53 protein-coding genes and 3 pseudogenes (2 of these 56 cut by a window edge) are annotated in these 57,671 nt (G+C 40.5%); 30 read left to right on the top strand and 26 right to left on the bottom strand.

Translation table 11 applies throughout. The annotated features are described in order from the left end of the window. Positions 1 to 415 carry the 3' portion of a DNA repair protein RecN gene (gene recN, locus RMY00_RS10770; RefSeq protein WP_322647625.1) on the top strand. Its footprint begins 1,334 nt before the window's first position, so 415 of the gene's 1,749 nt are visible here — the last part of the coding sequence; its start codon lies beyond the left edge, outside the window; it ends in the stop codon at positions 413 to 415. Between the two features lie 99 nt (positions 416 to 514). Here the strand turns inward: recN and RMY00_RS10765 are convergent, their stop codons facing one another. The 4 genes from RMY00_RS10765 to efeU form a co-directional block, all read right to left on the bottom strand. After that, positions 515 to 1,189 carry a VOC family protein gene (locus RMY00_RS10765; RefSeq protein WP_322647532.1) on the bottom strand — a complete coding sequence of 225 codons (675 nt, stop codon included), beginning with the start codon at positions 1,187 to 1,189 and terminating at the stop codon, positions 515 to 517. Between the two features lie 229 nt (positions 1,190 to 1,418). Then, positions 1,419 to 2,678 (bottom strand): iron uptake transporter deferrochelatase/peroxidase subunit, encoded by a 1,260-nt coding sequence (efeB, locus tag RMY00_RS10760; RefSeq protein WP_322647531.1) that lies wholly within the window; start codon positions 2,676 to 2,678, stop codon positions 1,419 to 1,421. 29 nt (positions 2,679 to 2,707) lie between these two features. After that, entirely contained in the window at positions 2,708 to 3,898 is a 1,191-nt protein-coding gene (efeO, locus tag RMY00_RS10755) for an iron uptake system protein EfeO (RefSeq protein ID WP_322647530.1), read from the bottom strand. Between the two features lie 30 nt (positions 3,899 to 3,928). Next, entirely contained in the window at positions 3,929 to 4,759 is an 831-nt protein-coding gene (efeU, locus tag RMY00_RS10750) for an iron uptake transporter permease EfeU (protein ID WP_322647529.1), read from the bottom strand. Between the two features lie 936 nt (positions 4,760 to 5,695). Here efeU and RMY00_RS10745 point away from each other — a divergent pair. Then, entirely contained in the window at positions 5,696 to 6,160 is a 465-nt protein-coding gene (locus RMY00_RS10745; protein WP_322647528.1) for a hypothetical protein, read from the top strand. Positions 6,161 to 6,376: 216 nt separating this feature from the next. Here RMY00_RS10745 and RMY00_RS10740 read toward each other — a convergent pair whose 3' ends face one another. Genes RMY00_RS10740 through RMY00_RS10725 form a run of 4 tightly spaced genes read right to left on the bottom strand, consistent with a single transcriptional unit; the run spans position 6,377 to position 9,766 of the window. Continuing rightward, positions 6,377 to 7,645 (bottom strand): MFS transporter, encoded by a 1,269-nt coding sequence (locus RMY00_RS10740; RefSeq protein WP_322647527.1) that lies wholly within the window; start codon positions 7,643 to 7,645, stop codon positions 6,377 to 6,379. Further along, positions 7,611 to 8,084: a MarR family transcriptional regulator gene (locus tag RMY00_RS10735; RefSeq protein WP_322647526.1), complete on the bottom strand. Its 474-nt coding sequence runs from the start codon at positions 8,082 to 8,084 to the stop codon at positions 7,611 to 7,613. The genes RMY00_RS10740 and RMY00_RS10735 overlap by 35 nt, the downstream gene beginning before the upstream one ends. A 19-nt stretch (positions 8,085 to 8,103) precedes the next feature. Continuing rightward, a complete protein-coding gene (locus RMY00_RS10730; protein ID WP_322647525.1) occupies positions 8,104 to 8,958 on the bottom strand; it encodes an ABC transporter permease in 855 nt (284 codons plus the stop codon). Continuing rightward, positions 8,915 to 9,766 (bottom strand): ABC transporter ATP-binding protein, encoded by an 852-nt coding sequence (locus tag RMY00_RS10725; protein ID WP_322647524.1) that lies wholly within the window; start codon positions 9,764 to 9,766, stop codon positions 8,915 to 8,917. The genes RMY00_RS10730 and RMY00_RS10725 overlap by 44 nt, the downstream gene beginning before the upstream one ends. 192 nt (positions 9,767 to 9,958) lie before the next feature. Between RMY00_RS10725 and RMY00_RS10720 the strand changes: the two genes are divergently transcribed. From RMY00_RS10720 to RMY00_RS10700, 5 genes are all read left to right on the top strand, one after another. Next, positions 9,959 to 10,174 carry a KTSC domain-containing protein gene (locus tag RMY00_RS10720; protein ID WP_322647523.1) on the top strand — a complete coding sequence of 72 codons (216 nt, stop codon included), beginning with the start codon at positions 9,959 to 9,961 and terminating at the stop codon, positions 10,172 to 10,174. Between the two features lie 143 nt (positions 10,175 to 10,317). Continuing rightward, positions 10,318 to 11,412 (top strand): hypothetical protein, encoded by a 1,095-nt coding sequence (locus RMY00_RS10715; RefSeq protein ID WP_322647522.1) that lies wholly within the window; start codon positions 10,318 to 10,320, stop codon positions 11,410 to 11,412. Positions 11,413 to 11,648: 236 nt separating this feature from the next. Then, positions 11,649 to 11,882 carry a DUF4926 domain-containing protein gene (locus tag RMY00_RS10710; protein WP_322647521.1) on the top strand — a complete coding sequence of 78 codons (234 nt, stop codon included), beginning with the start codon at positions 11,649 to 11,651 and terminating at the stop codon, positions 11,880 to 11,882. Between the two features lie 238 nt (positions 11,883 to 12,120). Then, a complete protein-coding gene (locus tag RMY00_RS10705; protein ID WP_322647520.1) occupies positions 12,121 to 12,381 on the top strand; it encodes an AbrB/MazE/SpoVT family DNA-binding domain-containing protein in 261 nt (86 codons plus the stop codon). Continuing rightward, positions 12,369 to 12,698: a type II toxin-antitoxin system PemK/MazF family toxin gene (locus RMY00_RS10700; protein WP_322647519.1), complete on the top strand. Its 330-nt coding sequence runs from the start codon at positions 12,369 to 12,371 to the stop codon at positions 12,696 to 12,698. The genes RMY00_RS10705 and RMY00_RS10700 overlap by 13 nt, the downstream gene beginning before the upstream one ends. Before the next feature lie 65 nt (positions 12,699 to 12,763). Here RMY00_RS10700 and RMY00_RS10695 read toward each other — a convergent pair whose 3' ends face one another. From RMY00_RS10695 to RMY00_RS10680, 4 genes are all read right to left on the bottom strand, one after another. Continuing rightward, positions 12,764 to 13,453, bottom strand: coding sequence for an SAM-dependent methyltransferase (locus RMY00_RS10695; protein ID WP_322647518.1), 690 nt, complete (start codon positions 13,451 to 13,453; stop codon positions 12,764 to 12,766). A gap of 43 nt (positions 13,454 to 13,496) precedes the next feature. Beyond that, positions 13,497 to 14,042, bottom strand: a complete 546-nt coding sequence (locus RMY00_RS10690) for a protein-tyrosine phosphatase family protein (RefSeq protein ID WP_322647517.1) — start codon at positions 14,040 to 14,042, stop codon at positions 13,497 to 13,499. A 111-nt stretch (positions 14,043 to 14,153) separates the two neighbouring features. Next, positions 14,154 to 14,873: a pyridoxine 5'-phosphate synthase gene (locus RMY00_RS10685; RefSeq protein WP_322647516.1), complete on the bottom strand. Its 720-nt coding sequence runs from the start codon at positions 14,871 to 14,873 to the stop codon at positions 14,154 to 14,156. An 84-nt stretch (positions 14,874 to 14,957) separates the two neighbouring features. After that, positions 14,958 to 16,025, bottom strand: a complete 1,068-nt coding sequence (locus RMY00_RS10680) for a sulfonate ABC transporter substrate-binding protein (RefSeq protein ID WP_322647624.1) — start codon at positions 16,023 to 16,025, stop codon at positions 14,958 to 14,960. Between the two features lie 211 nt (positions 16,026 to 16,236). On the opposite strand from RMY00_RS10680, the gene RMY00_RS10675 reads away from it, so the two are divergent. The 6 genes from RMY00_RS10675 to RMY00_RS10650 all read left to right on the top strand — a co-directional run bounded on the left by RMY00_RS10675 (position 16,237) and on the right by RMY00_RS10650 (position 21,158). Then, positions 16,237 to 16,926, top strand: a complete 690-nt coding sequence (locus RMY00_RS10675; RefSeq protein ID WP_322647515.1) for a class I SAM-dependent methyltransferase — start codon at positions 16,237 to 16,239, stop codon at positions 16,924 to 16,926. A gap of 389 nt (positions 16,927 to 17,315) precedes the next feature. After that, positions 17,316 to 17,636, top strand: coding sequence for a hypothetical protein (locus RMY00_RS10670; protein ID WP_322647514.1), 321 nt, complete (start codon positions 17,316 to 17,318; stop codon positions 17,634 to 17,636). Positions 17,637 to 17,693: 57 nt separating this feature from the next. Beyond that, positions 17,694 to 18,053, top strand: a complete 360-nt coding sequence (locus tag RMY00_RS10665; protein WP_322647513.1) for a VOC family protein — start codon at positions 17,694 to 17,696, stop codon at positions 18,051 to 18,053. 28 nt (positions 18,054 to 18,081) lie between these two features. After that, entirely contained in the window at positions 18,082 to 18,681 is a 600-nt protein-coding gene (locus RMY00_RS10660; RefSeq protein WP_322647512.1) for an arsinothricin resistance N-acetyltransferase ArsN1 family B, read from the top strand. Between the two features lie 354 nt (positions 18,682 to 19,035). Further along, complete coding sequence (locus RMY00_RS10655) at positions 19,036 to 20,085, top strand: aliphatic sulfonate ABC transporter substrate-binding protein (protein ID WP_322647511.1); 1,050 nt, start codon at positions 19,036 to 19,038, stop codon at positions 20,083 to 20,085. 44 nt (positions 20,086 to 20,129) lie between these two features. Continuing rightward, positions 20,130 to 21,158, top strand: a complete 1,029-nt coding sequence (locus tag RMY00_RS10650; RefSeq protein WP_322647510.1) for an aliphatic sulfonate ABC transporter substrate-binding protein — start codon at positions 20,130 to 20,132, stop codon at positions 21,156 to 21,158. Positions 21,159 to 21,315: 157 nt separating this feature from the next. Here the strand turns inward: RMY00_RS10650 and RMY00_RS10645 are convergent, their stop codons facing one another. From RMY00_RS10645 to RMY00_RS10630, 4 genes are all read right to left on the bottom strand, one after another. Beyond that, positions 21,316 to 22,683: an LLM class flavin-dependent oxidoreductase gene (locus RMY00_RS10645; protein ID WP_322647509.1), complete on the bottom strand. Its 1,368-nt coding sequence runs from the start codon at positions 22,681 to 22,683 to the stop codon at positions 21,316 to 21,318. Positions 22,684 to 22,720: 37 nt separating this feature from the next. Continuing rightward, positions 22,721 to 23,857, bottom strand: coding sequence for an FMNH2-dependent alkanesulfonate monooxygenase (ssuD, locus tag RMY00_RS10640; protein ID WP_322647508.1), 1,137 nt, complete (start codon positions 23,855 to 23,857; stop codon positions 22,721 to 22,723). Between the two features lie 17 nt (positions 23,858 to 23,874). Beyond that, positions 23,875 to 24,921, bottom strand: coding sequence for a sulfonate ABC transporter substrate-binding protein (locus tag RMY00_RS10635; RefSeq protein ID WP_322647507.1), 1,047 nt, complete (start codon positions 24,919 to 24,921; stop codon positions 23,875 to 23,877). 105 nt (positions 24,922 to 25,026) lie between these two features. Further along, entirely contained in the window at positions 25,027 to 25,782 is a 756-nt protein-coding gene (locus tag RMY00_RS10630) for a dienelactone hydrolase family protein (protein ID WP_322647506.1), read from the bottom strand. 149 nt (positions 25,783 to 25,931) lie between these two features. Here RMY00_RS10630 and RMY00_RS10625 point away from each other — a divergent pair, with 149 nt between their 5' ends. The 4 genes from RMY00_RS10625 to RMY00_RS10610 all read left to right on the top strand — a co-directional run bounded on the left by RMY00_RS10625 (position 25,932) and on the right by RMY00_RS10610 (position 29,442). Beyond that, positions 25,932 to 26,345 (top strand): GNAT family acetyltransferase, encoded by a 414-nt coding sequence (locus RMY00_RS10625; protein ID WP_322647505.1) that lies wholly within the window; start codon positions 25,932 to 25,934, stop codon positions 26,343 to 26,345. 45 nt (positions 26,346 to 26,390) lie between these two features. Beyond that, on the top strand, positions 26,391 to 26,825 hold the full coding sequence (locus tag RMY00_RS10620; protein ID WP_322647504.1) for a VOC family protein: 435 nt from the start codon (positions 26,391 to 26,393) through the stop codon (positions 26,823 to 26,825). A gap of 41 nt (positions 26,826 to 26,866) precedes the next feature. After that, entirely contained in the window at positions 26,867 to 27,889 is a 1,023-nt protein-coding gene (locus tag RMY00_RS10615) for an NADP-dependent oxidoreductase (protein ID WP_322647503.1), read from the top strand. Between the two features lie 128 nt (positions 27,890 to 28,017). Beyond that, on the top strand, positions 28,018 to 29,442 hold the full coding sequence (locus tag RMY00_RS10610; protein ID WP_322647502.1) for a collagen-like protein: 1,425 nt from the start codon (positions 28,018 to 28,020) through the stop codon (positions 29,440 to 29,442). A 154-nt stretch (positions 29,443 to 29,596) separates the two neighbouring features. On the opposite strand, the gene RMY00_RS10605 is transcribed toward RMY00_RS10610, so the two are convergent. Beyond that, positions 29,597 to 30,157, bottom strand: a complete 561-nt coding sequence (locus RMY00_RS10605) for a nitrate transporter (protein WP_322647501.1) — start codon at positions 30,155 to 30,157, stop codon at positions 29,597 to 29,599. Between the two features lie 469 nt (positions 30,158 to 30,626). Here RMY00_RS10605 and RMY00_RS10600 point away from each other — a divergent pair, with 469 nt between their 5' ends. Further along, the gene (locus RMY00_RS10600; RefSeq protein ID WP_322647500.1) at positions 30,627 to 31,031 is read left to right on the top strand and encodes a DUF4112 domain-containing protein; all 405 of its coding nucleotides are present in this window, start codon (positions 30,627 to 30,629) and stop codon (positions 31,029 to 31,031) included. 103 nt (positions 31,032 to 31,134) lie between these two features. Here the strand turns inward: RMY00_RS10600 and RMY00_RS10595 are convergent, their stop codons facing one another. Next, positions 31,135 to 32,253, bottom strand: coding sequence for a hypothetical protein (locus RMY00_RS10595; protein ID WP_322647499.1), 1,119 nt, complete (start codon positions 32,251 to 32,253; stop codon positions 31,135 to 31,137). A 419-nt stretch (positions 32,254 to 32,672) separates the two neighbouring features. Then, positions 32,673 to 33,248, bottom strand: coding sequence for a TIGR04376 family protein (locus RMY00_RS10590; RefSeq protein ID WP_322647498.1), 576 nt, complete (start codon positions 33,246 to 33,248; stop codon positions 32,673 to 32,675). Positions 33,249 to 33,397: 149 nt separating this feature from the next. Here RMY00_RS10590 and RMY00_RS10585 point away from each other — a divergent pair, with 149 nt between their 5' ends. Then, positions 33,398 to 34,915, top strand: coding sequence for a DUF3131 domain-containing protein (locus RMY00_RS10585; protein ID WP_322647497.1), 1,518 nt, complete (start codon positions 33,398 to 33,400; stop codon positions 34,913 to 34,915). A gap of 202 nt (positions 34,916 to 35,117) precedes the next feature. On the opposite strand, the gene RMY00_RS10580 is transcribed toward RMY00_RS10585, so the two are convergent. Then, a complete protein-coding gene (locus tag RMY00_RS10580) occupies positions 35,118 to 35,660 on the bottom strand; it encodes a Uma2 family endonuclease (protein WP_322647496.1) in 543 nt (180 codons plus the stop codon). A gap of 241 nt (positions 35,661 to 35,901) precedes the next feature. Here RMY00_RS10580 and RMY00_RS10575 point away from each other — a divergent pair, with 241 nt between their 5' ends. Both RMY00_RS10575 and RMY00_RS10570 read left to right on the top strand, forming a co-directional pair. After that, positions 35,902 to 37,602, top strand: coding sequence for a DUF262 domain-containing HNH endonuclease family protein (locus RMY00_RS10575; RefSeq protein ID WP_322647495.1), 1,701 nt, complete (start codon positions 35,902 to 35,904; stop codon positions 37,600 to 37,602). 276 nt (positions 37,603 to 37,878) lie between these two features. Continuing rightward, positions 37,879 to 38,439 (top strand): annotated as a pseudogene (locus RMY00_RS10570) (DUF3131 domain-containing protein). A 274-nt stretch (positions 38,440 to 38,713) separates the two neighbouring features. On the opposite strand, the gene RMY00_RS10565 reads toward RMY00_RS10570, so the two are convergent. The 3 genes and pseudogenes from RMY00_RS10565 to RMY00_RS10555 all read right to left on the bottom strand — a co-directional run bounded on the left by RMY00_RS10565 (position 38,714) and on the right by RMY00_RS10555 (position 40,694). Beyond that, positions 38,714 to 38,926 (bottom strand): CopG family transcriptional regulator, encoded by a 213-nt coding sequence (locus RMY00_RS10565; RefSeq protein ID WP_322647494.1) that lies wholly within the window; start codon positions 38,924 to 38,926, stop codon positions 38,714 to 38,716. Positions 38,927 to 38,976: 50 nt separating this feature from the next. Beyond that, positions 38,977 to 39,392, bottom strand: a pseudogene (locus RMY00_RS10560) (response regulator transcription factor); the annotation flags it as partial. A 255-nt stretch (positions 39,393 to 39,647) separates the two neighbouring features. Then, positions 39,648 to 40,694, bottom strand: coding sequence for a low specificity L-threonine aldolase (locus RMY00_RS10555; RefSeq protein WP_322647493.1), 1,047 nt, complete (start codon positions 40,692 to 40,694; stop codon positions 39,648 to 39,650). Between the two features lie 720 nt (positions 40,695 to 41,414). Between RMY00_RS10555 and RMY00_RS10550 the strand changes: the two genes are divergently transcribed. Together RMY00_RS10550 and RMY00_RS10545 are read left to right on the top strand one after the other, a co-directional pair. Then, positions 41,415 to 42,197, top strand: coding sequence for an ABC transporter ATP-binding protein (locus RMY00_RS10550; RefSeq protein WP_322647492.1), 783 nt, complete (start codon positions 41,415 to 41,417; stop codon positions 42,195 to 42,197). 97 nt (positions 42,198 to 42,294) lie between these two features. Further along, complete coding sequence (locus tag RMY00_RS10545) at positions 42,295 to 43,761, top strand: MlaD family protein (RefSeq protein ID WP_322647491.1); 1,467 nt, start codon at positions 42,295 to 42,297, stop codon at positions 43,759 to 43,761. A 26-nt stretch (positions 43,762 to 43,787) separates the two neighbouring features. Here RMY00_RS10545 and RMY00_RS10540 read toward each other — a convergent pair whose 3' ends face one another. Then, positions 43,788 to 44,375, bottom strand: a complete 588-nt coding sequence (locus tag RMY00_RS10540; protein ID WP_322647490.1) for a TetR family transcriptional regulator — start codon at positions 44,373 to 44,375, stop codon at positions 43,788 to 43,790. Next, positions 44,372 to 45,370 (bottom strand): aldo/keto reductase, encoded by a 999-nt coding sequence (locus RMY00_RS10535; RefSeq protein ID WP_322647489.1) that lies wholly within the window; start codon positions 45,368 to 45,370, stop codon positions 44,372 to 44,374. Before RMY00_RS10535 ends, RMY00_RS10540 begins: the two co-directional genes overlap by 4 nt. Positions 45,371 to 45,938: 568 nt before the next feature. Between RMY00_RS10535 and RMY00_RS10530 the strand changes: the two are divergent. From RMY00_RS10530 to RMY00_RS10505, 6 genes and pseudogenes are all read left to right on the top strand, one after another. Beyond that, positions 45,939 to 47,243: pseudogene (locus RMY00_RS10530) on the top strand (Tudor-knot domain-containing protein). Between the two features lie 222 nt (positions 47,244 to 47,465). Further along, a complete protein-coding gene (locus RMY00_RS10525; RefSeq protein ID WP_322647488.1) occupies positions 47,466 to 48,584 on the top strand; it encodes an aminoglycoside phosphotransferase family protein in 1,119 nt (372 codons plus the stop codon). Continuing rightward, on the top strand, positions 48,581 to 49,120 hold the full coding sequence (locus tag RMY00_RS10520; RefSeq protein ID WP_322647487.1) for a DOMON-like domain-containing protein: 540 nt from the start codon (positions 48,581 to 48,583) through the stop codon (positions 49,118 to 49,120). The genes RMY00_RS10525 and RMY00_RS10520 overlap by 4 nt, the downstream gene beginning before the upstream one ends. A 76-nt stretch (positions 49,121 to 49,196) precedes the next feature. Beyond that, positions 49,197 to 50,813, top strand: coding sequence for a hypothetical protein (locus RMY00_RS10515; protein WP_322647486.1), 1,617 nt, complete (start codon positions 49,197 to 49,199; stop codon positions 50,811 to 50,813). A gap of 546 nt (positions 50,814 to 51,359) precedes the next feature. Further along, on the top strand, positions 51,360 to 52,232 hold the full coding sequence (locus RMY00_RS10510) for an isoaspartyl peptidase/L-asparaginase family protein (protein ID WP_322647485.1): 873 nt from the start codon (positions 51,360 to 51,362) through the stop codon (positions 52,230 to 52,232). A gap of 647 nt (positions 52,233 to 52,879) precedes the next feature. After that, on the top strand, positions 52,880 to 54,148 hold the full coding sequence (locus RMY00_RS10505; RefSeq protein ID WP_322647484.1) for an ATP-grasp domain-containing protein: 1,269 nt from the start codon (positions 52,880 to 52,882) through the stop codon (positions 54,146 to 54,148). 94 nt (positions 54,149 to 54,242) lie between these two features. Here RMY00_RS10505 and RMY00_RS10500 read toward each other — a convergent pair whose 3' ends face one another. Then, positions 54,243 to 55,709 (bottom strand): MFS transporter, encoded by a 1,467-nt coding sequence (locus RMY00_RS10500; protein ID WP_322647483.1) that lies wholly within the window; start codon positions 55,707 to 55,709, stop codon positions 54,243 to 54,245. 822 nt (positions 55,710 to 56,531) lie between these two features. Here RMY00_RS10500 and RMY00_RS10495 point away from each other — a divergent pair. Continuing rightward, a protein-coding gene (locus RMY00_RS10495) for a KAP family NTPase (protein ID WP_322647482.1) crosses the window boundary here: on the top strand, positions 56,532 to 57,671 show its 5' portion. Its footprint extends 687 nt past the window's final position; the window shows 1,140 of its 1,827 coding nt (coding positions 1-1,140); the start codon lies at positions 56,532 to 56,534; its stop codon lies beyond the right edge, outside the window.

The following is a 57,671-nucleotide window of genomic DNA, read 5'->3' as shown; positions in this document are numbered from 1 at the left end:
TTTACTGGCGCTGAAAGCTTGTTTTTCACAAGTTGATGCGGCTGGGACAATGGTATTTGATGAAATTGATGTCGGGGTTTCGGGAAGAGTCGCCCAAGCGATCGCGGAAAAATTACACCAGCTAAGTCAACGCAACCAAGTATTATGTGTTACCCACCAGCCCTTAGTTGCCGCGATGGCTGATCGCCATTTCCGCGTAGATAAGCAAACTATCAATCAAGGCAAAGGTAAAAAAGCCAGCAATGACAACGCCGAACAGCGTACCGTTGTCAGAGTTACTACCTTGGATAATTTAAACACTCGCCGGGAAGAATTAGCACAGTTAGCTGGTGGTAAATCTGCAACTGACGCGATCGCTTTTGCAGAATCTCTATTATTACAAGCTGCTAACCACCGTCATGGCAAGCATACTTGACCAAATAATTACGAATTACGTTAGCGCAGCATTAGCGAGTCTTCTCCCAAGGGGAGACGCTGCGCGAACGAGCGTCATTACGAATTACAAATTATAAATTTAGGCTGCCAATTCTGAAAGGCGTAAACCAGCAATATTCTCGCAAGAAAAAGTCTCTATACCAATATGTTGGCGGCAGATTAGCTCTATAATTTGCCCTGTCCAGTTGCGAAAAAACCATTGGCATAAAGAGCCATCTTCTTGAGGAGTCATAGACAGAGGAATAAAGCCTTTCTGCTGCCATACCTCTGCTGCTGTATAGATATCATCAACAAGAATAGCAACGTGATGAACAGTATTAAAACCTTGCTCCTGGAATAAGTTAGCAATCTGTTCATCTGGTTCGTTAGGCGCAAGCAGTACCAAAATCATGCCTGACGGCATTAAGGCTGAGAGAAAGTACATACTTGCATCTTCGGGCAATAGGTTTTGCTCAGGGCAAAAATCATCAGGCCATTTTCCTGGGCCTTCGGTGATTATGGCATCATAGTCGATCAGAGTTTTAGCATAGTCTGTAAGAGTTTCTGAATCAGGAAACAACAGTACATAGTGATCTACGATTACTCGTTCACCAAATAGATATATGCAAAAAGATGAGCTTAAAAATTCTGGAGTCTTGTACCCATCTTTATACAAGAGCAATCCATCATTTTCCACAAAAGGTGACTCCTTGTTCATGGAAGTCTCGGCTAAGTTAAAATCTTTTGCCGCGTCTGCTGGAAAGTTATTGCTCATAATACTTACGGTTCAAAATTGAGGCTTAGAAACAGAGCTTATATCTACCATCATAACTAAGATTTTTTTGAGTTAATCTCAAGTACCTGCGATGCGATCGCAGTAACTATTAAGCGCGAAAAGTGCAGTTACCTGGTGGTAAATACGCAACTAATGCGATCGCATTTGCAGAATCTCTGTTATTACAAGCTGTTAACCACCGTCAAAAAATAAAAAATTAAAGATAAATCTACGCTTCTAGTAATGACTGACCAAGATAACCTCCAACAGCTTTAATCCCAGGTAAGGCGAAGAAATATCCACCACCAATGGGGCGAATATACTCCTCTAAAGGTTCTCCTTTCAAACGATTTTGCACTGTCACAAACCCCTTCTCTAAATCAGCTTGAAAACAGACAAATAACAAACCCATATCTAACTGTCCAGCTTTGTCAAACCCGCGTGAATAATTGAAACCACGCCGCAGAATCAAACTCGACTCTGATGTGCGAGGATTAGCAAGGCGGATATGGGCATCTAGGGGAATTTGTTGACCTTTAGGGTCTTTGGCATAATTGGGAATATCTTTCTCGTGGTTCATTCCCAAAGGTGCGCCAGAGTCCTTACTGCGTCCAATAATTGTCTGTTGCTCCTGTAATGGTGTTCGATCCCAACGTTCGACAAGGTTGCGGATTACCCGCACAACTTGATAGCTTCCCCCGACTGTCCAAGCTGGTTCGTCGGTGTTTGGCTGTACCCAAACAATCCGGTTCATCAACTTTTCATCGCTAGCATCTAGATTTGCTGTGCCATCTTTGAAACCAAGTAGGTTCCGTACCGTGGTTTTGCCAAGCTTTTTATGAGTATTGGGTGGTAGAAACCCCTCTATTTGCCAACGCAAAGTTATCAAATCAGGCAGATTCTTAATAATATCCCGCAAAGCGTGGATGTTCGCTTCTTCTGTGTTGGCACAAAATTGTAGCAGTATATCTCCATGACACAAATTTGGGTCAAGTTGGTCATTGGCAAAACCTGGCATAGTATCTAACCGCTTGGGTTTCGAGTTGCCAAGTCCAAAACGGTTATCGAACAGTGACTCACCCACTGCTAGGGTAATGGTGAGGTTATCGGGAACTACTATAGACCCAAGAATTCCCGAATCATTGGGTGGAAATTTGGGGTCGCGTTGCTTAGGCGTTCCCCCTGCCATGAGAAACTGAATGCGATCGCTGAGGGTTTGAAATAAGCGCACCAAATCCGCTTTGGTTTTAGCAGTTGTATCAAATGCCACCATCAGCGCCGAAGCCGGAACAGGGGTGATAATACCTGCTTGGTGAATACCAAAAAATGGCACAGTTTCTTCAGATGGGTCTTCGGCAGGTTTTAAAAGAGTGCGATAACCCAAACTGGTCAAAGCTGCTACTCCACCGGCTGCCGCCATGCCAACGAGCAAATCACGACGACCGATCCGGGGAGTTATGCGTAAACTTGGTTGCTCCGAACTAGACATAGTTTACTCCTCTAGGAATTATTGATAAATTAGTTCACGCCTAGAGTGCCGCGTAACTGAGACAAATCTTCAGAAAGAGCAGCGATCGCTGTTTTCATGTCTTTCTTGTCTGTTTCACTCACCTTGTCGTAGGTAGCATAACCACCATCAGGGGTTTTGTATTTAGCAAGTCCTTGGTTAACTTTGGTGAAGTTTGTATCCACACGTCCCAGTAGTTCAGGGTTGGCTTTTTGAATGATGGGGCGCAATAACTGCACAATCTTTTGAGAACCCTCTACATTAGCACTGAAATCCCAGAGGTCAGTATGGCTGTAGCGGTCTTCTTCTCCAGAAATTTTGGTAGCAGCCACTTCTTCAATCAAGTCAGCAGCACCACCTACCATATTTTTCGGTTCAATGGTCAAGGTAGCAATGCGCTTTTGTAGCTCTAGTCCATCTTTCTGTAGCTTTTCGGCAAAAGGTTTCATGCCTTTTGTAGTTTTGTCTTGGAATAAAGCTTTCTCTATGCGATGGTATCCAGTGAATTGTGGATCGGCCTCTTTTTTAGCAAAGTCATCAGCACGGGAATCCATCGTTTTATCGAGATCGGAGAACAGTTCAGCTATCGGTTCTGCACGTTCCCAGTGGACATGGGTAGAGGCATAGAGTTTCTGAGCCTTAGCAAGATCGCCAGCAATCACGGCATCGGTAAAGGTCTTGTTGTCTGCCACTAGTTGGTCAGTTTCTTTAGTGACGTAGACTTTGTATTCTGCGATCGCACCTACTAATTTACCTTGATCTACAGTCTCTTTGGCTTGCGAATCTCCAACTCCTGCTTTCACAGTCAGCTTCCCTTTGGGATTGCTGCGTAAACCACAAGCCATCTCATATTCACCTGGTTCTAGATTGGTTTTGAGTTTTTGAACGAAGCCAGGAGCAATATTTTCCCGTTCTTCAACAACTTTCACCCCAGACAAAATTTCCCATTCCAAGGGTTGGCTGCTTTTGTTGGTAAGCACAAAGCTGTTTTGCCCAGATGCTACTGTTAGCTGATTGGGTTCGCAACCTTTATCTGTGACAGTCAAAGCAGTTTCCGCAGGATTGTTTGCAGAGGTATCACTAGCTACTTTAGCGACTGGAGAATTGCTCCCGGAACTATCGCTTGACTTGTGGGATTCACAAGCAGCTACTGTCAAGGCAATTAGACAGATAATTGTTGAGTGCTTTAAAAAATTTTTCATTGTTGTATTTCCTAAAAATTATTCAACTAGTTAAGAATGCCTTGCCGTATTCCTCTGTCTGGCGTTATCCCCCAAAAACAACAACATGGTAGGAATTAGATAGCCAAAATAGGCGATCGCCTCGCTAACTGTGGGGGCATCGTTATATCCAAAAAATCCCACCAAAAGTGAACCTATAAACCCGTTATTGGGAAGTACCCCGCTAGCATCAAATACCACTGTTTGCAGTAAATTCCACACTCCAGCTTCATGGAAAGCTCTCACACCACTTGATAAGAGTCCAGCAGCAACCAGGATAATAAACGCTCCCGTCCATTTAAAAAATCGCCTCAGATTGATGCGGATACCACCTTGATAAATGCCTATACCGACGGCTACTGCGGCTGCATATCCAAATAATGCCCCCACGGGAGCTTGAATTCCCAAATTTTGTTGGAACGTTGCTAGTAGAAACACTACTGTTTCCAAACCTTCGCGTAGCACAGCAAAAAATGCCATCCCCACCAGCGCTAGTCCCCATTTATCCCCCGACTGAATGGCAGTTTCAATTTGGGACTGTAACTCGCCTTTAATAGAACGAGCAGCACGGCGCATCCAGAAAACCATCCAGGTGAGAACCCCAACTGCAACGATGGAAATTATAGCTGCAAATAATTCCTGTTCTTGTTGGGGAAAATCCTGGCTGTTTATTTGCAAAACTATTGCAGCAACTAGACAAAAAAAAGTCGCTAGTGCGATGCCAATCCAGACTGACTTCATCAAATGGGTACGCCCAGTTTGCTTGAGATAGCTGGCAATGATACCCACGACAAGTGCAGCCTCAACGCCCTCTCGGAACATGATCAAGAAGGGAAAAAGCATGAATAACCTTATTAATTATAATTACTATCAAATCATCATGAGAATAATAGCTTACTTGAGAAGATTTGTATATAAGTCCGAGTTAAAAAGCTCTAAAATCCTGGAAGCATCAATTCTGCGTTTAAATGACAGTCTGTCAAATATTGCAGACTGTAATTTATTACTCAACTAAATCATTGAAGAAGGCAGAAGGAACAAGTCAGAAGAGGATTCAGACCCCTCCTGACTTGGAGCTACTGAACAAGAAAGAGTTCAGTGGGGGTCTTAAACCCAAGTTTGCTCCGGTCACGGACAGAGGACAGGAAGCATAATTCCCTTCTGCCTTCTGCCTTTCCTGATAAAGAACTCCTGCAACACATTACTAGGAGTTGTTTCCAGCCTATTTTGTCGCCCGTCAGAATCTTCTATATCCCAATCGACAGTGTAATATGTGTGCGATCGGACGCAACTCTTAAAGTTGATTTTAGGTAACAATTGTAGCCACCCTACAAAAGAATGGGGGTTTCAAAGCCTCTCGATCTTTTGGGGAGAGGAATGGGAGCGGGGTTTTGAGTATACTTTACAACTTTTCAAATAATCTTTTACTCATGATGCCCATTTGTCAAGTCCGATTTCTACCAATTTAAACGATCTTACCCTGCAAATTCCTGTAGTAAAAGTATCTAAAGATTTGACACAAGTATCTAAAGAATTGGCACAAGTATCTAAATATTTTTCATTGTAAAAATAATTTAATTTTTTTATATTTGTTGACATAACCAGCGTAATTTGCAGGTTTTTTAGTCAGCAAATTTCATAAAAACACCCTGTAATTCACTCAGAAAAGCTTAATATTAGCAATTAAAAAAATAATAAAAAAGCTGATGAAGCTTAATTGTGCTTTTTGATATTTATTAATGAAGCAAAATTTATATCCTAATAGGAGAATTAACTCTAATGGCATCTGATTCAAATTCTGTTTTTGGTAATACCGTTAATAGTGGTAGTCAGGCTAGCAACAAACCCAGCGATCCTTTCGCATCTGGAGGCGCTTTTGGCATCCCAACGGCTGACAGCTTCGATTTTGACAAGTATGGAATTCCTAAAGAAGGCAGTTTCGATCCTGCTAAGTATGGCATCCCAACGGCTGAAAGCTTCGATTCTGCTAAGTATGGAATTCCTAAAGAAGGCAGTTTCGATCCTGCTAAGTATGGCATCCCAACGGCTGACAGCTTCGATTTTGACAAGTATGGTATTCCAAAAGAAGGCAGCTTTAGTTTAGGTAGCTCTGGCATTCCAACGGCTGATAGCTTTGACCCTTCTAAGTATGGTATTCCAACTGCTGATAGCTTCAATCCTTCTCAGTATGGTATTCCAACCGGAGGCAATATACCAAATATTGGTGGTAGCCCAACTGCTTAGTGTGACAATTAGTAAAATTAAGTTAGACATAATCCTAAAGCTCTGGGTTTGTCTACCTCTTAATTAAGCGATATGCAACTTCCACTAAAGAAAATTCCATCTTAGCAAGAGATAACAATTATAATTTTGTAGCTCTTGCATAGGGTGGGGTTTTTATTATCTATGGAAGACTTAGTAGTGGATATAACTCCATCATTTAATACTTCCATTTTAAATTTATTTATACTCTTGCAAAGCTCCTAACTTACGAATTCCTGGCCAAATCATTGCTGTAGCAATCACTACTAAAATTGTGCCAATTCCACCACCCACAACAGAAATCACCGGGCCAAATAAAGCAGCAGTCAAGCCGGACTCAAAGCCGCCTAATTCATTCGAGGCACTAATAAACACGCTATTAATAGCAGCAACCCGACCACGCAAATGATCTGGTGTTCTGATTTGAACTAATGTATGGCGAATTACAACGCTAATACTATCTAATGCGCCACCAAGGATCAGCATCAACATCGACAGCCAAAAGGAACGAGAAAGTCCAAAGATAATTGTGACAACCCCAAAGCCAACAACTGACCATAATAAGGCTGGGCCTGCTTTGCGTAACGGTGGTAAATACGCCAGTGTAATGGCCATAGTCAAAGCACCGATGGAGTGAGCTGCTTGTAGATATCCCAATTCTACTGGCCCCACATGTAAAATATCTTTGGCAAAAATTGGCAGAAGCGCGATCGCACCACCCAACAATACAGCAAACATATCTAATGTAATGGCTGCTAGAATCAACTGATTCTGCCAGACAAATTTAGCACCAGCTGCAAGTGCTTTAAGGGAGATTGGCTCAGTTTTGCGGGTGACTTTTTGCTGTTTGATCGCCAGCGTTAAAATAAAACACAGTAAAGCTGCGATCGCTGCTAATACATAAACCCCTGTAGCACTTCCTAACAGCGCAATCCCAAATCCTCCGAAGGCTGGGCCAATAACAGCAGCTAACTGAAAGCTACTACTATTCCAGGTGGCTGCATTGGTAAAGGCGCTGACAGGTATCAACTGCCACATCAGAGCATCACTGGCAGGTTTGAGAAATGCCCTCGCTACACCTGTTAATACTAAGCAGGCGTAAATTAGGAAAATTACGCCTTGAGTATAGGAAAGTACTGCTAAAGCTAGGGAGCAGAGAGCTAACAGCATTACCGAGAGTAACATAGTTACTTTGCGATCGCGGCGATCGGCAACATCTCCGGCAATTAAGGTGAGAATAATCATCGGTAGGACTTGCGCCAGTCCCACACCACCTAAAGCGATCGCTGAGTTAGTGCGCTCATAGAGTTCCCAGCCAATCGCTACAGTTTGCATTTGCGACCCCACGAACAGCACTAGCCGTCCAATGGTAAATAGCCGATAGTCTCGAAACTTAAAGGCTGCAAAGGGATCGTGTTGTGCAACCTCAAAGTTATGGGGCTTTGAGTTCTGTTTTCTCGAAGACATTTTTTAGTAGAGTTAAGCCTTCTTCAATGTTGGAAATTTGGTCTTCTGAAAGACCTTTGAGCAATTCAGTAATATGAGCGCGAGTTTGATCTTGGGATTGCTTGAGATGGTGTTTTCCATCTTCAGTTAAATTGAGCAGCACCCGCCGCCGCTCTTGAGGATGAGCAATCCGTTTCACGAAGTCCCGTTGTACCAAGCGTTCTATGGTTGCTGATGCTGTGGCAGAGGTGACACCTAAATGCTCTGCTAAGTCAGATAATGAAGCACCAGGATTCCGGTTGATAAATGCTAGCGATCGCAATTGAGGTATAGATAAAAAAGCGGCACTATGGGCACGCATATCCGCTCGGATAAACCGCATCACCAATGGAACTGTTTCCATTACTCTAGCGGCACATTCTTCGGAAGTTGCACCTTGATTAGGTTTATCCAAGGTCATGGGCTTGTTGTTCTCCTAGTTACATGGCCACCCGTGGATAAAGTTTTCCACCAAGGATGGCCAAAATTATTAATGTGAATAAGAGAATTGTACAATCCAGACCAAAGCCATAGATGCTAGTGCCATTCAGCAGCATGGTGCTACGTAACCCGTCAACCAGATAAGTCAACGGATTTAAATGGGAAATCAATTTTAACCAACTGGGCATCAACGAGATGGGATAGATGGCATTGCTCGCAAAAAATAACGGCATGGTTAACAATTGTCCAATACCCGTCATCCTTTCTCGGCTTTTCACCAAACAGCCAATAATTAATGAAAAAATACAAAATGTTCCCGCCCCCAGTATGACTAGCAGCAGTACTTGGAGAATAGCCAGAGGATAAAGATTTAGTTTGACACCTAATAAAAATGCCAATCCGTAAATGAATATTACCTGAGATAAGCACCGTACCCCACATGCTAAACCTTTGCCCAACACCATCGCCACACGAGGCGTAGGACTAGCTAAAAATTTATGGACAATGCCTAAATCTCGCTCCCAGATTAGCGTCATTCCACCACTGAAAATTGCCACAAACAAAATACTCTGAGCCAAGATGCCAGCAGAAATGAAATCTAAATAGGGTAAGTTCCCCGTAGGAATCGCGCGAGTGCGGGTGAAAACTTGCCCAAAGATTAGGAGCCATAAGGTTGGTTGCACAGCTCGAACTATTAAATCAGTGGGATCGTGGCGGAGTTTACGTATTTCTAATTCTGCGATCGCCAGGGTTTTTGTAACTAGTTCTTTAATTGCAGAGATCAAATTTACTTGGACAGTGGGTGGTGATTTAACCCAACCGTTGAGCAGTACGTCTGGTTCTTGCTGTGTCACGGTAGTTGACTCCTGATGTTAACTGGTCGCCTGTATAGTGAATAAAGACATCATCCAAAGTTGTATTTGGGTTATTTAAAGAAGCTTTTAAGTCGGTTGGTGTACCTGTGGTAACGACTTCACCTTGCTGCATAATCGCCACTCGGTTACATAAGCTATCCGCTTCTTCTAAAAAGTGGGTTGTTAAAAATATAGTTGTGCCGTAATCAGCACAGAGTTGTAGTACAAGCTGCCATACTTGAGTTCGAGCTATGGGATCTAGTCCGACAGTCGGCTCATCAAGAAACAAAATTTGGGGTTGATGGAGAACTGATATGCCAATTTCCAGCTTGCGGATCATCCCACCAGAGTAGTTTCGTACCAAGCGTTTCGCCGCATCTTGCAAACCCATATATTCTAGAATTTCATAGATACGGCGATCGCGTCCTTTGGCAGGTATTCCATACAGCTTGGCGAAGATTAAAAGATTTTCGTAACCCGTGAGACTACCATCAGCAGAGAGCGCCTGGGGTACATAGCCGATAGCCCGCCTCACAGGATTAGATTGACGAGCCACATCATAGCCAGCTAAGGTTGCTTTCCCTGCACTGATAGGCAGTAAGGTTGTCAACATCTTAAGAACTGTACTTTTCCCTGCACCATTGGGGCCAAGCAGTCCAAATACTTCGCCTTGTTCCACAGATATGCTCAGGTTATTAACCGCCGTGAACTTCCCAAAACGGCGTGTGAGTCCCTGAGTTTCCAAAATCAAAGGTTTTGGTTCGCTAGGAGGTTGCGATCGATTTATTTTGCCCGTCAGTATTGTCACAAGTTTGATGCACTTCTATTAATTAGTAAATCTAACTATTAGCTTCTCAATAGATTTACTAGAAGTCAATAGACTTCTGGAATAAATTTGAATCAGAGTAAGTGGCTACTAGATCAGTGATATTACTAATACCTGTAGGGTAATATTGCTAGTATCTTTGTAAACAAAGTTAATATAGCCGGGATAAAAATAATGCAAAGAACTTCTGTTTCATCATCAAACATTGCTTCTATTGGTTACGACACAAAACAACAAATTTTGGAGGTTGAGTTCCTGAAAGGTTCTGTTTATCAGTACTCTAGTGTACCGGAGTCCTTGTACACTGGATTGATGAGTGCGGATTCTCACGGTAACTATCTTGACACTTACATTAAAAAAGGAAAGTTTCCTTACCAACAGATTCAGTAATTACGCAAAAAATAGCCGAAACCCTGATTCTCAGGTAGGGGCAATTCATGAATTGCCGCTACAGTATGTAGTTTTGCGTAAGTCCTAATATTTTCTGAAAGTATGCTGTTCAGAGATATAACACTACACTAAACGGGATAACCATGACTGATAACGTGCAAAACAACATTTTCAATGAGTATGATAACAGCCTGATAATACTCGATAAACTTGAAACAAAGATAAAAGAACTTTTAAAGGATCTTTTAGAACCAAATAAAGCAAATATTCATACTATAAGTTCAAGAATAAAATCAAAGGATAGCCTTAGCAAGAAAATAGAGCGTAAAAACAAGTACTCTTCTTTAAGAGATATAACTGATATTGTTGGTTTTCGAGTCATCACCCTTTATTCTGATACTGTTGATGAAGTTGCAAAAATTATTGAATCTGAATTTAAGATTGATGAACAAAATTCTATTGATAAAAGAAAAGTTTTAGAACCCAATAAGTTTGGCTATCTTTCGCTTCATTATGTAGCTTCTTTGTCTGATACTCGAGGTCAATTACCTGAAAATATTTCAATTTCAAATTTTCGTTTTGAAATACAAATCCGTTCAATTCTTCAGCATACCTGGGCTGAGATAGAACATGACCTTGGATACAAAAGCAAAAATTCACCTCCCCAACCAATTCAGCGAAGATTTTACCGTCTTGCAGGACTTCTCGAAGGGGCTGATGAGGAATTTAAACATCTTCGTAATGCAATTGAGGACTACAAAGGTCAGGTAGAAGATAGTATAAATCAAAATAATTTGAGCAATGTGAAAATTGATATAGAGTCAATTAAAGAGTTTATACAAAGAGAACCTTTAGTTAAAGAAATAAGTAAAACTATATCTACCAAAATAAATGTACGTCTCTACGAAAATCAAGCTGTTGAATCTGATATAATAGAGCGACTAATTTTTTCAGGTTTCTCTAATATTGAGGAAATCAAAAGAGATTTAGAACAATATAGAGACCAAATTATAGACTTTGCTGTGTTATGGATTAGTGCAAGCAATAGAAATAACTTTGGCTTTATTACTTGTGAAGTAGCATTCATATATCTTTGTTATATCAAATTAGCGTTGATAGGGAATGCGCCTGATATAATAGAACGTCTGAAGTTTTTTCCTCTTAATATAGGTACTGAAGAACAATTTCAACAACTTGCTGCTCGGATTTTGAAAACATATAAAGACATAAATTCGTAAGATTTCTGATTTTAGGCAATGAGATTGCTTACTATACAATCTTTTGTTTGCATGAAATTTTTGAGAATATGGAAGGCTCTATATAGAACTCATATTTGATTTCTGAAAAACCAAATTGGCTAGAAGCTTGCCATACAAAGGTTTGTTTTTCATTATACTTAGCAAGATTCAAGTACGATTCCTATAGCAATCCTAAGTGATTTAATTCTCTGTAAGTATTTGGAAGTGAATACAAGATGAATAAAAGTACAATCAAGTTGCTGGATGTAGTAGCACTGACAATTGATCTGCCTGAATACAACCTGTACCGTGGTCAAGTTGGTACAGTAGTAAAATTATTAGCTGGCGGTGCTGCTTTTGAAGTGGAATTTAGCGATCGCTCTGGCCGTACTTATGAATCTGTCGGTTTACGCCCAGAGCAAATTATGGTGTTACATTTTGAGCCAGCATCCCCTAATTCAGTACGATAAATGGTGACAGCATAAGTAGTTGTGCTAAGAGCGATCGCAGCTTTATCAAGTAACCGCACGGGGGGACGCTGGAGCATATTAAACATATACCAGCAAAGCGATCGCATCTGGTAATTTTGAGAGCGATACCTACGGCTGGCTACGCCTACGTATTAAAAATTATTGATAAATTGAGCACTTGTTGACAAAAACCTGATTAGTAATCACAATGTAATTACAATCAAGGAGAAGTATCCTCATGGGGACAGCAATTAGAACCCGTATTGTTAAAATTGGAAATTCTCAAGGTATCCGCATTCCTAAACTTCTGCTGGAACAAAGTGGTATTGGTGAAGAGGTAGAAATTGAAATTCAAGATTGTCACCTAATTGTCCGTGCAGCCTCTCAATCGCGTAAGGGGTGGGAAGAAGCATTTGCAAGAATGGCGAAGCAACACGACGATGCACTGCTCGATGATGGCGTAACTACAGAGTGGGAACATCTAGAATGGGAGTGGTAGTCAATCGATTTGATGTGTTTTTGGTTAACCTCGACCCAATGGTTGGCAGTGAGATTCAGAAGACAAGACCTTGTGTAGTAATTTCACCAGATGAGATGAATAAATATATTGCCACGGTTATTGTTGCTCCGATGACACCTAAAGGACAGTCTTATCCGACTCGTGTTGGTTGTCAGTTTCAGGGTAAGGATGGGCAAATCGTTCTAGATCAAATTCGTACAGTTGACAAAACTCGATTAGTCAAAAAGCTAGGTCAGATTGACTCTGATGAACAAAAAGCAGTTTTAGATAGCTTAGCTGAAATATTTGCCGAATAATTGTACATACCCAATGGTTATGAGATTCCACCGTAATAGTTATACCAATTTTCTATGGGTATGAATTATATAATATCTTTGGTTATCTTCAAAATTTTATTTCCACCAGGCTGTAATTCGTATTCAACCTTTTCAATATTTATCTTGTAACCTTTGGAGGTATAATATTTTACTATTTCATCTAAGTGTTGTGAATATTTCCACATTAAAGTTATGAGAGGAAATATTCGGACTTCTTTAGCAATACGCAGCATCTCACCTACTGAATTTAAGTGAAAATCGTAATCGAGATGGTCTGAATATAAAAATAATAAATGCGAACAAAGAGCTATATCAAACTCTTGATTATCATAAGCTAATTTTGGCAATTTACCGATTGCGTATCTGTTACTTTTTTTACCAGTTTCATAATCAGATAAAAATTCTTGAATAACTTTCACTCGATTGTGTCGTAAATCATCTGGAGATTTATGATAGCTCCATACCCAATCATTCGTTGTAGCCTTGACTTGATTAATGATGTTATCTACTACTTCATTAAATCTTTGCAATATTTCATCACCAGAAAATTGATATAGTGGATCAACAGAGACTACACTTTTACCCTGACGTGTCATTTCTGCATTGAAGCTTGCTGGCCCATCCCCAATCCCAATGATTCTTTTATTTAAATCTGCATTTGTTAAATTGAATATTTTTATATATTCATCCATTGATCTCCCAAAAGGAACTACTTTATCTAGAACCATTGCCATACAATTTACCTTGTCAATAGACTGATTAAACAGGATGATAGCATCAAAATGTTTTATTCATTGCGAGACGGCAATCATTCAAAAGCATCTCAAGTTCTTTTACAACTGTCAAAGGATTTCTACCTCTAAACACAGCAGCGATCGCAGCTTCATAAGGATTTCTACCTGTTTTTTTGACAGCAGCGATCGCTGCTTGATTTGATAATCCTCGGACACTAACTAGCCATGCCGTTAACACATGTCCAGTACGCCCAATTCCACCAGAGCAATGAACAACGACTTTCTCATTTTCTTTATCTGCTTCTATTAAGAAAGGAAGTATTTTATGTGTGAGGGTTTTTAAATCACATAGATGGAAATCTTCAATTGGTGCCCAACACACTAGTTGATTACCAAATTCCTGTTTGTAGGTGTCCAGAAGATTAGAGTAAGAAGCTAGCTGTTGATTAGGAAGAAGGCAGCAAACCCGCTTGATATCTTGGCACTTCATGAATTGTATCCAATCCTGAACCTTATTATTAGTGTATCCAGGTCGCGCAGCACCAAATACTATTTGCTCATTCTCCCAAGCTGGGGCAAACTTATACATATTTAACTGTCTGATTTCTGAATCTTGTTTTTGATTAAATATAATACTTTGGCGGACTATTTATGCAGTAAAATATATAGTGTTTTACCCTATTATGAAAAAGGTTTAAATCTAGTTAAAAGATAAGATTTTTAAATATTCTTGCACAGCAGTAAATAATCCCACTTCCAAAGCATCGGCAATCAGAGCATGACCAATAGACACTTCAAGTATGCCAGAAATTGTACAGAATTTTTCTAAGTTTTGCAGATTTAAATCATGCCCAGCGTTCACTCCTAAACCAATATCCTGAGCTTTATGTGCTGCTTTTTGGTAGTCTTGAAATACAGAGTCTACATTGCCGTTACGAAAAGCTGTCGCGTAAGGTTCTGTATATAGCTCAATGCGATCGCTTCCAATCTCTTTAGCACGTTGAATTTGAGTTAAGTCAGTATCCATAAACAAGCTGACTCGAACACCGAGGTCTTTTAGCTCTCGAATGATTGGTCTGAGCCAAGAAGCATCTGTACCCAGATCCCATCCGTGGTCTGATGTGAAAGCATCAGGTGCATCGGGAACTAAGGTACACTGCGTTGGTTTGATTTTTTGGACTATCTCTAAAAATTGAGGTGACGGATTACCTTCTATGTTGAACTCAACAGTTAATACCTGCGCCAGGGCATCAACATCTTCAGGCTTGATATGTCGCTGGTCTGGGCGTGGATGAACTGTGATTCCCTGTGCGCCAGCTTTCATACAGGTCAAAGCCGCTTCAATCACACTCGGTCTACCAAAATTTCGAGCATTCCTGAGTAAAGCGACTTTGTTAAGGTTAACGCTGAGATTCGTCATATTACCTGTTCACCAAAAACTGTGTCACTGGCAAATAATAAATGGGCTAATCCGTAATTCAAAAATTATCAATTACTAATTATTTTATTTGCCTTGCCAAACAATTTCCTTAACTTTGATTTCTTTCGGAATCAATTTAATCTTGTAGAAGGTATCTGCAATCTCTTGTTGTTTCGCAATCACTTCATCTGTGAGCGGAAGTACATTATGCTCACGCCGCTTTTCTGCGATTTCCAACACAGGAGCATCTATACCCAAAGCTGGGGAAAGAAATTTAGCAATTTCACTAGGATTATTTTTTGCCCAGTCACTAACTTTCTTCACCTGATCGAGAACTATTTTCAAAGAATCTGGCTTGGCATCAACGAAAGATTTTGCAGCCAGATAATAACCACGATTGGGAGCTAATCCCGTCGCGTCTACTAAGGTACGTGCGCCTGTTGCTGCTTGTACTGCGGCTAAGTACGGGTCCCAAATTGCCCAAGCATCAACCTTTTTCCTCTCAAAGGCAGCACGAGCATCGGCGGGAGTGAGAGTAATTGGTTGAATGTCACTGTACTGTACCCCTGCTTTTTCCAGCGCTTTCACTAATAGGTAGTTAGCATTAGAACCTTTGGCAAAAGCCACTTTTTTACCCTTGAGTTCAGCCACACTTTTAATAGGTGAATCCTTAGGCACCAGAATAGCTTCAGCCTTGGGACTCCAAGGATCGTAGGCAACATAAACCAAAGGAATACCCCCAGCTTGAGCAAATATAGGTGGTGATTCTCCGGTATAGCCAAAATCAATACTGCCTGCATTCAATGCCTCTAAAAGTGGAGGCCCAGCAGGAAATTCTGACCAAGTGACGGAAGTTCCTGAAGCTGCGAAAGCTTTTTCTAATTCTCCTCTTGTCTTGAGCGCATAGAGAACAGTTGACGCTTTCTGGTAGCCTATGCGAACTGTGATACTGCTAGCTGCTGGACTGGGGGCTTGGGTTGTCTGCGGTGTGCCATTGTTGCTTGCGCTTGGAGAACAAGCAGAGATAGCCAGAGTTAAGCTAAGTCCCACTGCAAACAGTAGGGAAAAATTGCGGATTCTTCGTTGTTGGAACCTTTGGAGGCAGGCAAAAGCCATACCCAACAGTCGGGTTAAAAAGAACTTAGTCAACATCATTACTCTGCTTGAAAGGGGAAATTAATATCAGACTACAGCAAAAGTCCGGCACAACTCCGGCAAGTTTATTGATTTACCGTATTATTATAGAATGATAAAAATATCACATAATTAAAGCTGAAATGCAAGTTTATTCGTTGAATACAAAATTTCCTTCAAAAGTCATAGCAACGTCAAATCTAAACTCAACGAAATCAGTAAGCAGGTGATGACAGATAATATTCTTGAACAACAGATTCAGTACTATCGCGCTAGAGCTAACGAATATGATGAGTGGTTCTATAGGCAAGGACGCTACGATCGCGGTGTCCAAGACAACCAACGCTGGTTTAATGAAGTAGCTGTTATCAAAAATACATTACACCAAATTGGCGTGGTAGATGATATTTTAGAGTTAGCCTGTGGAACAGGTATCTGGACGCAGGAGCTTTTAAATATCGGGAAAAAAATTACTGCGATCGATGCCTCTGAAGAAGTGATTACAATTAATCGCTCGAAGTTAAACTCACTGAGTGTTGAATATCACCTCATAGATATATTTACATGGGAACCTGCCACTGAATATAATTTAGTTTTCTTTGCCTTTTGGCTCTCTCATGTGCCGCCAGAATTACTCGATTCATTTTTGACAAAAGTCTATCAATCTGTTCGCCTTGGTGGACAAATATTTATAATTGACTCTCGCTTTGAACAAACATCAACGGCTAAGAATCATGTTCTTAAAGACGACGGAAACATATATAAAAGCCGAAAGTTAAATGATGGTCAAGAATTTCAGATTGTCAAAATTTTTTATCAGCCTGATGAACTTCAACATAAGCTCAAGCAGGTAGGTTTTCATGCTGAAGTGAACGTGACAGATAACTATTTTATCTATGCACATGGAGCAAAGGTTTAAATAATTGGTAACTTCTAATGAGTTACACCACGCTACGTTTGTGGTGCGTCTCGTAGAGAAGACAGTAATTCGTATTGATTTTAAATACATATTATACACTACTAGGTTCAGTATCATCCCGACTTTATAATCAAGACTCTGCGTTCTGACTGTTTGCATAGCCGCAATTACAGGAGAAGTTCATTTCTTAATACGCTTGGCTTAAAGTTTGATCCTCCCTAAACCCAGAGGAAACTTACCTCTATTTGGAAGTCCCTAATGATATCGTATTCGGTGAAAGACTTATCATTAAGACCGCAGGGGAGCAGTTCTTGCTGGGAGCAGGGGAAAAGAAGTTTTCCTAGTTTTTGCATAGATGCGGGAATTATAACTAATTAGGCGGACATGATATGAAGCCTCTCTTGAAAAATCCAGATTGGCAGAAACCTCCACTCCGGTTTTTGCTTAACTCCGACTTCTCTGTGTACCAACCTTTGCCTTTCAGTTTTAATGCTCTATTCGCCACGGTTTTATGCAAAGTTGTACCAAATACTGATGCTTCATCATGTATATATATTGGTGATAGCTATACAGATGACTTTTATAGGATTAAAGGAGTAGAAATGAAATGTATTTTAATTGACAACGAACAACGTTATCTAGAGCTAGGTGAACAAAGAGTTGAAGACCTTTTAAAGATGGAAGATAAATTATTGATCAATCTTAGTTAACTATGGTTGCTGAAGTAAAAAAATAAAATCCACTTGCTGCCTAACAGACAGTTTGCAATGCAAATTCTTAAAGTACTAACTAGAGTTTACCTTAGTCCGATAGACTTAGATGAGGCGATCGCTTTCTATGAAAACCTCTTTACAGAAAAATGTTGGTTGTGGTTTCAATATTCCGAAGCTGAGTTGGAACTCGCAGGTGTGGGTTCTATTCTTTTAATTGCTGGTTCAGCAGAAGCACTCTCTTCATTCAAGAGTACACATGCAACATTTCTTGTTGACTCACTCAATGATTTTCGAGAAGCACTTATTCAGCAGGGTGCAGTGATTCTGTCGGAACCTAACAAAGTTCCCACTGGAGCTAATATGCGAGCAATGCATCCTGATGGAACCATTATTGAGTATGTTGAGTTTGCTTGATTAATTTTTAGCCCAAAAGGGATGTGCTGTGAAGGCTACAATCAGACTAGCTAATGAAAGCGATGCATTGCAAATGTTGACAATTTATGCGCCAGTTGTGCGGGAAACTTCAATTTCCTTTGAGATACAGCCTCCTAGCAAAGCGGAATTTGAGGGGCGCATCCAGAATTATCAACAGCAGATGCCTTGGCTAGTGTGTGAAATTAATGGTGAGATTCTTGGTTATGCCTATGCTACTCCCTACCGGACTCGTGCCGCTTACCAATGGTCTGTAGAATCATCCGTATACGTAAATGTTGAACATCGCAGAAAAGGGGTTGCCAAAGCTTTGTACACTTCCCTTTTTGGGTTGCTGCAACTCCAAGGATTTTATAACGTTTTTGCTGCAATCGCTTTACCTAATCCCGCAAGTGTCGCTGTGCATGAGGCTGTCGGTTTTATATCTGTAGGTGTATTTCGCAGAGTTGGGTATAAATTTAGTGAGTGGCACGATATCGGATGGTGGCAACTATCTCTGCAACAAGAGCTACCCCTACCGATACATTCACCTCTTTCTTTAGTAGAAGTTCAAAAATTGTCTCTATGGAATCAAACTTTAAGAAGTGGACTCTGGCAACTTCGTATTTAACATTGGTGTTGCTTGCAGCTACTTAACATTTATACATAATTTCCCCTAAATTTATCTGCAATAGAACATTCTGATACCAACTATACACAGAAAACTTGTCTTAGAAGCGTTGCTATATTTGCCGCTTGATTCTTACAGAAGTCTATGATAATATCCGTGCAACCAGTAAATACTGTAAATCGATTGATTTACCGTAGATTAAAATTTAATCGAGATTATGTCCCATTTACAAAGTTGCTGAATTAAATTTATCAGCTACAACTCTTATTTCATTTTCCAGCCAATTGCCAGTAGTGCAAAGGGCACAAATTAAGTATTCAAGAAACGAAAACATTAAATAATTACCACTGCATTATGGTAGAAATATCAAGCAAATCTCACTTCAAGCTATTCAATTACTTTCTACTGTTTTTAGTAGGTGGAGTGTTCACTTTATCTACGACTTTAGTCAGTTGTAAAGCACCAAGTACACCAGAACAAGCCGCTAACGCCTCTAATAGCACTAAGACAAAGGTCTTACACATGGGCTATATGACAGCTGGAGACTTACTCAAGATTAAAGGATTGTTAGAAAAACGTTTAACTCCACTGGGTATTTCTGTAGAGTGGTCAAAATTTGCTGCTGGGCCGCAACTTCTAGAAGCGATGAACGTGGGAAGTGTAGATTTTGGCTTTGTTGGTGAAACTCCGCCTATTTTTGCCCAAGCATCTGGCGTTCCTTTCGTTTATGTTGCTAGCAGCAAACCTGGTACTGGTGAGGGAACTGCTGTTGTAGTTGATAAAGACTCTCCAATTAAAACAATAGCTGACCTCAAAGGCAAAGGAATAGCCTTTCAAAGAGCTACTGCACAGCAATACTTCGTTCTGAAAGTTTTGGAAGAAGCAGGGCTGAAACTGAGCGACATTAAACACATTAACCTCACACCATTAGAAACTCGTGCAGCATTTGAACGTAAAAGTGTTGATGCAGCTGTAATTGGCGACCCCCACCTTGCCCTATTTCAAAAACTCGGTAGTATTCGGATTATCCGAGATGGTAAGGGGATTACTACCCAAGGAGGGTACTGGTTAGGCTCGCGTAATTTCGTCAAAGATAATCCTAAGGTAGTGAAAATCATTTTAGAAGAGGTTAATAACATCGGCAAATGGGCTGAAGATAACCCACGTAAAGTAGCCGAATTAATTTCGCCGGAAGCAAAAATTGATGTTCCAACATTAGAAATAGTATCAAAACGTCGGCTTTACACATTAAGACCCCTTAGTGAAGAAGTTTTATCAGGACAGCAGAAAATTGCTGATTTGTTCTATGAGCAAAAATTCATTCCTAAGAAAATCAATGTTAAAGAAGCGACACTTTCTTCAGACCAATATGCGGCTTTAACCCCTTCGGAAGTTAAGCCTTAAGCATTTACAGCCAACCTTAAATATCAAAAAATTGACATTACACTATGGTAACTAAAAAACACAACTTTCTAATATTATTAATGGCTGGAGTTTTTACCCTATCTACGACTCTAGTTAGTTGCAAGACACCGAATACACCAGAAAAAACCGCCGTTGCTGCTTCTAATAGCATTAAAACGAAGGTGTTACGAATAGGATATTTTACTGCTGCGGATATAACTAGGTCGAGACAAGTTTTAGAGAAACGCTTGAATCCATTGGGTATTAAGGTAGAGTGGGCACAATTTACCGCCGGGCCACAGCTTTTAGAAGCAGTGAATGTGGGCAGTTTGGATATCGGTGCTGTTGGTGAAACTCCACCCATCTTTGCCCAAGCGAGTGGTATTCCTTTTGTTTTGCTTGCTAATACTATACCCGGTACTGGTGAGGGTTCGGCGATCGTAGTACCAGAAGACTCTCCTATCAAGACTATAGCTGATTTAAAAGGTAAGCAAATCGCCTTTCAGAGAGCTACTGCTAGTCAGTACTTTGTGGTCAAAGCTTTGCAGGAAGGAGGACTAGAACTCAAAGATGTCAAACATCTCAATCTCATAGCACCAGAAACTCGTGCAGCATTATTGCGTAAGAGTATTGATGCAGCTGTATTAGGCGATCCTCACCTGGCTATATTTCAAAAAACAGAAAAGGTTCGGATTCTCCGTAATGCTAAAGGCCTTTCGACCCAAGGAGGCTATTGGATAGCTGCACGTAGCTTCGTTAAAGAGAACCCTGAATTAGTAAAAATTGTCCTTGAAGAAGTGTACAAATTAGCCAAATGGTCTGAAGCAAATCCACGAGAAGTTGCTGAAATTGTTGGGCGTGATACCAAGCTTGATTTGCCAACATTGGAAAAAATAGTCAAACGGCGGCGTTTTGGCTTGCGACCGATTACCGATAAGGTGATAGCAGGACAGCAAGAGATATCTGACTTATTCTATAAGCAAAAATTCATTACCAAGAAGATTAATGTTAAAGATGTGACTCTTTCTCCTGAAGAATATGCTGCGATAATCCCAGCAGAAATCAAACCTTAACTTTGGTGATAACGATATTGAAGGGAAGTGGAGTCAAAAAAATACACCTTTTTTAACTCCTTTTATAGCGATGAAGAGATTTGTATTCCGGATGTTCAGACTACGCAGAATTGTAGATTATTTTTGTATGTTTGAACTAACCGTAAGTTAAATAAAGTTAAGCGATCGCCACTTCAGGAGTAGCAACTTTGCTAAACTGATTTACCGGACGAGGTAAACCAAGATTTTCCCGCAGGGTTCGTGCTTCATACTCTGTGCGGAACAGACCGCGACGTTGCAATTCAGGAATTACCAAGTCAACAAACTCATCCAATCCTCCGGGCAACCAAGGTGGCATGATGTTAAATCCATCTGCCCCGCCATTGATAAACCAATCTTCTAGTTGATCGGCAATCTGTTCTGGTGTGCCCAGAATTTGACGATGCCCACGCGCTCCGGCTATCCATAAATACAGTTGTCGAATTGTTAGATTCTCTCTACGAGCCAAGTCAGTCAGAAGTTGCTGACGGCTTTTGCCGCCGTTAGTCTCTGGTAGATCCGGCAAAGGCCCGTCCAACGGATAGCCGGACAGATCAAATCCACCGATCATTGAGCCAAGTAAATTTAAGCCGACCACCGGATCGATCAACTCCTGAATCTGATCGAATTTATCCTTAGCTTCTTGCTCAGTTTTGCCGATGACTGGGAATACACCAGGCATAATCTTAAGATGCTCAGGTGAGCGTCCGTATTGAGCCAGTCTCCCCTTCACATCTGTATAAAATGCCTGAGCTTCTGCCAGAGTCTGCTGGGCAGTGAAAATTACCTCCGCAGTTTGTGCAGCAAGATCCTTACCATCCTCGGAAGATCCAGCTTGAATGATGACTGGATAACCCTGGATAGGACGCGCTACATTTAGCGGGCCGCGCACTGAAAAATGCTCGCCTTTGTGGTTGGGAACGTGCAGTTTATTTGGATCGAAGTAAATACCTGAATCTTTATCATGTAAGAAAGCATCATCCTCCCAACTATCCCAGAGCTTGGTGACAACATCCACAAACTCTTTGGCACGCTCATAACGTAGCGTATGCTCCATGTGCTTTTCCCGATTGAAGTTTAGCGCTTCAGCTTCAGTGGCAGAAGTCACAAGATTCCAACCGGCACGACCACCACTGAGATAATCCAGTGATGCAAACTTGCGGGCGAGGTGATAAGGCTCGTTGTATGTAGTCGATACTGTCGCCGTCAAACCAATGTTTTCTGTCACCACAGACAGCGCCGACAATAGGGTGAGAGGTTCAAAGTGGACGAGTTTACCATTGCGGCTCAAAACGTCGGCTCCTTGATTGCGGTCTCGCACAGCCACGCCATCGGCAAAGAAGATCATGTCAAATTTGCCGCGTTCTGCCGTCTGTGCCAGCCTTTTATAATGTTGAAAGTTCAAACCACCATCAGCTGGCGCTTCAGGGTGTCGCCATGACGCAACATGATGGCCAGTGCTTGGCAAGAATGCACCTAGTCTAAGTTGAGGTTTTTTCGTACTCATGCTTTTTTGAATTTTGAATGTGTGAATTTTGGATTGCTTACACAGGCTGTGGTTTGAGTAAATCTGTTTTGGTAACAAATTCACTGAATGTACTTGCAACCTGCTGCGGTAATGCAATTGCTGGAGTTTGTAGTGGCAAGCGAGGAAACAGCAATTCCGCGACTCGATAGGCTTCTTCGAGATGGGGATACCCTGAGAAAACGAAGGTATCAATTCCTAAATCGGCATATTCCAGCATTCGCGCTGCAACTGTCTCTGCATCTCCGACTAAGGCAGTACCAGCACCCCCACGCACTAAACCAACACCTGCCCATAAGTTGGGGCTAATTTCTAAGTTTTGGCGATTACCCTTATGTAGTTGGGCCATGCGGCGTTGTCCTTCTGATTCAGATTGAGCAAACCGCCGATGTGCAGCAGCTATGGTTTCATCATCCACATACTGAATCAGTTCATTGGCTGCATCCCACGCTTTTTGCGTAGTTTCACGTACTATGACATGCATCCGAATCCCAAAGCGGACTGTTCTACCTTGTTCTGCTGCTAATCGGCGTACCTTTGCAATCTTTTGGGCAACTTGATCTGGTGGTTCACCCCAAGTTAAATACACATCAATATGTTTGGCAGCAACTTGGAGCGCAGCATCTGAAGAACCACCAAAATATAAGGTAGGATAAGGCTTTTGTACGGGAGGAAATTGGAGTTTTGCGCCTTTAACTTTCAGATGACGACCACTATAGGTTACTTCTTCACCTTGCATGAGCGATCGCCAAATTGTCAAAAACTCATCTGTAAGTTCATAACGCTGATCGTGATCTAAGAAAATCCCATCTTTAGCAAGTTCTTTTGTATCGCCACCAGTGACAACATTTAGAATAATTCTACCGTTAGAAATCTGGTCAAAAGTCGCAGCCATTCTCACAGCTAAAGAAGGCGACATAATTGCTGGACGGAAGGCTACAAGAAACCTCAAGCGTTCCGTAACTGAAATTAACGAAGTAGCTACAATCCAGGTATCCTGTTTTTGTCCAGTACCAATCAACATCCCGCCATAGCCCAATTTATCAACAGCTTGAGCTATTTGCTGCATATAGGGATAAGTGGCTGGTCGCCTTCCAATTGTAGTACCTAAATAACGCTCATCTCCCTGTGTAGGTAAATACCAAAAAACTTCCATGTTACTATCTCCTGGCACTATTTTTGACTGATAGTTTCTGGTGTAATGGCTGCATATTGTTCGCTAGTCAACATCGCTTCCTTGATACTAATTGGTTTAGGAATAACTTTTTCTTTGGCAAACAAATCAGCTATCTTCTGTTGATTTTCCATGATTTCTGGCGTAATTGGTCTTAAGCCATAAGTTCGCCTTTCAACCATTGTTGTTAAAATATCTTCATCAATTTTGAGGTGAGGAATAGTAAGTTTTACAACTTCTGATCGGTTTTTATCAGCCCATTGACCTGTGTTATCTATCTCTTCAAGAATTAATCGCACTAACTTTGGATTTTCTGTGGCAAACTTTCGTGCCGCCATGTAATATCCGCCCTGAGTAGAAATGCCACTAGCATCTCTCAAAACACGAGCATTTGCCTTTTTTTCTGCTACAGCCAAATAAGGATCCCAAGTTACCCAGGCATCAATTTTTCCTTGAATAAAAGCATCACGGGCTTCTGAAGGTGGGAGACTGATGGCTTGAACATCACTATATTTCAAACCAGCCTCTTCCAAAGCTTTTATTAATAAGTAATGGGAAGCAGAACCCTTTTGAAAAACTATTTTTTTACCTTTGAGATCGGCTAACGTGCGAATTGGTGAATTCTTTTGGACTATAATTCCACTTCCCTTACCAGTACTGGGTTTATTACTAGCAACATAAACTAAAGATGTCCCAGCCGCTTGGGCAAATATCGGGGGAGTTTCACCTACAGAACCAATATCAACTCTACCTACATTCATTGCTTCCATCAGTTGTGGCCCGGCGGCAAATTGCGCCCATTCGACGGAAACACCCAAAGGCTGTAAACGTTTTTCTATTAATCCTTTTAATCTGACAATATCCCCAGAACTTTGATATCCCATTCGGACAATTTTGGTTTTCAACCCAGTAGTATTATTTTCTGAGTTTGCGGTTTGGACTGAGCAACTAATTAAAGTTGTTGAGATTGTTAATAATCCAGGTAATAGAAATAATGAAAAACGTTGGAAAATTTTAACTCGTGGCTGTTTTAAGACGGTAATCATGAACGTAATACGTTGTTTTTATTTGCTTTTGATTGACTATTTGACTAATATGTGCAGATATTTCAGTCATGGGAGCGTACAGGTGTATGCTCCTAATTCAAAGATTTAAACTTTTTGAAACTGAAGATTCTTTTGGAAAAGTTCTTGAACGTTTTTCCAAGCATCAGCAGCAGCTTCGGCATTGTAGCTGGCGCGATGATTGCAGAAAAAGCCGTGTTCTGCACCAGGATAGCGGAAGATAGCATGAGGAATGTGATGTTTCTTCAGTTCCGCCTCGATCTGCTCTGTTTGCTCCAAGGGGATTCCTTTATCTTCAAGACCAAAGAATGCGTAAATCGGGCCTTTAATCTCTGGAGTGCGTGTAATGGTTGGTTCTCCACCACCGGGAGTTGAGTTAGGAATACCGCCACCATAAAAGGAAGCTGTAACTTTAATATCTGGTAACGTGGCAGCTAGGTAAACGACGTGACCACCAAAGCAGAAACCAATAGAGCCGATCGCATCTCCTTGCACGTTTGGTAGGCTTTTTAAGTAGGCGATCGCAGCCTTAATATCACTCAATATTTCATTTGCTGTTGTCTGCTCCTTATACCCTCTTCCTCGCTGGACATCTTCAGGAGTGTATCCACCCTCGAAACCGGGAGCGGTGCGTTGAAATAAAGTCGGTGCGATCGCCACATATCCCTCTTTGGCAAATTTCTCAGCAACTTCTCGAATGTGAATATTGACGCCAAAGATTTCCTGAATCACGATAACAGCTGGGAATGTTCCCTTTTGTGCTGGTTCCGCTAAGTAAGCATCAATTTGCAAATCACCGTTAGGGACTTTAACTTGAGCGGTGCGAATTTCTGTGTTTGTCATCTTAGGGATTAGCTAATTGCTTTCAGGACGAAATGTTTTATGGTAAGTTTTGTACAATATTACTTAAACTTTACCGACTTACCGTAGTTTTCTAGAGTAGTATTTCACAAACAATGGGCAAAGGCAAGTCCTTTGATTTAGAGATGTAGATGAATATAAGACCATATCAAGAATCTGATGCTGAATCAGTCAGCGCTCTGTGGGATGAGGTGTTTCCTAATAATCCATCGCACAGCAGCCCAAAATTGGTCATCAGTCAGAAGCTTGCTGTACAGCCTGAGTTGTTTTTCGTTACGGAGATTAACTCCGTAATTGTAGGTACTATCATGGCAGGATATGACGGCCATCGCGGTTGGCTATATACAGTTGCGGTCAGTCCTCACTATCAACGACAGGGTATTGGTAGCAAGCTAGTGCGGCACGCAGAAAAGGTATTGATAACGATGGGATGCCTCAAAATCAATCTCCAAGTCCGTGTCTCCAACGCAGAAGTAGTTGAGTTTTATAGAAAACTTGGCTATCTCATCGAAGAACGCATCAGTATGGGAAAGCTTGTCGTATAGGTGATTGTAGCGTTGCCAAATTTAACCCAAACCAGGAGAAAATTTATGAAGCTTACAGCAGTTCATCATATTCAAGTAACCTATTCTCTAGAAGTGGAGGATGCAATGTTGTTTTTCTACAGCAAAGTTTTGGGATTGACTGAAATTCCCAGACCTGAGGTAATGAAAAACGATTCAGGAGCGTGGTATAAGTTGGGAGATATCGAACTGCACATTAGTAAAGAGAAAAACACCAATAACCAAGCATCTAGACGACATTATTGTTTTCAAGTCGATAACTTGAAAGCCTTTGAGGAACACCTAAAAGGACATGGAGTAGAAATTATTCCCGATCAACGACCAATTCCAGGATGTGTAAGGTTTTTCCTGCGCGATCCCGGTGGGAATCGGATAGAAATCGCAGAGTTCGTCAATAGTACTTTTATCCAACTACAAACAGAGGATTTGCTATTAGAAAGACCTTCAGTAACGTTATCTTAGATACCAAGAAATTGTCAAATTAATTTAGAGTAAAATAATTTATGTCTGATTTAATTAACAAACAAATTATCCTTAAAACTCGTCCAGTCGGCGAACCAAAGGAGAGTGATTTTGCGTTAGTAGAAACACCAATTCCTGAACCGGGTGAAGGCGAAATCCTTAGCCGCACCATTTATCTATCTCTCGACCCTTACATGCGTGGTCGCATTAGTGCAGGCGAGTCTTATGCTGCATCAGTAGAATTGGGTTCAGTTATTGTAGGTGGTACAGTAAGTCAAATAATTAAATCAAATCATCCTCAATTTCAAGTTAGGGATTTTATTCTTAGCAATAACGGTTGGCAAACTTATGCTGTCTCTAAGGGTGAGACATTGCGTAAACTTGATGCTACTCAAGCACCTTTATCTTATAGTCTAGGTGTATTGGGTATGCCAGGTCTGACTGCTTATGCTGCTCTACTTGATATCGGTCAGCCGAAAGAAGGTGAAACTGTTGTGGTTTCAGCCGCTTCTGGTGCTGTCGGTGCGGTAGCAGGTCAAATTGCCAAAATTAAAGGTGCGCGAGTCGTGGGAATTGTCGGGAGTGACGATAAGCGAGATTATATAGTTAAGGAATTAGGTTTTGATGTTGGCATTAACCGTAAAACTCAAGAACTTAATTCAGCGCTCAAAGAAGCTGCTCCTAATGGTATTGATGTTTACTATGACAATACAGCTGGTGTAATTTTAGAAGCTGTGTTGCAGCAAATCAACCTTGGGGCAAGAATTCCATTAGTAGGTTTGATTTCGCAGTATAACGCTACATCTACTCCACCAGGGCCTAATTTAAGACCATTACTTATTAAACGGGCCTTGATTAAAGGTTTTCTAGTTGGTGATTACCAACATCGATTTAATGATTTTTTGCGTGATGTTTCTGGATGGTTACAATCTGGACAACTCAAGTATAGAGAAGATGTGGTTAATGGTTTAGAGAACGCTCCTAGTGCATTCATCGGTTTACTTCGAGGTGATAATTTTGGCAAGGTGGTTGTTAAGGTTAATGACGACCCAACATCAGCTTGATCGGCTATTAAGCTAGATGTGTGCTACGTTGACGCAAATTAGTGGCACATTACTAAAGAAAAGGGAGCAAATTGTTGAAAGTCAGCGTCAGTAGTAGATAATTCAACTAAAGTTTTAGGTATAACTAGATGCACAATGTTTTTAGGAGTAAGCTGCCACTACTGCTGACATTCTGCTTATTTACTAGCTTTTTGCCTGTCTCTAGTTCAGTTTTATGTCCTGCCGTTGCTTCTGACGAATACTATAAAGTAGCCAGAAATTATGGCAGAGATGGACGCACAGGAAGCGATGGACGATCGGGTAGAGATGGTAGAAGTGGTGAAAACCAAAATATTTTTGTCAATGATTCACCCATTAATCTGGACTTGTCCGGTAAAAATGGTGAAGACGGGGAAGATGGGGAGCATGGCGATCAACCTGATTGTAGTTACCAACGCGATACTCACGGCGGGCAACGCCTACGCGTCAGCCACGACATAAATGCACCAAATGGTGGTAATGGCGGTAACGGTGGCAAAGGAGGAAATGGAGGAAATGGTGGTTCCCTCACACTGTATTACAGCAATTTAGCCGACTTACGGAACGTTTACGTTCGGGCCACTGGTGGAGAAGGCGGGCGCGGTGGTAGAGGTGGTAACGGTACTAAGGGTTGCAACTGTCACAGACGGAGATGGGAAGTGAAAACCTGCAAGGGAACTCCTGGTAGCCCTGATTATAAATGTACTGAGAATGTTTATCGATGTAGCGACGGTAACGATGGGCAAGATGGCAGCGATGGTAGCGATGGTAGCCAAGGGCGCTTAGGAACTTTGAGTATTGTCAATAGTAAAGAACCTTTGGCAACTGATACTCCAACTGTGAAGCTAGCAATTTCGGAACTAGCAAACCAACAGTTCAACCTCTCGAAAAATAAATGGAATCAACGCATGGGGGCAACTTCTCTACTTGCGCCTGGTTCTGCGATCGCTGATAATTACCTTGAGTTTGAACAGCGTCTAGAAGAGACTTTTCAACTAGTTTGGCAAGAAAGACAACCTATCGCCAGCTTTGGCAATCAAGCTGTAACACTAAATTTAACTGATAACAAACAAGTAGAAATTACTTTCCCTGAAGACTTATGGGTTGAGGGTAACACCAAAAGTGAGGCTAACTTGACAACATTTACCGTTAACCATGCCATTCCCAAAAAAGATGTTACCCGGTTAGCGGTGGCAGAGTTTGCCGATGCAGGACAAAACCTCAACTTAAAAATAGTCGATTTGGCAGCAAAGTCTGATACTATTAATACTCAATTTCGCGTAAAATTCCGCGCCCAAGATAGCTTATACGGTTTTTCTGGTTACAAAACTGAATATGAAGGGGATATTCCTAACGAACTTGTGACTCGTGACTACAACCGTTTTACTCTAGCTTTGGGCAAACTTAAAATTCCTGATGAAGCTTTACGCCCTGGTATCAACGTTGATATTGAAGTCGTAGCAACTCGTTCTTTGGGAATACGTTCTGCGAAACAAACTATTAGCTGGCAGGGTGCAATCCGCAAGCCTAGATAAAGAGGAGTCAAAAAACATAATTCAGAAATCAGAATACTCCACCCATGTTCGCGTTACGCGTAGCTTGCAACTTTTACAGAGTACGCAGACTCGCTACTGCTGCCCTATCATGCTGAATTCTGACTCCTGAGTTCTGAATTCTTCTTTATAAAATTTAGGAAGATTTTTTCCCATCTGAAACCATTTGCGAGAGAATATAGGCTGCAAAATCTAGTAATTGATCCAGCATAAAGCCAATGATACCGATGTAGAGGATCTCCTGGATTATGTAATCGGCATTGCCAGCTTTATAAGCATCCCAAAGGGTAAAGCCAAGTCCTCTTGGGCCGATTAACATTTCTGTAGCAATAACTATAAACCAGGCTACCCAAATGCTAACTTTCAAGGCGTGAAATAGGTGAAATATAGCTACTCGAAAGTTCTTATTCTGTCTATGAAAATGCCGCATTCCTATTGCCGTATTAATAATCATCGTCCAGAGAGTTCCTAAAAAAACTACTATAATAGCAGCCGATTCACTCTCTTGAAATGCTATTAGGCTAAGAGGTAGCAAAGCTATAGGTGGGATACTATGTGGTATTTGAAATATTAGCCTAAATAGCTGATAAATCATGCTATTTAGACCTATGAAATATCCAATAAAACTACCTAAAACAACGGCTGGAATGTAACCGACAAATAACCGTTGTAGGCTAGCTAAAATGTCTAAAAACATATTATTCTCTGTGCCTCAGTTCTCATGAAAACCTTTTGGGAAATACTGTGGCAATAACACAAAATAGGAATAGAAAAGTGTATTTAATTACACGTTAGCTTTGAAAACCGTAAGATTTTTGATATTTTTTCTCCTTGATGACTAGTCAAAAACTTAAGTATTCTTACGATGTGCTAGTAGTAATACAAAGAAGAGGTAAAACTTGGCTTTACTAAACCTTATCAGAAAAATAAATCTTGATTAGTAAATTAAATACAATTTCCAGAATTTACTTGCTTGATAATTGTACTAATACCAATTATTAATGAAGTTGCACAAAATCAAGCTTGGTCAGACTGGGACTTGAGCAAATTGTTCGGGAGCAATTTCATAGCGTCAGTGTGGGTAGTCCACTACCTTTTCTTTCTGACGGTACAGGACAAATAATTAGAAATGGTGCAAATTAAGAGTAGTGTAAATATCAAAAATTATGGACGCTGCTAAACGCCTTGCTACTCTCAATCGCATCCGCAAACTCAGCCGTCTGATGGATACATCTATACGCATCCCTCTAACAGGTTTTCGCATTGGAATAGATCCAATTATCGGTTTGGTTCCAGGTGCTGGTGATTTAATCAGTACAGCGTTTTCAGCCTATATCATATTTTTAGCTACCCGTTTTGGCATCCCACGTCAAGATTTAACCAAAATGATTTTTAATGTTGGTTTGGAAGCAGTCGTTGGTACTGTGCCTTTAGTAGGTGATTTATTTGATGCTTTCTATAAGTCTAATATTCGCAATTTGGCGATTTTGGAGCAACATTTGACAGTAGTTGAACCAAAACTCAAAGAAGTGTCTGATGAACTTTATTCTGATAAGTTCAGGCAAGTTTAAGTTAGTCCTCATAGCATCACTAATTTTGTCACTGCCTCCCGCCTATCAATCTTTGGAAGTCCCTAGATAAAGGAATTTGAGTGTTATATGATAACACCTTTAACTACCCAAGTTTGATACCCTGTTGCTTGAGTAGATTTATCAACAGGTTTTTAAATATGCCACTTAGGATACCAATAAGAGGAGTAGGAACAGTTAGGAGATATCGGCGAAAAGTTTTGACATCAAAAGGCCAAACTGGCAACTCATCGGTCATAGTATATAAAGTGCGTAGCTGCTGAATTTTTTCAGATTTTTTCTTGAAAGCTTCTGTGTCTTCAGCCAGACTAGTATAAATCCCTAAATAATCTGATCGGAACTGCCTAGCAATTTTATCTAAAGACTTTTCTTTAGCTCTTTTCATACCGCTATTTGCTGCCAGCAATGGCCCAAAAAAACATCCCATTGATATAAAAATATACAATGGAATTACCAGATGAACAAACCAGAATCCTTTTCCGACATCTTGTGTAATCACCTGATACTCAATCACGCCAATCCAGATACCCAAAACAGCAACTAGATAGGCAGTTTTAAGCGAATAATCACTGAGACATCGAAGACCACCACACCGATCGGGATGAAGAGGATTAATATCTAAATCCTTGTTTCCTAAAATTCGATAGAAAATCCAAATATTTGTAATCAAATTAAGGACAAGTATACTACCCATATATACGACTGCGAATGTAGCAATCGTAATTGTCAGTCCTGGCAGAAAACGAGAGCTAGTCCAGCTCTCTTCTAATCTAGGTCTGATGATAAAAACAATAGTGCTGAAAAAGAGAGCGCTGGCAAGTGCAGAGAGTTTGCGCCATTTTTGGGAATAGAGGTTAATAACAAATTGATCAATCTGAAATTTGTCTATTTCTAATATGTCAGATTTTTCCAGGTCTTGAATTACTTTATCGATGGCTTGAAAACTCCACAAGTAATATCCCAATGTTACTGGATTAATGAAAAGTCCTACTAACCAGGGAATCCAATCTCGAAGCAAGCCCATCTCCCCCTGCTTAGACCACAGCGTATTACTTAGGAATGCAGTAAAAAGATAAACTACAGTAGCGGTAACTGCTGCCAACAGTCCAAAAGTTAGAGGAGAAAGACTAAATTTTTCAATTACTAGATACGCAACAGGATCAAATTGGTGAAGGTTTCGTTTGTGCGAAATATCGTAATTCATTTTTTCTTTAAAAATGAGTCAGGTCAATAACACCATACATATTTAGGGGTAATTGTGCCAATTTCGACAAACAAAATATAGTAATAAATCTGGTGAGCCACTAAGGGACTTCCAAAAAATAAATTATCCCAAATTAATTTATACGTATGTAGGAGCGCACAGTGCGCCTCTACGTTCGCAGAACGCCCCGTAGGTTTTACCGGAAGTCCCTAAAGTTAATAACTAATATCATGTCCGCTAAATTACCCATAATAAAAGAACCCCACCCCGCCAAAGCTATGCTCTTTGTCTCCCCACCCCCCTTAAAAAGCTACGGTGTACACACAAGTCCAAGCAAAGTAATAACAGAAGGAGTTGTGGGGAGTAAAAAGCAGTGGAAAATCCAATCAGAATACACGCTCAAGCAGTGGAGGGAACGATTATTTTCCTAAATTCCGCTTCATTTGTTCTAACTCATCCTGAGTTTCCCAGCTACGGAACTTCTCTTCTAAGTCATCAAAGCCACCAGAATAACTGCTAGTTTTATTCGACCAGCCGCTAGTTTCAAAACGCTGCTGGGTTTGCGCTTTAGCACGGGCTGTCTGTGCTTCGGCTGCTTTAGCTTGCACTTCCTGTCGTCGTTGCTGAATTTTTCGCAGTAGTTCTTGAGATTGGTTAATGCGTTCTTTCAGCCCTTGCATGTGTCCCCAGCGCTGATTTCCTTCGCGCAATAGGGCTGCTTCTCGTTCACCCGCCGCACTTGCCAAATCTTCTCTGCCGGCGTTTTTGGCTTTTTGAATACGGATATGCCAACGCTGAATTTCTTGAGCGGTGGACAGAATTTCTTCTTGCGATCGCTTCTCTTGTAATTTTAAATCTGCGATCAGCTTTAATGTGCCTTCTTCTTGCTCACGCAGCTGTTCTAGCAGCGCCTCTAACTCCAAATGTGGATTGTTACGTAAGAATTCTTCTAAACGGTTTTCAAGAAACCGACTCAAATCATCAAATAATCCCACTGCTAGAACTCCAGAGATCGGGTGCGTGACTATTTTATTGTAGTAGTCAGGTGAACTTCTGAGTGTTAGTTAGATTTAAAAATTGGGAAGAATGTATTTGGTGAAAATACGCAAGCAACGCTAACCTACAAGATAAGGCTTTAATCAGTATGAGTTCTGATTTCCAACCGCCATCTAAGAGTTTGTCCATACTAGCTTCGGTCGGAGGAATAGTTACCGGTCTAATAGCGATCGCAATTTTAAATGTTTGGTCTAAGCAAGTTCCCAAGACTTCTCAAGAAAAACCTGAAATATCAACATCCCAAACTGCTGCACGACAGTCGGTACAACCGGAGAAATCCCAACGCCCTGTTGCTGGTGCTAAAAAACCTGAAATAGTTGCCAGTCTTGATGCGAAATCCGTAGTTTTACCAGGTCAGCCCATTCCTAAGAACCAACTAACTGTATCAATAATTCCATACATTGCTCCTAGCGTTGGAAAACTGACCCCAGAGGAAACGACAACTGCCCGTCAAGCTTGGTCATACTTCCAGCGCAATTGGAACGATGAAACTGGTTTAGTCAATTCCGTTGATGGCTTTGCCTCTGTCAGTATGTGGGATCAGACAGCAGCGATCGCAGCACTGGTCAGTGCTAGAGAACTCAATATCGTGCCTGCGGCTGAATTTGATGCCAAAATGACTAAAATGTTGAAAACACTGGCATCTATGCCTTTATACAAAGGGGAGCTACCCAACAAAGTCTACAATGCCAAAACCCTTGTACCCGTTAATTATGGTCAACTAGAAAAACGCGAAGAAATTGGTTGGTCAGCCATAGATTTAGGGCGGATGGCAATCTGGCTGAAGATTGTCGGGACAAAGTATCCAGAGATGCAGCGAGAAGCAGAAGCAATTTGGCAACGTTGGCAAGTCAAGCGTTTGACCAAAAATGGACAAATGTACGGTACTGCCGTTATTAAAGGCAAAGAACAGTACAACCAAGAAGGCCGCTTAGGCTATGAGAATTATGCCGCTTATGGTTTAAAGCTTTGGGGCTTGAATGTTACACAAGCATTGGATTATCAATCTCATACTGCCTTTGTTGATCTTTACGGACAGGGAGTTCCTTACGACCAACGGGACTTTAAAAACTCTGGAGCCAATAACTATGTTCTTAGCGAACCCTATATCTTAGATGGCATCGAAACTGGGTTTCAAGCTTTGCCTAAAGCTTATGCCGATCGCATTTTAGCTGCTCAAGCAGCGCGTTATGAAGCGACAAAACAATTAACTGCCGTCACCGAAGACAACTTAGATCGCCCCCCATACTTTGTTTACAGCAGCTTGTTTGTCAACGGAGAACCTTGGGCAACCATCGCAGATACCAGAGAAAAACACAACGATTTGCGGTTCCTCAGTGCCAAAGCTGCGATCGGCTGGTATGTGCTTTACAATACTACTTATACTAGCCAGCTATTTGATTTTGTCCAAGCTAACCTTAAATCTAAAGACGGCTGGTACAACGGCTTTTATGAGTCTCTGCGTCAGCCGAATAAAACTCTTACTGCCAATAATAATGGTGTAATTCTAGAAAGCTTGCTGTATAAAAAGGTTGGACAACCACTCACCGTTTGGGCAGGAGTTAAAAATCAGCAGTTAACCCAAAGGCTTATCAGAACACCGTAAGTTACAGCTAAGATTCTCAGATAGTAAAAAAAACTGGCGTTGCATATCGAAAAAACTATATAGCAGTCCTAAATCATTCGTGAACAATAAGATCCCCGACTTCTTTGAGAAGTCGGGGATCTAAGTCTCTTGATTTTCATAACTCATTTAGGATTGCTATACCTATATAAATCTATTGATTACTCGATTCAGCAACGCCACCCTATGGCAAAAGTCTTTGAACGGATATTGAAACATCCGCAAACGCTAATGGTGTAACTGTTCCTTGCTTAATAGTATATTCTTCAATATACTTACCATTTTGAGGGTTTCTGAACACAATCATCTGTTTAGCAGATAAACTTAAAACCCAATATTCTTGAATTTCAGCCGTCGCATAAATCGCAGCCTTAATCTCTAAGTCCTTGTTTAAACTTGTGTTGGCAACTTCTACAATCCAGAAGATATCTTTAGGAGCAGGATGGCGATCGTTGTAGGATGATTCTGGAAGTCGAACAATTGCAATATCAGGTTCGGGTTCCGAGTCGGATAGTGTAATGGGCCCATTGAAGCGGACATCAGCTTTACCTGATAGCAATTCTTCTAAATATTTTACACCTCGTTTTGCTGTGGTGTAATGAATTGGAGTTTCTGGACTGATCTCAACAATTTCGCCTGCTAGCAATTCCACATGACGACTAGGCAGAATGCCCGCCTCAACCATGCGGTGATAGTCGTCTACAGACCATTTAGCCAGCGTTTTCATAGCAGAATTGCTCACATTCTTGTGATAGACCTAGTTTAATTTTATGGGTTTTTGGTTGAGAAGCACCTTAATCAATATCTGTTCTTTAATAATTTCATATTCGCAGCTAACCTTGGAATTACTACCAGAATTTCTCGCTCGTCAGTACCAAGACAGTGTTATCTAGCTGGAATTCGTTACTCTAGATAACACAGGATTCTAATACTTTAGAGTTTAAAACTATTTTACCTATCTTAAATTTATGGCTCGAATTAATCTGCTAGATACGCGTTCTACTAGTTTCGGCGACTTACTTAGTAATGGCAGGACTTACCGAGTACCGCCTTTTCAGCGTGACTACTCTTGGGAAGAAGAGAATTGGGAAGACCTTTGGCAGGATATTTGGGCACTTCACAAAAATCCTGACTCTAGCCACTTCATGGGAGCAATTGTTTTACAAAACTCTGGTACTTCAGACAAAGAGTTTACAATCATTGATGGACAACAAAGATTGGCAACACTCAGTATTGTTGTTATTGCAATTATTGAAAAGCTTCAAGAATTAGTAAAACAACAAAAAGACATTGAAGCCAACCAAGAGCGACAAGAAATTCTAAGACGCACTTATCTAAGTGATAGAGATCCACGTTCTTTACGTTACTCGAGCAAACTTATCTTGAATGACAATAACAATGATTTTTATCAAAGTAATTTAATTAATCTTAGAAAATCCAGGAATTTTCGCTCTCTTGTAAAATCTAATCAGCTTCTTTGGCAAGCTTTTCAATATTTCCTTCGTTGTTTAGAGAAACAAGAAATTACAAATAACGGAAAAAAATTAGTTGAAATAGTAACTGATTCTATTTCTCAACGCCTACTGTTTGTACAAATAAATGTTGAGGATGAATTGAAAGCTTACTCAATTTTTGAAACTCTTAATACAAGAGGTGTTACCCTTAGTACTACTGATATATTAACTAATTATATTTTTTCACTTTTTCAAGGAAAGACTGATTTAGAAATAGCACAATATCAATGGAGAAAAGTTATTAATACAATTCAGCGAGAAAATTTTACTGAGTTCCTTCGATATTTTTTTGGTGCCAAAGAAAAGAATATACGAGGAGACAAGCTATTCAGATTAGTCCAGAAAAATGTGAAAACTTCCCGACAAGCTTTCAATTTACTTGAACAACTTGAGGATTATAGTGGTCTTTTTATTGCTCTCAACAATTATAATGATGATTTCTGGCGTGATGCTTCAGGAAACCGACCCTATATTCGCGAACTTGAGCTATTTCAAGTAAAGCAAGCTTATCCAATTTTATTTACTGCATATGAGAGGTTTTCCGTTGAAAACTTTACTCGTCTATTAAAACTTGTGTGTGTAATTTCTTTTCGCTATACCATTGTTTGTAGTCTAAATCCCAATAAATTAGAAACCCTTTACAGTAAGTTGGCAGTTTTGATTACGAATGGTGAAATAACTAATCCCAAGCAGGTGTTCGATAGTCTTCGCTCAGTTTATGTTTCAGACGAGAAGTTCTTGCAGGACTTTTCCTTGCTCTCAATTCCCACGAAAGGGCAGAAGAAGAAACTAGTACGATATATCTTATGCAAGCTTGAAGCAGACGCATCACATATAGATGTCAATGAAGATAGTTTTTCTATCGAACACATCTTGCCGGAATCACCAAATAGCGACTGGCAGCAAAACTTTACTGATACCCAAATAGAAGAAATGGTTTACCGCATTGGGAACCTAACACTTTTAGAGCCTAATCTTAATCGCGAAGTAGGAAATGAGCTTTATTCAATCAAGCGAGAAGTTTATCAGCAGAGTGTGTATAAGCTAACGCAAAATATATTGGCTGAACAATGGACTCCAAATACACTGTCTACACGGCAAAGATTCTTTGCACAACGAGCTGTTCATATTTGGAGATCTGATTTTCCTCTGTAGGGATGGCTACAATATCCGTACTGTTCAGGAATTACTCGAACACAAAGATTAAAAACAACAATGATTTACAGCCATGTTATTAACCGTGGTGCTTGAGGCGTTCGTAGTCTCGTTGACTCATGATAAATTTTTTATGAGTGCCTAATTTGATGTTGTTTACTAGCGCTATCCAGTGAATCAATAAAGCTCGATTTATGGATATAACTGTACAGACAGGCTACCACCCTTCTAATTCCTTTTTTAAATATAATATACAAGCACTATCAACAAAAGCTATTGAGATGGATTGCATTGTTCTTAGTTGGGATATTTCTGCAATTATTGTTTTACATCCCGACACCAGTCTTATCCCAAAATTCTAATAGCTGTAGCAGTATTACAGCCCTACTCACACCTGAAGAACAAACTTATGCTCGTTCTGCTTGGCAGTATTTTGTCAAAAATTATCAGCCAGTAACAGGATTTACCAATTCTACTGGGGGTTATCCTTCTGGTACACTCTGGAATATGGGTAATTACCTAATAGCGTTGAATGCTTCACGCCGGTTGAATCTCACTGACTAAGTAGATTTTGATGTTCTTCTCAACAAATTTTTAACGACTCTCAGCAGCTTAAAGTTATTTGAAAATACCTTGCCCAATAAAGTCCATAACGCAGCCAATGGACAAATGGTTGATTATGATAATAATCCACTGGAACGGGGTATTGGCTGGTCTGCTTTGGATGTAGGGCGAGTACTTGCGGCGTTTGATGTCATCCGTACCTGTCATCCGCAATATAATGATTGGCTCAAAGGAATTGTAGCAAAGTGGCAAGTAGCGCGATCGCTATTTTAATAACCTTTAGAGGATTTTCAACAAACTTGTAGGATATTGTGTATTTGAAAGTCCCGAAGTCTTTAAATGAGTATGATAAGAGGGGGCATTTAACCCCCTCACTTGTATTGCAATTAAGAGTTACCGCCATACCAGAATGGTTGGTAGGAGTACTTTTGCTGATATCTAGATAGAACAGCAAAAACTATACCAAAAGATGATCATCCTTTAGTCCTATCTGTCAGGAAATCAGGATAGCAGATTTCTGAGATTTGGCGGGATATTGAGTCAATAGTTACTGTGATTTTGACCCACTACCAACTGTTCTTGTTGAGTCTGCTGTTTCCATTTTAGAGCCTTCAGCATTGTCAACCTCAAGAGTTCGGAGCAATTCTCTAATTACATCTGTTGCTGGTCTTCCTGTCGAAGCACAGTAGGATTGAAGTTTTTTCATTTCCTCGGTTGTAAGATTTACTGTCAGTCGTTTAACAGCCCATTTTTTATTCATGATCCTCTTTTGTCTTTAATATGTTCCTTTTTGCCGAAATCACCAAGTCATTAGGATTTTTCCCGCAGTGCATAACCTACACTACAGACTGTATGAATCACACGCTTTTCTTTATTGTCTTTCAATTTTAATCGCAGATAACCAATATAAACGTCAAAAATATTAGAATTACCTATGAAGACATAACCCTAAACTTTCTCTCTTATTTGAATTTTTAGTAAACACTAGAGGCAGATGTGAGAAGAGATATTCTAAATAAGTTAAACTCTTTTGCTGTTAACTCACCGCTTCCTTTCCCGCGAAGAAGTTCACGGGTACGGCTATTTAAGCTTAAACCTTCAAATTGCAACAAATCCTCGTCTGTTTCTTGTGGGCGCTGGAGATGGGCCCGAATTCTAGCTAGTAGTTCCTAAATCCTGAAAGGCTTAACTACATAATCATCGGCTCCCGCATCTAAACCTGCGACGCCCAGACACAAAGCGGAGTAGCCAACGCTTTTTCCATGTCTGCGGGACTAATGCTGGGTACTTGCGTTTTCTCACAGACTGATACTCCTAAATGTTGTACTTATTTCATTGATTTAAATTTTTAATATAGCAATCCTATTTGAGTTGTGAAAAATATAGATTAAGAAACGAACCGCCAAGGACGCCAAGGACGCCAAGGAAGGAAAGAAATAAAGAGAGATATAATTTTCACGAATGATTTAGGACTGCTATATTTAGTTTTTAGAATTAGTTGCATCTTTAATATCATCTATCAATTGATCAATCCTCGCTTGAGTCGTATTCCAAGAACACATAAAACGTACTCCTCCCACACCAATAAATGTATAAAACTGCCAGTTCTTTGCTTTTAAGGCGTGAATGACTTGCTCAGGTAGTTTAACAAACACGGCGTTGGCTTCTCTAGGAAACATTAAGTCAACATTTTCTATATTCAATAGTTGATTTTCTAAGTATTCAGCACATTGATTGGCATGTCTGGCATTTTTTAACCAAGCACCAGTTTCCAATAAACCCAACCAGGGAGCAGAGATAAAGCGCATTTTTGAGGCTAGCTGACCTGCTTGTTTGCATCGATAATCAAAATCTTCTGCTAGCTCTTTGTTGAAGAAAATAATGGCTTCACCTAATGCCATTCCATTCTTTGTACCACAAAAGCACAACACATCCACTCCACTTTTCCAAGTAATTTCAGCAGGGCTTTTATTCATAGCAGCAACTGCATTTGCAAAACGAGCGCCATCCATGTGGATTTTTAAGTTATACTTTTTCGCAACTTCTTTAATTTTCAAAAGTTCTTCAATAGAATATAAAGTCCCTAATTCAGTTGATTCGGTGATACTAATAACTTTAGGTTTGGGATAATGAATGTCAGTACGTTTCGTGACTACTGCCTCTATAGCCTCTGATGTTAACTTACCGTTTTTACCTTGAGCAAGTAACAATTTCGAGCCATTAGATGCAAATTCAGGTGCGCCACATTCATCTGTTTCTATGTGAGATGTTTCATGGCAAATGACGCTATGATATGACTGACAAAGGGCTGCTAAAGATAAAGAATTTGCGGCTGTACCATTAAAGGTAAAAAATACTTCACAATCAATTTCAAAGAGTTCCCGAAAATAATCTGTGGCTTTTTGAGTCCATTCATCATTTCCATAGGCTGGAACACTACCTTGGTTTGCCCTAATCATATATTCCAAGGCTTCCGGACAAATCCCAGAGGAATTATCACTTGCAAACTGTTCTAATTGGCTACTCATAATGTCTACTTAAATTTTTATCAGTAATTCTTATAAGGTTAGTGAATAATTTTGATATTTGGCAACTCTAAGATTGACAGAAATGCTATCAACCTCTCAAATTATAGCAATTCTAATTTGAATAGTTATTGTTTAGAGATACGGCATTGCCCTATCCTTATGAATATGTTTATTCTTTTGTGGTTAATTATTTTTCTTGCCTAGAACGAAATAGCCCTACTGAATCTTTTGTGAACAAAAACTTCCGACTCAGTTATTTAAAATTTGTGAATCTAAACCTTTTAATTTTCACAACTTAAATATAATTGCTATCTCTTGCATCAACTTGCTTAATTATTTTTTGTTATTGTAGCTTTTATTTAAGTATTTATAACAACAATCAGCATATTTATTCTAAGTAGTTTACACTGTTGTATGTATAACTTTGCTAATGTCCACAAAAAACTGGAGTCTTAATTATTTATTTCTGAGACGTTAAATTACTATAGTGCCTTCGTCAAGCTTGCATTGAGGGTATTGTGAGACATTAAACATTGCAAAAAACTAAGTATTATGCTAAAAAAATAAATTTTATTAATTAAAATGATAACCATATACTTATAATGTAGCATACAATGCCCGACCATAACTATGACATCACTATTGGGCTATTTGTTATTTGTCATTAGCGAAGGACAAAGGACAAATGACCAATGACCAATGACCAATGACTAATAACTAATGACTGAACCATTGATTGAACTGAAAGGTGTTTCTAAGTCCTTTGGTAGCCATAAAGTTCTAGATAATGTAGACTTGACCATTTACCGGGGAGAAGCACTAGGGATTATTGGCCCATCAGGGACTGGTAAATCAACAATTTTACGGGTGATTGCGGGGTTACTTAGTCCCGATGAAGGAGAAATTTATGTGCAAGGAGTGCGGCGAGACGGTTTGATTGAGGATGGTGGCCAGCAGGTTGGCATTGGCATGGTGTTTCAGCAGGCGGCGCTATTTGATTCGCTGACGGTGGAGGAGAATGTGGGATTTTTACTTTATCAAAATTCAAAGCTACCGCGATCGCGCATCCAAGATTTGGTAAAAGAAAAACTGGAGATGGTAGGTTTGCCAGAAATAAGCCATCTCTACCCAGCCGAACTTTCCGGGGGAATGCGAAAACGGGTCAGTTTTGCCCGTGCGATTATGTCTAACCCCGATAATCCTTCAGAAGGGCCAGAAGTTCTACTATACGATGAACCAACAGCCGGACTTGATCCCATTGCCTCAACAGTAATCGAAGATTTAATCCGCTATTTGCAATGTTTACATGGAGTTTGTAGTACTTATGCTGTTGTTACCCACCAAGACAGCACTATGCGCCGTACAGCTGATAGACTTATATTTCTCTATGAAGGTAGAGTGCAGTGGCAGGGTACAGTTAGTGAAACATACAACACAGAAGATCCTTTAATTAAACAATTTCTCAGTGGAAGTGTGCAAGGGCCGATTCAAGTCGTCGGTTAGAAAGTGAGGAGTTAAGAATCAGGAGCGATTAAATTCAACTCCTAACTCTCAACTGCTAACTCATAACTCATAACTAATTATTGAGTGGAGGAAAAAAATGCGAGGTCTTATGACAAACCTCTTCTCTTCGAGAGGCTTCGCCAACGCGTCTGGGCGAACATTTAGAGAAGGCTCTGTGGGATTGTTACTCCTGCTAGGATTAGGGGTATTTGGGTTATTCTTTCTGTGGTTAAATAGATTCACTCCTTCAGGGCGGTCATACAAAGTTATTGTAGAATTTGCTAACGCTGGCGGAATGCAAAAGGGAGCAGCAGTTCGCTATCGTGGTGTTAAGGTAGGAACTATTTCCCAGGTTCGACCAAGAGCAAATGCTATTGATGTAGAGATTGAAATTGGCCAACCTGACCTAATTCTCCCCCGGAATGTAGTAGTAGAAGCTAATCAAAGCGGATTAATTAGCGAAAGTATTATCGACATCACACCAAAAGCAACGTTACCTACTGGGGTTGTAATTGCTAAACCCCTAGATAAAAATTGCGATCAGAGCCTGATAATTTGTAATGGCTCTCGCTTAAAAGGTCAGGTTGGCATCAGTGTTGATGAATTAATTCGTAGTTCAACTGAGCTAGCTGCTGCATACAATAGCCCCCAATTTTATAGAAATGTCAATAGGGTTCTAGAAACTACCACAAGCGCAGCAACTAGTTTTACTGGGCTGAGTCAAGATTTACAAGGTTTGACCAAAAACTTGCGACAACAACTTAACACCTTTTCAGCCACTGCTAATTCAGTGCAACAAGCGACAAACCAACTGAGTGCATCTTCGAGTCAAACAATAAATAAATTCGGTGCAACTGCAACTCAAGCAAATCGTTTGCTGAACAATCTGGATAATTTATTGACAACAAATCGTTCTTCGCTGGTTGGCGCTTTGAACAATATCACCGAAACTAGCAACCAGCTACGTGTTACAGTCAGTAGCCTATCACCAGCTGTGAATCGATTCACTCAAGGACAATTAATCAACAATTTAGAAACTCTTTCAGCAAATGCAGCGCAAGCCTCAGCTAATTTACGTGATGCTTCAAAAACCTTAAATGATCCAAAGAATACCGTGCTGCTACAACAAACTTTAGATTCAGCACGAGTAACCTTTGAAAATAGCCAAAAAATTACATCTGATTTAGATGAGTTGACAGGTGATCCTACTTTCCGACAAAATTTGCGGCAATTAGTGAATGGTCTAAGTAGTTTGGTATCTTCTACACAAGAGATGCAGCAACAAGTTCAAGTTGCTACTAATCTAGATTCGGTAAAAACTGCTGTGAGCAAACCAAAGAATCTAATTCCTACCCCAGCACCAACTCAAGAGGCGATGTCTAATGATAAGTCTCTACCCGTCTACGTAATTAATCCTCCACCTGCTAATTTTGGAAGTGCCGACATCAACCCTGAACCAATCCCAACCCCCAGTCCGTCTATTTCTAACTCATCTCAAGAAGACCTGTTAAAGCAGCTGCGGGAGTATGGTAAGCAACGGGAGCAATTGGATACGGGAAAATAGGCAAATTGTTTAGATTCAATAGCTATTCACTCACTCACCACAAGACCAGCAACTATCAAGCGCCATACTTGGGCAAAATCCGTGTCGATGTTTGGATCGCTCCATTCGGGTGCGTGAGCTGGATGGTGAAATCGAACCATCGCTTGAAAGACTGCCTTCGCTGCTACCTGCGGATCTGTTACCCTAAACTCGTTACTGGAAATACCGCTCTCGACGATCGCAGCAACTTGGCTTACTAGTTCAGCAATGTGAGCTTGAACTACCCCTCGCGCCTCTTGAGCGATCGCAGAATAGGTTGCAAACAACTCTGGCTCGTTCAGGACTTTTTGACGTTTCAGAGTCATGAGTTGTTCAAACCATCGATGCAACCGTTCAACGGCAGAACCCTGTTCTTCGGCGATCGCTGCTAGCGGTGTAGAAACCCGATGCAGCCACCGTTCTGCTACCGCATCGCGCAAGGCAGCCTTGCTGGGAAAATGCCGATAAATCGTGCCGTGGCTCACCTCTAAAAAGCGAGCCACATCGACGACTGTTGCCTTTGCCAGACCGTAACGACGCAAAACCTCTTCGGCAGCGTCGAGAATCCGCTCCGGTGTCAAAGCTGAATCATTCATCTCTTTTCACTATCCAACATCCTCATTTGATCTGGAGTATAGCGATCGCCAGCCACGGCATCCAGTGGCACTGCTGCCTCAATCCGGGCGAGATCATCCTGACTTAAGTGTAGATCCAGCGCACCCAGTGCTTCATCCAAGCGATCGCGACGCCGTGCGCCAATCAGTGGCACAATGTCGTTCCCCCTTGACAACACCCAAGCAATTGCCACTTGAGCAACCGTCGCACTATGTTCTTGGGCAATCACGCGAAGGGCTTCGACTAGCAACAAATTGCGATCCAGATTCTCTCCAGAGAAGCGTGGTAGATGTCCGCGAAAGTCTTGCGCTTGCTCAGAGCGTTGTTTCGACCAGTGACCGCTCAATAAGCCCCGTGAAAGGACTCCATAAGCGGTAACAGCAATGCCCAATTCCCGCACAGTTGGGAGAATTTTATCCTCAATGCCACGAGTCAGAAGCGAATATTCGATCTGAAGACAGGTAATGGGATGAATCGCATGAGCACGCCGAATTGTATCTGCACCTACTTCAGATAAACCAATGTGGCGAACATATCCAGCTTTCACCATTTCGCTAATCGCCCCAACGGTGTCTTCAATGGGGACTGTCGGATCGAGCCGAGCTGGCTGGTAAAGGTCAATGTAATCGGTTCCCAGTCGTTTTAATGTATAGGCAAGTGAAGTCTTTACGGCTTCAGGACGACCATCAAAGCCAATAAAGTTGCCGTCAGGCGATCGCAGCGCCCCGAATTTAACAGCAATAAAAACATCTTCCTGCCGCCGTCCTGCTAGGGCTTCGTGTAGCAATAGTTCATTGTGCCCCATGCCGTAAAAGTCGCCTGTATCTAGTAAGGTAATGCCTGCATCAAGTGCTGCATGAATCGTTGCAATACTTTCCTTGCGATCGGCTGGGCCATAAGCATCAGACATGCCCATACAGCCAAGCCCAAGTGCCGATATTGTTGAACCGTTTTTTCCCAGTTGACGTGACAACATAGTAAATTCTCCATTGTGCTGATACAACTATGATACTATTCAAATAACAAAAATCAATATTTGTCATTTGATATTTGTTAGTAGTATCCAAGATGGTGAGCATCTGTTAAAGAAGAAATCGTAGACACAAAGGAGCTTGCCGCAGGCTACCACAGAGGCACAGAGAACCCAGTGCGCCCTTGCGGTTCCCCGACTTGTACCCCTACGGGGAAGCAAGCTACGCTCTTAGCGTTCCCGCTCTTTAGCAACTGGCGCAACACGGAGATAAGAGTTTAAGAGGTATTTTGTGTAAGTCCTGTCTAATTTGAGTCTTGCATTTTGTACATTACTTACTTGCAGACTGCCATAAGTTAGCCTTTGAGATATTTTTGAAACAATGTTATCGTGATCTGCGCGATTGCCAGTTGTTATTTTTTGGTCACATCAGGGAATTCTATTAATACGATTCAGTAATTCGTACAAGCGTTGACCAGAGAAAGACTTTTCGTAGGGTAGCAACTGGGAGAGAGTTGTTGTAGGTTTACTTGAACTGTGTTGTAAAAATATTTTATGTTTTGAGGCTCGGTTTATGGATAAATCAATTATTCAGTTGGTTGACGAATTACCGACTGACAATATCACTGTCAAAGTTTTAAAAGCTCTTGATTATGTAGCACCAGGTGAGTGGAGCAATTTGACGGGATTTGAGAATAATATTCGCAGCATTACAGGAGTTAGCGATGCTAAGGTAATTCAGAAAATCCGCGATCGCGCTGTTGTTTTATACGAAGATCCTCAACAAGGCTACCAGTTTGCAATCAAACTTTATCAAACAATTGATAAGACAGACACAGCTATGGCAACGGCGGCTTTAGCGAATAAAGTTAGTGAAAAAATTGGCTTTCTCTCTTTTTTAGGCAAAATTACTCCGAAAGCTGACGTAACTCAATCCATCGATTTACTACTGAAAATCACCGTCGAAATCATCGCCTTTTGCAAACTAAATGGCATTCCTCAACCGAATCCCCAAGAGTTTGCTAATTCCCTCGCTAACAACTATCAAAATGCATCCTTAATGCGGATGATAGCTTTAATTTGTATAGACGGAATTCTACCACTAGGCCCCGATTTTCTAGGCAAAATTCATGGAGTTATTAGTGGTGCTGATACTGGTGCAATAACTCAAAATCCGGTTTTTTTAGCTATCAATAACTTTTTACCAGGTAGTAACCCCTCTGATAAAATCAACTTTATCAGTCAAGGTTTCAATTCTGTGCAAAGTTGGATGAATAACTTAGTATCCAAAACAGGTATAACCCCGCAATCAATTTCTAGTCATTTGGGTAATTTTATTCAAATTGCTGATGATAATTTAGATTTTGTAGCAGCATTTTTAGATCAAACTACCAATTATTACGAACATACAGGAATTCAAACTGTCGCTCGCAGCTTGATTTTGCAAGCTTATACTTTAGTCCAAGAGGAAATAAAACAAGAGGAACAAAAGCCTATCCAAGATGTTTCATCTGCTGTTAAGTCAGATAAAAATCAGTATGAACTCAGCAAAACAGTAGAAGTATGGGATAGTGAGCAAGAAGATTGGTATTAGGGAACAATTGAGAAAATCCAAGATGACCAATTCTTTATTCATTACCTTGGTTACGGTTCATCTTATGACGAGTGGGTAGGCGAAGATGACATTCGGACTCGCGATCTTCGCTCTACAGATGACAATGGATATGCAGTGGGTCAAAAGGTAAAATGTTGGGATGATGACCAAGAGGCTTGGTATTCCGCAACGATTGAGCAAATCCAAAATCAGCAATACTTTGTTCATTACATTGGTTATGACTCATCCTATGATGAGTGGGTTGATAGTGACGAAATTTCCTAACTTTTGAATTAGCACAGGGTCGGCAAAAGCAATATCTCCGGTAGGCTATTTAGTGTCGCGCCCTGTGTTATAGTAATTTTAAAAAATCATAATTAACCTCTAGAGAATCAAAGTCTTTTCAATTACGAATTACGAATTACGAATTACAAATTATATACTTGCGCTACGATATCCCCTATTGCCTTTGTGCAATGTATGTGAGGAGTAGTACAGGTCAAAAACATGAAAAAAGAATTTAATACACAGAGTGCAGAGAATCTGGTGGCGATCGCAGATCAATTCGCTGGGCTAGGGAAGGTTACAAGCGTTAAAGCTTTTGGAAGTGGTAATATAAATGACACCTTCTTAGTAGATATAGATTCTTCAGAAGAGCAATATTTTGTTTTGCAACGCATCAATACACAGGTATTCCGGCAGCCACAACTGATTATGCAGAATATGCGTACCTTCACTGAGCATGTTCGCAAACGGTTACAGCATACGCCTCTAAATCGTCGCTGGGAAGTGCCACGCGTACTATTAACTAAGGATTCTCTAGACTACTGTAGGGATGCAGATGGCTCTTTTTGGCGGGCAATCAGCTTTATTGAAGGCTCTCAGTCTTTCGATACTATGGGCGATCGCTCACACGCGAAAGAAATCGGTTATGCCTTGGGGATGTTCCACAATTTGATCAGCGATTTGCCACCAGAAAAACTCGCCGATACCCTTCAAGGATTCCATATTACACCGCTTTATCTCCAGCATTACGAAGAAGTGTTGGCGAAAACTAGTGCGTGTCAATCTTCGGAAGTTAATTATTGCTTGCAGTTTGTTAGCGATCGCCAAACCTTTGCACATATCCTAGAAGATGCCAAAGTTGAAGGCAAGCTACCCTTACGGCTGATGCACGGCGATCCAAAAATCAATAACGTGATGTTTGATACTGCTACCTTACAAGCCGTCAGCGTCATTGACCTAGACACTGTTAAACCTGGTCTGGTACATTACGATATTGGTGATTGCTTGCGATCGGGTTGCAATCCGGCTGGAGAAGAAACTGAGAATTGGGACAGTGTTTATTTCGATACCGACTTGTGTCAGGGAATCTTACAAGGTTATCTTTCGGTGGCAAAGGCATTTCTGACTGAGAATGACTATGCATATATATACGATGCAATTCGTCTCATCGCTTTTGAACTGGGATTAAGGTTTTTTGCTGATTATTTAGCAGGGAATATCTATTTTAAAGTTAAGCATCCAGAACATAACTTGGCAAGAGCGATCGTCCAGTTTAAACTTACCGAAAGTATTGAATCACAAGAAACGCAGATTTGTAATATTATTAAAGACATGAAATGAGCGAACAGACATTTTCTCTGCAACCCTTTCCTTCTACAAAATCCCTACCTAATTTAAAAATTGCAGGTAATATTGCCAGAAATGGTAATCAACTTGCCATCTGCTATATGCTTGGAGGCGATTTAAAAGAAATCGTAATTCCTCCACCATTAAACACACCATCACGCAAGCATGAACTTTGGCAAGACACCTGCTTCGAGTTCTTTCTTGGCATCAAGGATTCTGCACAGTATTGGGAATTTAACCTCTCCCCCGCCGGACATTGGAATGTCTATCGTTTCGATGGCTACCGTCAAGGAATGCAAAAGGAAATAGCTTTTGAAAACCTACCGTTTAATGTTCAAAATCAAGCCGATAGTTTAATACTTGAGTTAAATGCCGATTTGGGTAAAATCATCTCTATGAAGCAAGCAATTGAAGTTGGCATTACGACTGTCATCAAAGATAGAGATAATGAAATGACTTACTGGGCATTAACTCATCGAAGTGCGGAGGCTGACTTTCATATTCGAGATAGTTTTATTGTTAAGTTGTGAAATATGTTTTTATATAGCTTGTGAATTTGGGAATATTAGCTGTAGATACTTAATTCAGTAACTATAGAACGGAAATATGAACCAAAATGAATATATTTTGCAGTTACCTCATATAAATATAAAAAATAGAGAGTTACTTCCTGAAAATTCAGGAATATACTACGTACTAGATGAACAATTTATAGTTTGGTATGTAGGGCAGGCAAAAAATTTACGTAGTCGTTGGGCAGGTGATAGCCATCACAGACTGTATCAGCTACAGAAACAGCGAAAGAAACAGTTTGTCATATACTATGAGTTAGTAGCTGAATCACATCTCAATGCTATGGAACGACAGCGCATTGAGGAGTACAACCCGCAACTGAACGGAACTAAAATTAAAACAAAGAAACTACATCCAACAGAAACGCTATTACGGGAAACACTAACTATCCTTGCACCATACAGTTTTGTACTAGGTGTGGAACCTCCACGAAAACAAGACCTTAAACTGATTGAGGATTCTATATCTTGGCGAGATGATTGGAGGGTTCAGAAAGCTGTATTGCCCCTGAATGTAATACACGTCTGTCTAAATTTAAAAGAGTTAGAAGAATTTGCAAAAGATTGGCGGTCTGTTAATCGTTTCTTAAAACAAGTTTTCAAGCAACGCACTAACTATTCAGATAACTGGGCTTGCAAAGGTAAAATAAAATATGAAGAATCCGGTGTATTTTTTTTGAGAAGACTATTAGTGAATGGCTTTGCTATCGAAATATACAGAGTCGCAAAAGAAGCTTTAGAACATATTCAAGGTTATGAGTTGACTCAATTAGCTGGAGTTGATATGAGGGTTGTCAATGAACGCTCTCTAGTTGTACTCAAAAACAAATGCCTGCTAAGTGTTACAGGAATTTATATGTCTTCTGAGAACCAATACCATGTATACGAGCAAGTTCGTCGCAAGGCAATAGAACGATTATCTCCATATAAGAAGGATATGATTAAATTGCTATTTAATGAAGACATAGACATTAGCAAACTTAAAATTTTCTTAATAGAACATAAGACCAAAGAGGAAAGCAATATAAATCCTACTGATAGGCTAAAAAACCTGATTATCAAAAAAGAGTATTTAAAAAAATTATTAATAGAACGTGGTCTTGATTTAGATTCTTATCAGGTTAACAAGTATTTGGAGTCTATACCAATAGATAATAACTACGTAGACAGCATAAAAGATAAAAGGATGACTATCTTCGTCAAAACATTTTTGGGTAATCTCAAAGAACCAATCAGCTACAGCATTCTTAAGCTAGCGAACGGTGGAACAACGACAGTTGGTAGAGGTAATTTCATACATGGAGCAAAAGGTAATACATTACAAGGCTCTCTTTATAAAGAAGTTTATTTAGCAGCCACAGTAGATCGAGTATTTTGGTTATTACTAGAATCCTGTTTATCAGATTTCACCAAAGTAAGGCTCAACGAAGAAGAAGGATACATAAGTAAAGCATATATATCTGCTAGGAAATTTCTAGTACCTGCTATGGTTACTGTCACCTTACATGGGAAGTGGAGAGCAGATATTCCATTTGGGCCTAAAGATGATATGTCATACAGCGAAGTTGTAGACATTATCAAAAGTCGCTTACAGGAAAGTGGAATACCTAAACTCAGGTTTTCATTCAAATCTGAGTCTTCACGCACTTAGCTACTATAGGACTTACGAACAGGTAACGGAAAATGATGCGTAAGTCCTGTACTAGCATCTCGCTATGAAATAACTTTGACAGCAAGAGTAAACGCAATTTTAAGAATTATAGCTATTTAAAATCGCCGTTTGAATATTTTAAAAGTGCGATCGCACTAGCAAACAGAAAAAATATATTAAATATTTAACCCATAGTGGTATTTACACATTCACATTTTCATGTATATAGGTTGTTAATTTGTATATTATGAACAATAACTAATAACGTTATTTTAGGGCAAAAATAAACTAATTTGCTTATTTCGCTTGATAGAGTTAATTCAACCTTAAGAATGCAAAATATAAGTTAGATAGCTAAAAAGTAAATTATCAACTGTTAATTTATGCAAAAGATTTATGGCAACAATATTATCCCGAAGCTGTGTTTATATCAGCAACTGAGCGCTTGGGTTTAGAGACTTTAAAAATGCGATCGCTACAACTAATTGACGAACCCGTTAAAGCGATTGCAGTGCCACAAAATTCATACTAAGCAAAGGAAATTATATGATACCGACCATCATTGTTCACGGTGGGGCAAAAACCATCACAGATGATAAAGTTGCAGCCAACAATGCAGGCTGTACAGCAGCAGCAGAAGCTGGTTGGGCAGTGCTAATCAGTGGAGGTACAGCCGCAGAAGCTGTTGAAGCAGCTATTCGAGTTCTAGAAGCTGACCAGACATTTAACGCTGGTCTTGGTGCAACTCTCAACAGCGACGGAGAGGTGGAGTTAGACGCGGCGATAATGGAAGGCTCATTAAGTTGGGGAGCGATCGCAGCAGCTCAGGGCATCCGTCATCCCATCTCAGTGGCACGGAAGGTTATGGATGACAAACCCAGGCTACTAGTGGCGCGAGGCGCAGAACGCTTTGCTGTAGACTGCAAAGCCGAAATGTGTAACAAAGATGATTTAATAGCTGATGAACAGTGGCAGGAGTGGAAAGAAGATCAAAAAGTTATTGATCGCCCCAACACTGTAGGTTGTGTGGCTTTGGATGCTAGCGGCATCCTAGCTGCTGGCACTTCAACTGGTGGTACTACTAAGCAACAACAAGGTCGCGTCGGTGACACTGCGCTTGTTGGCTGTGGCTTGTACGCTGATAATAAAATCGGCGGTTGCTCAACAACAGGTGATGGCGAGTCAATTATCCCCGTTGTTTTGGCTAAAACTGCGATCGATTTTTTGAGTGGAGACAGACATCCTGAAGAAGCAGCACAGATGGCAATTGACACTTTAGTTTCTAAAGTTAAAGGTGAAGCCGGGTGCATTCTCATAGACCGTCAAGGACGCGTTGGTTGGGCGTATAACTCATCACACATGGCTTGCGCTTATATGACCGAAGGACAAGACAAGGTAGCTTTCTTTACTAAGAAATAACTCATATAGCAATCCGATTTGATTTCTGAACTTCTTTGTGTAGGCAGAAAGTAGGGAGTAATACCAATTCACAATGGGCTAACGCCCCGCTCCGCTAACGCAATTAAAAAAATTAGATACAGCAATGCTTTCAAGGTTTGCATCTGTATCAAATTTTTCGTGAAATGGTATAAGGACTTGTACTGAGCGTATCGCTAAAGCGAAAGCTCCGCTAACGCATAGCGTCTCGCAGAGAAGCCGAAGTAGTAGGGAGTAGGGAATCAGCCTTTTCGAGTTGAGGGCGAGTTATTTTAAAAATAAAATAGGAGTCCTATACCAATTCGTAATGGGCTACGCTAAGGTAATGCGTAGTTAATGAAGCTAAATTACATCTGAGTTTTCAAGTTTGAATATATAGCCTTGTTTTTCCAAGTTCGTGTTATATAATCTTTGCCAAATTACCCATAATAAAAGAACCCCACCCCCAACCCCTCCCCGCCTGCGGGGAACTCGGGGCCCCCTCTGGGGATTAGGGGCAGGGAGACAAAGCATAGCTTTGGCGGGGTGGGTTTGAGCGTATTATGCTTAATTGCCCGAACATCATATTGGAAACTTATTTAATATAAACAAACGCATCCCTTTGTGGATGCGGTTTCTCGGAGGATTAGATGTCAAAATACGACTTTCATTATTTTCAAGGGAGTACTCTTTCTGATCTGTTTGCTCAAGATATCACAGATGGATCTTATGGGTTTATTTTAAATTACCCTGCAACTGCTAGTTGGGCTGCTTATCCCAACCGGAACAAATATTTTATTCAAGATGGTAGTAGTGAAGCCACTAAAACCTCCTTTGACAAGATTTGTCAGAAGGAACCTTGGAAGATTCTGGCTGTATTAGGCGATCGCATTCCCGGAATTGTGATTATTCCACCACCAATATCGCTAATTGGCTACTGGCAAGAGCATTTCGGCTTCAGCCACTCCAATACATCGATGATGGATTGCTCGACTTATCTAGATGATCTCAGCCACAGCGAACGCTTTGATAAACTCATTAGTCTATTTCCCTTTGATCGCCTCAAACCTGAAAAACACGCTGTTGATCCAGACACTCATTACCGCTTACTCAGCAAAGTAACCCTAGCCGAATTGGGAGTGCAATGCCCAAAATACAAGAGCTACAATCTACACCAAGTTAATCTTGAAGACATTCAATTACCAGAATTTCCCTACTTAATTAAAACGTCCCACGGACTTTCAGGAGAAGGCACTTATATCATCAAAAGTCCCAGCGATTTGAACTATTGTCTTGAAGAGATTAGGAAATATCTGAATATTAAGTTGCTCGATACGATTATTGTCTCGGAGTTTGTCAAGAACGAGGTGCAAAATTACTGCGTACAGTTCTATGTCAACAAGCTAGGAGAGATAACCCTAATCGGCACTACCGGCCAACTCGTCACTCCAGAAGGTAACTATTTAGGCGGACTGATTGACTACCGCAACACTGACATGAGCAAGTTCTTTGAGATGATTGCTAACGTTGGTCAGTATGCTCACAAACAGGGTTATTTTGGCGTGATTGGCTTTGATGTGCTGGAAGACAAAGACGGACAATTGTATGCGATCGATGCCAATTTCCGAGTCAATGGCTCAACTCCGTTGTGCTTACAGCGTAATACCCTAATGGGATTGGGAAAAGGAGTAGCTAAATATTCCAGTGACTACCGCATGGAAGGAACATTAGACTCAATTTTAGCCACCTTAAAACCAGAACTAGATCGCAAGGATTTAATCATTTTGTCGGCTTTAGAGAAAATTAAATACGGAAAAATCAACACTGATATTTATGCGATCGTTACTGGAGAAAATATCGAGGAAATGCAGCATATCGAGCGTAAATTACAGAATAAAGGTTTACAATGGCTCCCTTAAACAGCACTACTAAGGTGAAAAAACAGAATTATTTGATGAACTTAATGAGGCAGGTAATAAAAGGCAAACCCTGCCCCTATTAATAGTTAACAACTTATTCTTTTACTTCAATCAGATTAGGTGACGGTTTGATGGGAAACAGGACTCGCATTAGCTGACTCACTGGTACTGAGCGCGGTTCTTGAACAAAAGCCAAAAACACAAGTGCAGCTATTCGTAGTAAGCCTGAGAGAACAAACAGCCCCAGCAAACCTTCGATAAAAGGTAGAGTTGTTAGAAAGCTACCAACAGTGATACCCATTGCTCCAGTTATACCAGCAACTGCACCTGCGATCGCAAAATAACTCGACTGATAACGCACTGGTGATATTTCCATCATCAGATTATTAGTACACAAATCAATTGCCGCCCACGTCCCACCAGTTAGTATATGTAATAAAGGTAGCCAGATCCAAAAAGACATTTGATCGCTTCCGACTCCTAGCCACAACAGAGGTGTCACCGCCACCAAGACTCCCACCAATAGCAGTAGCGGACGATTCCCAATTCGGTCGGCCAGTTTCCCCCATAAAAGCAGTATTAACATGTTCGCACCAGTTCCTAAACCGTGATAAATCGTTACCACACTAATATCTATATTCAGGTTATCCAGCATATAGAGGTTAAAGAAAGGAGCGCTAATGTTAACAGCAAAGCACCAAACACTCAAGTAAAGTACAAACTTGCAAAAATTAGCATCTTTGAGAAAGCTAAAATCTATACCATGAGATTGAGGTTGGGATGTATCTGAACCTGTGGCTGTTAAAAGCTGCGGATTTACATCAGTCATCCAGAACTGACACATTTGACTGATTAGCCCTAGCAAAATTCCTAAAACCAACATTGCACCATAGCCTTGAACTGTTCCACCAGGCCAAACCGATACTGCTAAACCTAGCAAAGGCACACCAACAAGGTTAGTTAAGCCGACAAGACTATTGCGAAAGCCGAAATATCGCCCCCGCAACCGTTGAGGTACTAACACAGCTGACCACCCAAGCCAAGGCGCACGACCGAAAGCTTCAATAATATTACTTAGCAAGATAATTGCCAAAGTCAACTGTACTACTTGGTATCCAGCAAGATGAGATGAAGTAACCAAGACAATCGCCGGCAGAAGAATCAACCACACCAACCGCGATGGAATGAAAATACACAGAAAATACCAGCGAAAGCTGGTACTTCGGTTTACCAAATATGCTCCCAGTGGTTGCAGCAGATTTACCATCTGAGGGATAGCGGCGAGCAAACCAATTTCTACTGGCCCAGCACCTAACTCTAGCAAGAAATTACTGAGCAACGCGCCGCCGATGACACTATAAAAAATCGTAGCAAAGACACTCTCATAAGTTAGTGCTGTAAGGCTTTTACGAATTTCTAGCTTAGAAATTTTCAAAAACAGTTTCGGAGTTGGAAAAAGTACCGTCTCTGTTAATGCTCTATCTTCTGAGACTTCTTGAATGGGGACAGGGGGAAGAGAGCTAGCTTCTACTGAAATATCATCTTCTTGGGACTGAACCATATTATCTGATCAATATTTAAAGAGTTAAATTGTTATAACTACTATTAGCCACAATTAGTAAAACTTATATAATATTTCATCAATAAGCTTTAACGTATTGCAATCCCTTGCCTGGGCAAAAGACTAGAGTGTGTTTTCAAACTACTCGTTTGCCTTCTAAATTTTTAGATGTCCATAAATTCACGCCACTTGCTGGGGAAACCGCAAGATAGAACTGACTTTCCTTAAAAAAGCTTCATTGGAGTCTCTTAAAATCCCCCAATTTATCGGGGGTTTGGGGGATATAATAATTCAAAAACGCGCCCTAGTTCATAGTAAGTATTGACTATAGGCTGCTTTTGCAGAAAAACAGGCGTCATATAGCAGCACTCAGGCTTCTAATCAAAAAAGCCAATTAATTGACATAAATTTAATTTTATGTATACAGATTTCGCTAAAAGCTTCCTTCTTATATATATATTTTTAGCAGTTAATTAATATTTTGTGGGGATAGAATAATCGATACTCGCTAAATTCACTCTTAAGAATTAATACCTTTGTAAAGGTAACTTAAAATTTAGCTGGCACTAGTACACATAGACAGAAATAATACTGAATTTATATAATCAATAGTTAGGATCGGGGGTTAAATTGAACTTCTATGAGTAATTTTACTAGATGACATGGAGATAGGATTTCCACCCCAACGCTGTTTGTTTATTCAACCTGTTAACAGCGATACTAAATAACTAATATGTAACCAATTGTATAAGCCTTGAGGAAATTATTTACTAGAAATTTCTATCGTGAGGTATCATTGCTCATCTTACAGAATGTGCAAGGATGGGCTATGCGCCGCCGGAGGCGATCGCAACATCAATAAAAAACTTTTTTATGGCACAGACGGAAATTAACGATATATCGACAGATAGCTCCTTAGTCGATCCAGAAAAAGACTTACTAGGACATGCAAACTTTGCCAAGTATCTAGCGGAAAGTATTTGCAGAATGACCTATCCTGAAGGTTTCGTTATTGCAGTTTACGGTTCTTGGAACTCTGGCAAATCTACATTATTAAACTTTGTAGTTCACTATCTTCAACAAAAGCCAGAGAAGGAGAAACCAATCATCGTTCCTTTTAATCCTTGGTTATTCTCTGGACACCAAAATATTACAAGGCGCTTTTTTGACCAATTAAAAAACGCTTTAAGCCAACAGTCATCTGTACCAAAAAGTTTGAGGGAGAGAGTAGCCGATTTTGCCGCCGTTATTTCAGACATTCCTCTACCTTATGCTCAAACTGGCAAGGCATTAGCAGCATTATTGGACGATAAGGATAAAGAAGCTGGCGAATTAAAAGAAGAAGTAGAAGACACCTTAGCACAGCAGCAACGGCGAATAGTCGTAACAATAGACGATATTGATCGGTTGTCTGCGGAAGATATCAAGCAGTTATTTCGTATTATTAAAGCAATGCGAAATTTTACTAATCTTGTCTATCTTCTTGTTTTTAATAAAGAAGTTGTAATGAGAACAATTGCAGATACTAAAGAAATATCTGAAGAAGCATACTTAGAACAGATTATTCAAGTTAGTTTTGAGTTACCTAATCCTGATAAAACTTCACTTCGTCGGCTGCTTTTTGAAAAACTAGATAATATATTTTCTCAAACACCAAAACAAAAAATAAACCAAACTCGCTGGGGTGATATTTACTTTCAAGGAATAGAACACTTTATTACTAACATCCGCGATATTACTCGTTTTATTAATACTTTAACAGTGACCTATCCAGCAGTAAAAGATGAAGTAAATCCTGTTGATTTCCTTGCTATTGAGTCTTTGCGAGTCTTTTGCCCAAAAATTTATAGTACAATCCATCAAAATCCTCATATTTTTGTAGGAGAGGTAAACTTTTCGATAGACGAACTCAAAAATCTTCTGAATACCTGGATTGCTCAACTGCGAGATGAAGACAAGCAG

Origin of the sequence: Nostoc sp. ChiVER01 (assembly GCF_034531155.1) — a bacterium.
Taxonomy (GTDB): Bacteria; Cyanobacteriota; Cyanobacteriia; order Cyanobacteriales; family Nostocaceae; genus Nostoc.
Note: the sequence above shows the minus strand (reverse complement) of the source record. Positions and strands in the feature narration are given on the sequence as shown.

Coding starts and splice junctions, on each gene's coding strand:
- RMY00_RS10765 (WP_322647532.1), bottom strand. CDS start 1,189: ATGAGCAATAACTTTCCAGCAGACGCGGCAAAAGATTTTAACTTAGCC.
- efeB (WP_322647531.1), bottom strand. CDS start 2,678: ATGTCTAGTTCGGAGCAACCAAGTTTACGCATAACTCCCCGGATCGGT.
- efeO (WP_322647530.1), bottom strand. CDS start 3,898: ATGAAAAATTTTTTAAAGCACTCAACAATTATCTGTCTAATTGCCTTG.
- efeU (WP_322647529.1), bottom strand. CDS start 4,759: ATGCTTTTTCCCTTCTTGATCATGTTCCGAGAGGGCGTTGAGGCTGCA.
- RMY00_RS10745 (WP_322647528.1), top strand. CDS start 5,696: ATGGCATCTGATTCAAATTCTGTTTTTGGTAATACCGTTAATAGTGGT.
- RMY00_RS10740 (WP_322647527.1), bottom strand. CDS start 7,645: ATGTCTTCGAGAAAACAGAACTCAAAGCCCCATAACTTTGAGGTTGCA.
- RMY00_RS10735 (WP_322647526.1), bottom strand. CDS start 8,084: ATGACCTTGGATAAACCTAATCAAGGTGCAACTTCCGAAGAATGTGCC.
- RMY00_RS10720 (WP_322647523.1), top strand. CDS start 9,959: ATGCAAAGAACTTCTGTTTCATCATCAAACATTGCTTCTATTGGTTAC.
- RMY00_RS10715 (WP_322647522.1), top strand. CDS start 10,318: ATGACTGATAACGTGCAAAACAACATTTTCAATGAGTATGATAACAGC.
- RMY00_RS10710 (WP_322647521.1), top strand. CDS start 11,649: ATGAATAAAAGTACAATCAAGTTGCTGGATGTAGTAGCACTGACAATT.
- RMY00_RS10705 (WP_322647520.1), top strand. CDS start 12,121: ATGGGGACAGCAATTAGAACCCGTATTGTTAAAATTGGAAATTCTCAA.
- RMY00_RS10700 (WP_322647519.1), top strand. CDS start 12,369: ATGGGAGTGGTAGTCAATCGATTTGATGTGTTTTTGGTTAACCTCGAC.
- RMY00_RS10695 (WP_322647518.1), bottom strand. CDS start 13,453: ATGGCAATGGTTCTAGATAAAGTAGTTCCTTTTGGGAGATCAATGGAT.
- RMY00_RS10690 (WP_322647517.1), bottom strand. CDS start 14,042: ATGTATAAGTTTGCCCCAGCTTGGGAGAATGAGCAAATAGTATTTGGT.
- RMY00_RS10685 (WP_322647516.1), bottom strand. CDS start 14,873: ATGACGAATCTCAGCGTTAACCTTAACAAAGTCGCTTTACTCAGGAAT.
- RMY00_RS10680 (WP_322647624.1), bottom strand. CDS start 16,025: ATGTTGACTAAGTTCTTTTTAACCCGACTGTTGGGTATGGCTTTTGCC.
- RMY00_RS10675 (WP_322647515.1), top strand. CDS start 16,237: ATGACAGATAATATTCTTGAACAACAGATTCAGTACTATCGCGCTAGA.
- RMY00_RS10670 (WP_322647514.1), top strand. CDS start 17,316: ATGAAGCCTCTCTTGAAAAATCCAGATTGGCAGAAACCTCCACTCCGG.
- RMY00_RS10665 (WP_322647513.1), top strand. CDS start 17,694: ATGCAAATTCTTAAAGTACTAACTAGAGTTTACCTTAGTCCGATAGAC.
- RMY00_RS10655 (WP_322647511.1), top strand. CDS start 19,036: ATGGTAGAAATATCAAGCAAATCTCACTTCAAGCTATTCAATTACTTT.
- RMY00_RS10650 (WP_322647510.1), top strand. CDS start 20,130: ATGGTAACTAAAAAACACAACTTTCTAATATTATTAATGGCTGGAGTT.
- RMY00_RS10645 (WP_322647509.1), bottom strand. CDS start 22,683: ATGAGTACGAAAAAACCTCAACTTAGACTAGGTGCATTCTTGCCAAGC.
- ssuD (WP_322647508.1), bottom strand. CDS start 23,857: ATGGAAGTTTTTTGGTATTTACCTACACAGGGAGATGAGCGTTATTTA.
- RMY00_RS10635 (WP_322647507.1), bottom strand. CDS start 24,921: ATGATTACCGTCTTAAAACAGCCACGAGTTAAAATTTTCCAACGTTTT.
- RMY00_RS10630 (WP_322647506.1), bottom strand. CDS start 25,782: ATGACAAACACAGAAATTCGCACCGCTCAAGTTAAAGTCCCTAACGGT.
- RMY00_RS10625 (WP_322647505.1), top strand. CDS start 25,932: ATGAATATAAGACCATATCAAGAATCTGATGCTGAATCAGTCAGCGCT.
- RMY00_RS10620 (WP_322647504.1), top strand. CDS start 26,391: ATGAAGCTTACAGCAGTTCATCATATTCAAGTAACCTATTCTCTAGAA.
- RMY00_RS10615 (WP_322647503.1), top strand. CDS start 26,867: ATGTCTGATTTAATTAACAAACAAATTATCCTTAAAACTCGTCCAGTC.
- RMY00_RS10610 (WP_322647502.1), top strand. CDS start 28,018: ATGCACAATGTTTTTAGGAGTAAGCTGCCACTACTGCTGACATTCTGC.
- RMY00_RS10605 (WP_322647501.1), bottom strand. CDS start 30,157: ATGTTTTTAGACATTTTAGCTAGCCTACAACGGTTATTTGTCGGTTAC.
- RMY00_RS10600 (WP_322647500.1), top strand. CDS start 30,627: ATGGACGCTGCTAAACGCCTTGCTACTCTCAATCGCATCCGCAAACTC.
- RMY00_RS10595 (WP_322647499.1), bottom strand. CDS start 32,253: ATGAATTACGATATTTCGCACAAACGAAACCTTCACCAATTTGATCCT.
- RMY00_RS10585 (WP_322647497.1), top strand. CDS start 33,398: ATGAGTTCTGATTTCCAACCGCCATCTAAGAGTTTGTCCATACTAGCT.
- RMY00_RS10580 (WP_322647496.1), bottom strand. CDS start 35,660: ATGAAAACGCTGGCTAAATGGTCTGTAGACGACTATCACCGCATGGTT.
- RMY00_RS10575 (WP_322647495.1), top strand. CDS start 35,902: ATGGCTCGAATTAATCTGCTAGATACGCGTTCTACTAGTTTCGGCGAC.
- RMY00_RS10565 (WP_322647494.1), bottom strand. CDS start 38,926: ATGAATAAAAAATGGGCTGTTAAACGACTGACAGTAAATCTTACAACC.
- RMY00_RS10555 (WP_322647493.1), bottom strand. CDS start 40,694: ATGAGTAGCCAATTAGAACAGTTTGCAAGTGATAATTCCTCTGGGATT.
- RMY00_RS10550 (WP_322647492.1), top strand. CDS start 41,415: ATGACTGAACCATTGATTGAACTGAAAGGTGTTTCTAAGTCCTTTGGT.
- RMY00_RS10545 (WP_322647491.1), top strand. CDS start 42,295: ATGCGAGGTCTTATGACAAACCTCTTCTCTTCGAGAGGCTTCGCCAAC.
- RMY00_RS10540 (WP_322647490.1), bottom strand. CDS start 44,375: ATGAATGATTCAGCTTTGACACCGGAGCGGATTCTCGACGCTGCCGAA.
- RMY00_RS10535 (WP_322647489.1), bottom strand. CDS start 45,370: ATGTTGTCACGTCAACTGGGAAAAAACGGTTCAACAATATCGGCACTT.
- RMY00_RS10525 (WP_322647488.1), top strand. CDS start 47,466: ATGAAAAAAGAATTTAATACACAGAGTGCAGAGAATCTGGTGGCGATC.
- RMY00_RS10520 (WP_322647487.1), top strand. CDS start 48,581: ATGAGCGAACAGACATTTTCTCTGCAACCCTTTCCTTCTACAAAATCC.
- RMY00_RS10515 (WP_322647486.1), top strand. CDS start 49,197: ATGAACCAAAATGAATATATTTTGCAGTTACCTCATATAAATATAAAA.
- RMY00_RS10510 (WP_322647485.1), top strand. CDS start 51,360: ATGATACCGACCATCATTGTTCACGGTGGGGCAAAAACCATCACAGAT.
- RMY00_RS10505 (WP_322647484.1), top strand. CDS start 52,880: ATGTCAAAATACGACTTTCATTATTTTCAAGGGAGTACTCTTTCTGAT.
- RMY00_RS10500 (WP_322647483.1), bottom strand. CDS start 55,709: ATGGTTCAGTCCCAAGAAGATGATATTTCAGTAGAAGCTAGCTCTCTT.